We start from the raw sequence: 56,831 nt of genomic DNA, 5'->3' as shown, positions 1-56,831 counted from the left end.
CACCTCCAGGTACTGGCTCCAGGCCCCCTGGGCGACCAGCACCTCCTTCAGCCGCATGGCCTCGGCCGAGCCGGGGCGAAGGCGCGACAGGTCGTCCCCCACGAGCCGCACCACCTCCTCGCGGATGGCGGCGGCCGCACCGGAATCGCCGCGCGCGCGCTCCTCAATCACCCGCTCCAGCATGGACACGGCAAAGGTCACGCCCGCGGCCTTGATCGCCTGCAGGTCCACCGGGGCCAGCAGCCAGGGCCGCGCATGGTCGCGCCGGTCGGGCGGCGTGTTGGCCAGGATCTCCGCGATGGCGCCCACCCGCTCGCCGGCGGCATTCTTCAGCGCCCCCGCGGGATCGGCCTCCTCGCAGAGCGCGGACACGGTGGGGAAGCGCGCCGTCACGTCGATGGCGTCCTCCCCGCGCAGCGCCACCACGGAAGGCCCCTCCAGCTCCGGCCGCCAGACGCGGCCCACCAGCGTGGCCTCCCGCCAGTCGGAGGGCAGGACCTGGGCAGGGTCGAGAACAACGCGCGGCATGGGCCGTTCCTCCTCGGGCCGGCGGCCGGGCCTTGTTCTGTGCGGACGGGATGATTCGTCCCGCCGCCACCGCCTGGGCGGCATTGTGACGCCCGCCCGCCCGCCGTCCACCCGCCCCCCTTCGCCACGGGGGCAGTTCATGCCAGGGGTGGGGCAAGAAAGCCGATCAAGGAACCGTCCGGAATGCGCCGCGCATGACCATCGAAACCGCCCTCATCATGCTGGCCGCCGGCTTCCTGGCGGGGGCGCTCAACGCCGCGGCCGGTGGTGGCTCCTTCGTCACCATCCCCGCCATGGTCTTCGTCGGCCTCCCCTCCGTCGCCGCAAACGCCTCCTCCACCGTTGCCCTCCTGCCGGGCACGCTGACCAGCGCCTGGGCCTGGCGTCACGACTACAAGACCCTCCAGGGCATTCCGCTCAGCACCCTTCTGCTGATCAGCCTCGCGGGCGGGCTGGGCGGGGCGTTGCTGCTGCTGGCCACGCCCCAGCGCGCCTTCGACGGCGTGCTGCCATGGCTGCTGCTGACGGGCACGCTGGCCTTCGCCCTCGGCCGCCCCCTGGGCGCGGCCCTGCGGCGCAAGGTGCGGATCGGGCGCGGCCCGGTGCTCGCCGCCCAGATCATGCTCTCGGTTTATGCCGGATACTTCGGCGGCGGGGTGGGCATCATGATGATGGCCGTCTGGGGCATGCTGGGCGAGATCGACATCAAGGCCATGAGCGCGCTCCGCACCCTGCTGGTCAGCGCCGCCAACCTCGTCGCCGTCCTCTGCTTCGTCGTCGCCGGCCCGATCTGGTGGCCCGAGACCCTGGCCATGCTGGTGGCGGCCATCGGGGGCGGCTATGCCGGCGCCCGCCTGGCCAGCCGCATGCCCGACCGCGTGCTCCGCGGCTTCGTGATCCTGTTCAGCACGGTCATGACGGCGGTCTTCTTCTGGCGGGCCTGGCGCTAGGGGCGGGGGACCGTCGCCGGGCAGGTGGCGGTCCCGCCCCGTCTTCACTCAGGGAAGCGGCGCAGGGTGGAACAGCCAGCCCCGCTGGTCAGTGCCCTGGCGCGTCGATCAGGTCGCGCCCGAGAAGCCGGAGCGTCATCTTACGCCCCCGCACGAGCCAGGGATAAACCGCGCCGGCAACACGCTTGTTGCGGAAAAGCAGGCGGTTCAACGCCGCGAAGGAACCGCCCTCCGTGCCGAGCATGGAGAGCAATTGCATGGCATCGACCCCGTAATACGTTCGCCCCTGCCATAGAACCACCATTCCGTCGTTGATCTCGAAACCCTGCTGCCGGAAGCCAGCAACAAGTTCCGGATGGTCCCGCGCGTCGGTCAGCACCACCTTCCCGACATTCTCGCGGATTCGGTAAAGCTCGACGAAACGGGTGCAAAAGGGGCACTCGCCGTCATAAACAACCGTCAGGGAATCCGCCCTGCCTGTTTCATCGGTCATGTGGCGTCGAATGCTCCGGCCACCGGCGTTCCGCGGCGCATGAGGCGCAGCTGCTTCAACAGCTCTCCCCAGGGCACGAAGACGGCGTAAAGGACGGCCCATTGGAAAAACGGGGCGCGAAGCAGGACATAAATCCCCACGTGAAGAGACATGCCGAAGGGCACATAGAACCATTTCAACCGGGGATACAGCATTGAAACGAAGAACGTCCCCTGGAAAAAGAAGACCGCCAGGGAGGAAAGAAAGACGATCCAGTGAAACTGGGCCAGCCAGACCGCCAGGTCGCTGCCCCAGCGAAGTCCGTCCACTGCGAGATAGAATTGCAGCGAGTATCCATTGAACCACTGCCCCTCCCCGACGACGAGCTTTGCGTAGAACGCCGACAGGTACATCAACGCGAAGAACCATTGGATCAGCAGAACGGGCCAGCGTGCCTCGGGGCTGGTGGCGCTCAGCATGTCGACGGCCGGCGCTTTTCGGAACTTGCGCGAAAGCCAGCTGTCCACCGACAGCAGCTTGCCCGAGGGGCCGAGCGCCAGCGCGCCCAGTGCCACCATCATCACCGCCTCCGGATGATGGATGTCGTCGAAGGAACAGGCCCAGCCCTGGAGGAGGGTGCATCCCAGGGCAAAGACAAGCAGGCTGGCATTGGTGAAAAGACCGATCAGGGCCAGGAAGCCCGCGCACATGGTCACGACCTGCACAGACTGCATGGTGCCCAGCGACAGGGCGTAAGCGCCGCCAAAGGGCAGCGACAAGAGGTGGACAACCGGAAGTGGCCAGTAGAGCGAGGAGGGGAGCGCCGCGATGACCTTCAGGGAAGCGAGGTTGTAGCGGGGGTCGAGCAGCAGGAGCCCGAGTTGCAGGCCCACCGCGAGGACGCGGAGCGCGGCGATGTCGAAAAGGGCTGCTGGGCGGAACCAGTATTTCGCCCAAGCCCGCCGCGCACGCGGTGCGAAACCCTGCATCAGAACGAAGCTCCTTGCTGAGGCACGGGCACAACAGCGATCACGTTTGAGGGCAGGGGTTTGATGCCGTTGCGGGTGATTGCGGCTGGATAGTCCTGCACCCGCAGCGCGATCGCATCGGGGTGCAGGTCAAGCACCCTCCTGATTACCTCGTTGGACCGGTCGATCTTTCTGGATAACACCGAGTTAATGACCGCGCCTTCGAACCGCCAGAAACCCATCTGCAGGTCCTCCGGCCGGATCTCGTATTCCCGGCCTTCGCCTGCCACGGCGTAAAGGAAGTGCCGGACATCCAGGCGCTCCCCCTCCTCATGATGGGCGGCGTACATGGGATACCAGAGAAAGGGAAACCACCGGTCGGTATGCGAGAAGCCGGCAACCGTCTGCGTGCCCAGCACCATCAGGATAAAGCCGGATAGCAGCGTCCGGCGAATGATTTGCACCGCATCTGGCACCAGGCCACGTCCTCTCCAGCGCCGAGCTAAACTTGGCTGCGTGTTATATTTCCGCCCGACACTCCGCCTTCGCCCCATTCGCCGGATTAACATGGATCAACCAGAGTCTAAAATTTCATATCTTTAATCAAAATCGATTATAGCGGCGCGTGAGGAGGCCTCGCGCGGCGATGTGCTGCAAGGAAGGTCACTCGCGGCCGGTATCGCCGGCCAGTTCGAGTTCCGCCGCCCAACCAACTTCCGGGAAGCAGGCCGGGCTGGGCCGAGGACGCACGCGCCCGGAGGAAGCGCCCCGATCCTGCGCTCAGGCCTCGCGCCGCCGTGCGCGCGCAGGGGGAGCGCAGGGGGAGCAAAGGTTTCCCGCCGGCCCCGGCGCCTGCTATGCCCGGCCATGCCTTCCAGCGACTTGGCCGCCGTGTCCGTAGCATCCGCATCGCACCACCTCACCAGGTTAGACGCGGCAGGCGGCGGAACTCCCAACCGATGAGCGATCCGCTGCGGAACCGGGGCTGGACCGAGCCGGAACGCCTCGCCGCCCTCGGCCGCACCCGCCTGCTGGACACGCCGCCCGAGCGAAGCTTCGACGACCTCGCGCGGATGGCGGCCGAACTGCTGGGCATGCCGATGGCCGGCATCCATCTGGTGGCCGAGCACCGGCAATGGGCCAAGGCGCAGCTCGGCATCGGCCTGCCCGACATGCCGCGCGACATCGCCTTCTGCCCCCAGGCCATGCTGGAGCCGGACGGGCTGGTCATTCCCGACGCGACCCGGGACTCCCGCTTCGCCAGCAATCCCCTTGTCACGAGGCCGTCGGGCATCCGCTTCTACGCGGGCATGCCGATCGAGGCCGAGGGCCTGCCCATCGGCGCCCTCTGCGTGATCGACAACAAGCCCCACGAGGACGGCCTCGACGAGCGGCAGCGCTTCGTTCTCAAGACCCTGGCCGCCCAGGTCAGCACGGAGATCGCGCTGCGCCGCGCGATCGACGAGCGCGACGAGGCCCTGGCCGAGCGTGCCCGCGCCGGCGCGCTGCAGAGCCAGACGCTGAACAGCGTCATCGACTACGCCATCATCACCACCGACCTGGATGGCCGCGTGAACGGCTGGAACGCGGGCGCCGAGAACGTGCTGGGCTGGACCGCCGACGAGATGATCGGCCAGACCGCCGAGCGCTTCTTCACGGCAGAGGACCGGATGGCCGGCCGCATGGCGACGGAGATGCGCTGCGCGCTGGAAACCGGCCGGGGCAATGACGAGCGCTGGCACCTCCGCAAGGACGGCCGGCGCTTCTGGGCCAACGGCGCCATGATGGCGCTCCGCGCCCATGCCGGCGAAGCCGTCGGCTTCGTCAAGGTGCTCCGCGACCGGACGGAGCAGCACGAGGCCGCCGAGGCGCTGCGCGCGGCGGAGGCGCGCCTGCGCCGCGCGCAGGAGGCCGGGCGGGTCGGCGTGTTCACGGTGGGCGTGGAGGACGCCATCCTCCACGCGACCCCGGAGTTCTGCCGCCTCTACGGCGTGGCCGAGCGCGAAAGCATCCCCGCCGAGGAGTTCGAGCGGCTGGTGATCCCCGAGGATGCCGCCCTGGTGTCCCGCGCCGCCAGCCGCCGCCAGGGCATCGCGATCCGCGACGTCCGCTACCGCATCCGCCGAGCCGATACGGGGGAGCTGCGCTGGATCTCGCGCCGGGGCGAGATGGAGCACGACGCCGATGGCCGTCCCGTCCGCTTCGTGGGCGTCGCCCAGGACATCACCGAGGAGCGCGCCGCCCAGGACGCGCTGGCGCGGAGCGAGGCGCACTGGCGCGGCATTTTCGAGCGCCTCCAGGAAGGCCTGATCACCGGGGAGCTGGTGCGCGACGCCGCCGGCCGCGTGACGGACTGGCGCTACCTGGAGGTGAACCCGGCCTGGGGCATCCAGGTCGGCATCCCCTCCGAGCAGGCTGCCGGCCGGACGGTGCGCGAGCTGTTCCCGGGAATCGAGGACGCCTGGATCGACGAGATGGCCGCGGTGGTCGAAACCGGCGTGCCTGCGGCCTTCAGCCGCCCGGTCGGCTCGCTCGCCCGCTGGTACGAGGGGCACATCTTCGCGCTGGCGGGCGACCGCTTCGGCGTGATCTTCACCGAGGTCACGGAGCGCCAGTCGGCGGAGGCGCGGCGCCTCGCCCTGCTGAACCTCGACGACCGCCTGCGCGACATGCAGGACCCCGCCGCCATGTCCCTCGTGGCGGCCGAGGTGATGGGCGTCGCCATGGGAGCCGCGCGCGCCGGCTACGGCACCTTCGAGCCGGAAGGCGAGGTTCTCGCGCTGGAGCGGGACTGGACCATGCCCGGCATCCCCCCCATCGCCGGGCGGCACGGGATGCGCGACTACGGCTCCTACGTGGACGACCTCCGCCAGGGGAGGACGGTGGTCACCGAGGACACGCGGCAGGACCCCCGGACCACCGCCAGGGCCGCCGCACTGGAGGCGATCGCGGTCCGCTCGCTCGTGAACCTGCCGCTCGTGGAGCAGGGGCGCCTGGTCGCCACGTTCTTCGTCGCCGATGCCAGGCCACGGGCATGGACGGAGAAGGAGATCGGCTTCATGCGCGATGCCGCCGAGCGCACCCGCTCGGCGATCGAGCGGCGCCGCGCCGAGAACGACCTGCGCCACCTCGCGGCCTCGCTGGAGCAGCAGGTCGCCCAGCGCACCGCCGAGCGCGACCGGGTCTGGCGCAACTCGCGCGACCTGCTCACGGTGGTCGGGGCCGATGGGATCTTCCGGGCCGTCAACCCGGCCTGGACGGCCATCCTCGGCCACGCGCCCGCCGACGTGGTGGGCCGCAGCTTCCTGGATTTCGTCTGGCCGGAGGACGCGCTGCACACCCAGGGCGGGCTGGAGGAGGCCGCCTCCAGCCGCGACCTGACGAACTTCGAGAACCGCTACCGCCACGTGGACGGCACGCCGCGCTGGATCGCCTGGCACACCTCCGCCGAGGACGACCTCATCTACGCCTATGGCCGCGACGTGACGCCCGAGAAGGAGGCGCAGGCCGCGCTGCGCAAAACCGAGGACGTGCTGCGCCAGAGCCAGAAGATGGAGGCGGTGGGCCAGCTCACGGGCGGCCTGGCGCACGACTTCAACAATCTCCTCACCGGCATCATCGGCAGCCTGGAACTGCTGCAGACCCGCATGGCGCAGGGCCGGATGAAGGATGTGGACCGCTATATCGGCGCGGCCCAGGGCGCCTCCCGACGCGCGGCGGCGCTGACCCACCGGCTGCTGGCCTTCTCGCGCCAGCAGACGCTGGATCCGAGGCCCACGGACGTGAACCGGCTGGTGACGGGCATGGAGGACCTGGTCCGCCGCACCGCCGGCCCCGGCATCCACATCGAGGTGGCGCTCGCCGACGGCCTCTGGCCCACCCTGGTGGATCCGCCGCAGCTCGAGAACGCCTTGCTGAACCTTTGCATCAACGCACGCGACGCCATGCCCGATGGCGGCCGCATCACCATCAAGACAGCGAACAAGTGGATGGACGAGCACGCGGCGGGCGAGCGCGACCTGCCGCCCGGGCAGTATATCGGCCTCTGCGTCACCGACACCGGCACGGGCATGCCGCCCGAGGTGATCGCCCGTGCCTTTGATCCCTTCTTCACCACCAAGCCCCTCGGGCAGGGAACCGGCCTAGGGCTTTCCATGATCTACGGCTTTGTCCGCCAGTCGGGCGGGCAGGTCCACATCTGCTCCGAGGTCGGCCAGGGCACGACCATGTGCCTGTACCTGCCGCGCCATCACGGCGCCGCCGTGGCGGAGGCGCCTCCCGAGTTCACGGATGCGCCGCGCGCGACTGCGGGAGAGACGGTGCTGGTGGTGGACGACGAGCCCACCGTGCGGATGCTGGTGAAGGAGGTGCTGGAGGGGCTGGGCTACACGGCCATCGAGGCGGCCGACGGCATGGCCGGCCTGGCCCTCCTGCGCTCGGCAGCGCGGATCGACCTGCTGGTCACCGATGTCGGCCTGCCCGGCGGCATAAACGGCCGCCAGATGGCCGATGCCGCGCGCGTCACCCGGCCCGGCCTGCGCGTGCTGTTCATCACCGGCTATGCCGAGAATGCCGTGCTCGACGGAAGGCTGGATGCGGGCATGCACGTGCTGACCAAGCCTTTCACCATGGAGGCGCTGGCCAGCCGGATCAGGGCCATCATCGCGGGCGCGAGCGCCTCCGGAACATGAGATAAGCCCTCCATCCGGCAGGTGCGGGTGATCCTTGGTCGCCATGCGGGCTCGCCGCCCGAACCGCCCCGTGCCGCCCTACAAAACCTCACTTCCCCGTGACGAAACCGCTGGTAAACCCGGCTGATGGCGCCGAGCGCAGTGGCCGAGCGGAGCTCCGGGAGGTTGAAGCATGCGGATCGCGATCACGGCGCTGAAGCGGCTTCCGTTCCGCAGCTGGAGCTCGGTCTCGACCGTGCGCGTGCTGGCGGTGGTGGGCATGGGCGTGGCGCTGGGCATGCTGGCGCTCGCCGGCCTCGTGCTGCTCGACGCGCGGGCGGATGCGTGGCGCCAGGCCAAGGAAGCCTCGCTGAACCTGGCCCGCGCGCTTGAGCAGGACATCGCGCGCAACCTGCTGAGTTTTGACCTTTCCTTGCAGGGCACCGCCGGCGCCCTGCATCTGCCCGGGCTCGACCAGGCGACGCCGCAGGTCCGGTACATGGCGCTGTTTGACCGCGCCGCGACGGCCGAATACCTGGGCTCCATCCTGGTGCTCGATCCCGACGGCGCCGTTGTGGCGAGTTCCCGCACGCTCGGCCGCGCTCCGATCAACGTGGCCGACCGCGACTACTTCCGCATCCACCGGGATCAACCGGATGCCGGTCTCTTCATCAGCCGCCCCTACCAGAGCCGCCTGCGCAGCGGGGATCCCAGCATCGCGATCAGCCGCCGCCTCACGGGGGCGGACGGGCGCTTCGAGGGCGTGATCATGGGCGCCCTGCGCCTGGCCTTTTTCCAGGACCTTTTCGGCAAGCTCAACCTCGGCTCGGAAGGCCTGGTCGCCCTGGTGCGCACCGACGGCGTCGTCGTCGCGCGCCTGCCGGGCGGTGAGCGGCAGCCGGAGCGCGACGTCGGCGACACCGACACCTTTCGCCGCATGGCATCCGGCCGCGACGGGCAGTTCGTCGGCCATTCGCCCATCGACGGGGTGGAGCGCCTCTACACCTTCCGCCGCGTGGGCGACTTTCCTCTGCTGCTCACCGTCGGCCTGTCCACCGCCGACATCCACGCCGCCTGGTGGCGCAAGATGGAGCGCCTGGGCTCGATCCTGGTGTTGCTCTGCGGCGCGACCATCGCGCTCTGCCTGCTGTTCCAGCGCGAGATGCTGCGCCGCCTGGCCGCCGAGAGCGCGCTCACCTCCGCCGCCGAGCGCCTCGCGGTCATGGCCGCGACCGATAGCCTGACGGGCCTGGCCAACCGCAGGCAGTTCGATGCGGTGCTGGCGAAGGAATGGCGCCGCGCCATCCGCAACGGCACCTCCTTCTCGCTGCTGCTGGTCGATGCCGACTGCTTCAAGGCGTATAACGACCTCTACGGCCACCAGCAGGGCGACGAGGTGCTGCGCCGGATCGCCGGCTGCATCCGCGCGGCCCTGCTCCGCCCCGCCGATACCGGCGCCCGCTATGGCGGGGAGGAGTTCGCCGTTCTCCTGCCGGATACGGACATGCTGGGCGCCTGGAACATCGCCGAGCGCATCCGCTGTGCCCTCGAGGCCCGGAAGATGCCGCATGACGGCAGCCCATCCGGCTGGGTCACCGCGAGCATCGGGATGGCCACCGCCCAGCCGCAGATCGGCCAGGAACCGGCCGTGCTCGTCGAGGAGGCCGATCGCGCCCTGTACGAGGCCAAGCGCGGTGGACGAAACCGTGTCTGCATCCTGGGTGGCACCGCGCGGAAGGTCGCCTGACGGCCACGGCCTCTCACGCCCGCTGGCGAACGGCCGGGGAGGGCCCGGTTCCCCGCCCGGACATCCACGGGCTCCGCGTCCCGGTGTTGCGCCTCGGGCGCACCGCCAGGGGATCGCCGGCCTGGGATCCGGGACCCGGGATCACAGGCTCATCAGGCTCGCATTGCCTCCGGCGGCCGCGGTGTTGGTGCTGGTCGAGCGCTCGGCGGCCAGCATGTCCAGCGGATAAAGGCCGTCCCGCGCGGTGATCACCGGGCGGATCGGACCATTCATCGCGGCGACCGACCGGATCTGATCCAGGAGATCCTGCGGCGTGCCCTCGAACAGGACGGCATCGAAGCCGTGAAGCCCGCCTTCCGCGGCGATGCGGGCGGCGATGCCGGGGGGAAGCCCGTCCGGGATCGCCGCCGAGGCGGCGAGAAGGGCCCGGTTGCCGGTGGCGAGGCAGGCGGCGAGCTGCAGGATGAGGCCCTCCGGCGTTGTTGCCCGGCACAGGACGGTGCCGCGGGGGTGCAGGGCATAGAGGTTCCGCTCGCCCACGGGGCCGGGCAGTTCCATCTCCAGCCCGGGCCGCGCCGCCGCGCCCTGCCGCGCGCAGCGCTCGGCCAGCCCGCCCATCTCCTGGCGGCGCAGCCAGTCCACAAGGCTTCCCAGTGCCGCAAGCGGCCGGGTGGCGGGCAGGGGTGGCTCGGCCGGGGCGGCCGCGAGCAGGCGGCGCAGGTAGAGCGGCCCGCCCGCCTTGGGGCCGGTGCCGGACAGGCCGTGGCCGCCGAAGGGCTGCACGCCGACCACCGCGCCGATCAGGTTGCGGTTGACGTAGATGTTGCCGGCGCCGGCCGCCGCGGCCAGGCGCCCGATGGTCTCGTCGATGCGGGAATGCACGCCAAAGGTCAGGCCGTAGCCGGTGGCGTTGATGTCGCGCAGCAGCGCCTCCGTTTCGTCGCGGTGGAATCGCAGCACGTGCAGCACGGGGCCGAAGACCTCGCGCTCCAGCTCCCCGATGCGGTTGATCCCGATGATGGCGGGCGCGACGAAGCTGCCGTGGCGGCAGCCCTCGGGCAGGGGCAGGGCGTGCACGGGGCGGCCGGCCGCGCGCATGGCATCGACATGGCCCTGGATGCCGGCCCGCGCCTCCTCCGTGATAACGGGGCCGATGTCGGTGGATAGCCGGCCGGGATCGCCCAGCGAGAGCTCCGCCAGCGCGCCCTTGAGCATGGCCAGCACGCGCTCCGCCCCGTCCTCCTGAAGGCAGAGCACGCGCAGCGCCGAGCAGCGCTGGCCGGCGCTGTCGAAGGCGGAGGCGAGAACGTCGGCCACCACCTGTTCCGCGAGCGCGGAGCTGTCCACCACCAGCGCATTCTGGCCGCCTGTTTCGGCGATCAGGGGAATGGGCTGGCCCGTGGCACCCAGCCGGTTCGCGAGCTGGCGCTGGATCAGGCGCGCGACATCCGTGGAGCCGGTGAACAGGACGGCCTGCGTGCGGGAATCGGCCACCAGCCGGGCGCCAACCCGGCCGTCGCCGGGCAGGAGCTGGAGGGCGCCGGGCGGCACCCCGGCCTCGCGCATCAGGCCGACGGCAAGGGAGGCGATCAGCGGGACCTCCTCCGCCGGCTTGGCGAGCACGGGGTTCCCCGCAGCGAGCGCGGCCGCCACCTGGCCGGTGAAGATCGCCAGCGGGAAGTTCCAGGGCGAGATGCAGGCCACGGGGCCGAGCGGGCGGTGGCTGGCGGCATCGAAGCCGCGCGCCTGGGCGGCATAGTAGCGGAGGAAGTCCACGGCCTCGCGCACCTCGCCCACCGCGTTGGGAATGGACTTGCCGGCCTCCCGCACGATGGGGCCGAGCAGCGCGTCCATGCGCGCCTCCATCAGGTCGGCGGCGCGCTCCAGCACCGCGGCGCGACTGGCGGGGGGCGTGGCGGCCCAGGCCGGGGCGGCGGCCTCGGCCTGGGCGAGGGCGGCATCCACCGCGGCGTCGCCGGCCTCCACCACATGGCCCACCAGGTCGCGCCGGTCGGCGGGGTTGCGGACCTCCCGCGGCTCGCCCTCCGCGGCGCCGCTCCCCAGCAGCGGCACGGCGCGGAGCGGTGCGGCGCTCCTCCGCAGCGTGGCGGCCAGGGAAGTGAGGCGGCCTTCGTCCGACAGATCCAGCCCGGCCGCGTTCCGCCGCGCCGCGCCGAACAGGGCGCGCGGCTGGGCGATGCCGTCATGCGGCCGGCCGGGAGGCACGAGCCGCGCGGCCTCGGCCACCGGGTCCGCCGCCAGCTCCTCCACCGGCACGGCGGTGTCCTGGATGCGGTTCACGAAGGAGGAGTTGGCGCCGTTCTCCAGCAACCGGCGGACGAGATAGGCCAGCAGCGTCTCATGCGTGCCCACGGGGGCATAGATGCGGCAGGGGCGGTCCAGGCGATCGGGGCCGACCACCTCCTCGTAGAGCGGCTCGCCCATGCCGTGCAGGCACTGGAACTCGTACTGGCCGGGGTGCCAGGCGGCGGGGTCGGCCATGGCGTGGATGGCCGCGACCGTGCGGGCGTTGTGGGTGGCGAATTGCGGAAACACGGCGTCGGGCGCCGCCAGCAGGCGGCGGGCGCAGGCGAGATAGGAGACGTCCGTGTGGACCTTGCGGGTGAAGACCGGGAAGCCTTCCAGCCCGTCCACCTGCGCCCGCTTGATCTCGCTGTCCCAATAGGCGCCCTTGACGAGGCGCAGCATCATCCGCCGGCCCGTGCGGCGGGCGAGATCGATGACGCAGTCGATCACGAAGGGCGCCCGGCGCTGGTAGGCCTGCACCACGAAGCCGACGCCGTTCCAGCCGGCCAGGCGCTCGTCGTGGCAGAGCGCCTCCAGCAGGTCGAGCGACAGCTCCAGCCGCTCCGCCTCCTCCGCGTCGATGTTCAGCCCGATGTCGTAGCGGCGGGCCTGGGCGGCGAGGCCGCCCAGGCGCGGCAGCAGTTCCGCCATCACGCGCGGCCGCTGCGCGCGGCTGTAGCGCGGGTGCAGGGCGGAAAGCTTGACCGAGATGCCCGGGCCTCCCTGGATGCCGCGGCCCGCGGAGGCCCGGCCGATCGCGTGAATGGCGCGCTCGTAGTCGCGGAGGTAGCGGGCGGCATCCGCCGCCGTGGCCGCCGCCTCGCCGAGCATGTCGTAGGAATAGCGGAAGCCCTTCGCCTCCATCGGGCGGCTGTTGGCAAGCGCCTCCTCGATCGTCTGGCCCGTGACGAACTGCTCGCCCATCATGCGCATCGCGAGGTCAACCCCGCGGCGGATGACCGGCTCTCCGGCGCGCCCGATCAGGCGCGTGAGCGCCGAGCCCAGGCCGGCCTCGCTGTTCGTGGAGGAAAGCCGGCCCGTGACCACCAGCCCCCAGGTGGCGGCGTTGACGAACAGCGAGGGCGAATGGCCGAGATGGGCACGCCAGTTGCCGCCGCCGATCTTGTCCCGGATCAGCGCGTCGCGGGTCGCGGTGTCGGGGATGCGCAGCAGGGCCTCGGCCAGGCACATCAGCGCCACGCCCTCCTGCGAGGAAAGGGAGAACTCCTGCACCAGAGCCTCCACCCCGCCGCCGCGCCGCTTGGTGCGAAGCGTGGTGACGAGGCGCCGGGCGAGGGGCCCGGCCGAGGCCTCCTCCGCCGGCGTCGGGGCGGCGGCTTCGATCAGCGGGGGCAGGCATTCCTCCTCCGGGCGGCGATAGGCGGCCGTGACGGAGGCGCGAAGCGCGGACGGGCGCCGGAGGTCCTCCTCGAAGCGGAGGAAGGCACCGGGCAGGGTCGGGGCGGAAAGCGTGTCGGTGCTCATCGTCGCGGCGATCCCGGTCTGGATGCGAGAAGGTTAGGGGTTCCCGCAGGGGATCAACATCGAATACTCACGGGTGCGGCCACACGATCCACCGGGGAAGCGGAGAAAAACCGGGAAAGATGCAGGAGCCGGACCGGCTGGACAGGATGATCCTTTCCGTTCTGCAAAGGGAAGGGCGGATCTCCAACCTCGAACTGGCCGAACGCGTCGGCCTTTCCCCGACCGCCACCAGCGAGCGGATGCGGCGCCTCGTGAGGGAGGGGCTGGTGACCGGCTTCGGGGCGCGCCTGGATCCGCACCGCCTCGGCTTCGGGCTGCTGGTTTTCGTGGAGGTGCTGCTGGACAAGACCACGCCCGATGTCTTCGACCGGTTCGCCGCCGCGGTGAACCGCGCCCCCGAGGTGCTGGAGTGCCACATGGTGGCGGGTGGCTTCGACTACCTGGTGAAGACGCGGGTGCGGGACATGGCGGCGTATCGCGACTTCCTCGGCAAGGTGTTGCTCGGCCTGCCCGGCGTGCGGGAGACGCGCACTTATGCCGTGATGGAGGAGGTAAAGACGGACGGGCCGCTGCCGCTCTGGGTTCTGCGGATACCTGCCGGAGGGGCAGGACGGCGGCGTCGCGGGCGCAGGAGCCTGGAACAGCGGCACCCGGTCCGGTGGCGCTGGCCTTGGGAGTGCCCGTCGAGCGGGTGCTTGCAGGCGAGGGACGGGCTGGGCCGGCGTAACACCCGTGCGGCGTTCCGGCGGACCAGCCCTGCACTCGCGTCCGCCGAGCCCGCTTCCACCCGCCGCATGGTCCGGCCGGTGTTCCGCACCACGGCCCGCGCGTCCTTGCCCAGACACCCGGCACGGCGCATTCGGCGGTCGTGGGTCCCTATGGTGTCCCGAACAGCCGGCTGCCATGGACCCAGCCAGTGGGGCCCGAGGCATCTCCCACTTCGTACCATCCCCCCGGCGCGGTCCCGTAGACGGTGACGCCGGTGCCGGCCCGCAGCACGCCGATGGCGGCCCCCCGGCCATCGGGACTGCTCCGGAGGGTGCCGGGCAGGCGCGACGTCACGGTATCGCCCTGGCGCGCGCTGCCAGGGCCGGGCCTCTCCGCAGGAGGTGAGGGGCCAGTTTCGGGCGCTGAGGGCGTGGCTGGCCGCCCCTGCGGCGTTTCCTGCCGCCGCAGGATCTCGTCGTCGCGGGCAGGGGATGGCGGGTTGACCCCACCGGCCGGTGCACCCCCACCCTCGCGGCAGCGGTTCGCGGCCTCGATCGTCACGCGGGTGGCACCCTCGCCCGTGGTGGCGAGCATCGGCGTGACGGTGCCGCCCTCGTTCACGTCGTCCCAGTAGGTGACCACCGCGACGAAGGGCGTGAAGGAGCCGGGCGCGGGCCCGATCCGCACCTGTCCGCAGACCGCCACAACACGCGGCGTGGCTTGCTGAAAGGCCACGACGGCCCGAAAGGCCACGGGGTCATGCGACACTTCCCGGATCGTGTCCTCGGCTGCCCGCTGGGCCGCTGCACGCCGGTCCGCAGGGCGCTCCGCGGCCTTGCTTTCGCAGCCGCCGAAAAGCAGCAGGCCCGCCAGTAGCCAATGGCGCATTGCTTTCCCCCAACAGTCGGTTCACCCCGGCGCGGCCAGGGCCGCCGCGTATAGGGCCTCGTGGCCGTTCAAGCCACTCTCGCGGCCGTTCAGCCGCCGGGTCACGCGGGGACGCCGCCCCTGCCGGCAGGTTCGCACGCTCTCCCGACCGTCCGGCAGGCAGCCGGCGAGACCCGCCGGGACGAGGGCCCGCCTACCGTGGGATCACTCCGTTCCGCCGGTATGTTTCGAGGCAGGATTCCGTTTCCTGCGCCCTCACCAGCGCCCCATCGATGCTGAGGGAACGCCTCGGCCAGGAATACGCGTCCTCTGCCGCGGCACCCTGCATCCGGCAGCGGTAGCGGGCCTCCTCGGCTGAGGCGGGCCGACGAACGCCGAGCTCTGGCGGCGCCGCGTCCCGTGCGCACCCCGCGAGGAGAAGCACGAGATAGGGCGCGTGTTTCGCGACCCGCCGAAGCCTGGACATGGGTTCGCCTCCCAGATCCTGCCGCTCTGATCCCCTCTGAACTCGGTCATGGGCGGCGAGGGCAGTGACTACAAAACCTCTCATCGTAGGCACCGACTTTCAATGCGGATGCACGCTTATCTGGATGATGGAAACGAGGAGTTCAGAACCGATGATCTCCGACGAGCGCCTGACGACCGTGTATCTGCAGGATGATCGGGCGGACCTGGACACTCATGCCCCCATGAGCCCCGGTGCATCCTTGCTGTTTATCCTGGGTGTCTTCATGGCGCTCTGGGCCTGCATCTACGTGGCGGTGCGTGCCTGGCTGGGATGAGTGCAAGGGCCGGGCGACGATGATCAGAAATCGGCGCTCCGGCCGACAAGGCAGGTGGCGCGCGTTCCGCCGCGCGCATGCGTGTTTCAGACCTGGTCGCTGACAACGGCAACAAGGGCCGGGCTGGCGGGGCGGCCTGGGATCATGGCCGGTGACCAGCCGCCGAGGTGTCGGGCGGTGGATGTGCCGCTCGATGACCGTTCGTCGCTGACAACGAGGCAACGCCGATCAGGCCGCGGAGCGTCCTGATCTCTCCGGTTCTTTGCACCAATCCCGCCCCGGATCCGGGAAACGGGTTCCCAAAGGGGGCCGCGACGGTTCAGGAAGGCCCGGGAGGGAAGAAGAGTGGTGTCCCCGACGGGATTCGAACCCATGGCCCCGGGATTAGGAATCCCGTGCTCTATCCTGCTGAGCTACGGAGACACGCCCTCTTACTCTAGCGCCCCGCCTGCTCTCGGCAAAGTCCCGCGTCCCTCTTGAGCCGCTCCCCGAACAGGCCTCCACTCCCCTTCATGCCGCAAGATTCCCGCCTCGACCCCGAGATGTCCGCCTTCACCGAGATGATGGCAGCCCGCGCCGCCGACTTCCCGGCCCCACCGCTGCAGCGCCCTCTGGATGCCGCCCGCGCCGCAAACGACGCCCTGAACATGACCCTCTTCACCGAGGAGCCGAAGGTCGCGGAAAGCACCGAGCGCTGGCTCACCATCCGCGGCCGCCGCCTGCTCTGCCGCCTGCACCGCCCCGCAACCGACAGGCTCCTCCCGGTGCTCGTCTACCTCCATGGCGGCGGCTGGGTCTGGAACAGCATCGACACGCACGACCCCCTCGCGCGCTCCTACGCCGCCGCCAGCGGCTGCGCCGTCCTGCTTCCGGACTACGCCCTGAGCCCCGAGGCCGCCTTTCCCCAGGCGCTGGAGGAGGTCGCGGCCATCACGCGGTGGCTGGCGGGGCAGGGGGGCGAATGGGGCATCGATCCCGCCCGCATCGTGCTGGGCGGCGATTCCGCCGGCGCGAACCTGGCACTCGGCGCCGCCCTTCTGCTGCGCCAATCCGATCCCGGCCTGGCCCTCCGTGGCCTCCTCCTGAACTACGGCGTCTACGACGACCGCATGAACACCGGCAGCTACGGGGAATTCGCCGATGGCTACGGGCTGACGGCCGAGAAGATGCGCTTCTACTGGGACTGCTACGCCCCCGGCCCGGCTGACCGCCTTTCGCCCTTCGCGGCGCCGCTCCGCGCCGACCTCCGGGGCCTGCCGCCCTGCCTGGTGCAGATCGCCGAGCTGGATGTCCTGTCCGACGAAAACCGCGCCATGGCGCGGGCGCTCCGCGCCGCCGGCGTGGCCGTGGAGGAGGAAACCTTCCCGGGCACGGTCCACGGCTTCCTGCGCGCCCGTAGCCACGTCGCCGCCGCCCGCCGCGCCATCGCCGCCGGGTCGGAGTGGCTCGCGCGCACCGCCTGAACCGGAGCCACGGGTTCCTAGTGTTCTTCCACGCCACTCGAATGCGTAGCCTGAGTTGGCGAGGTAGTTCCGGCACTCGGCTGGGGTAAAGGTGTCGAGCAGGCGCCCGGTGGTGGTCCGGAGGGCCTCGCGGGTGCGGGCGGCTGCCTTGCGAAGCAGCGCCTTCAGCCTAGCGAAGGCTTGCTCGATCGGGTTCAGACCCGGGCTGTAGGGTGGCAGGTAGAGCAGGCTGGTGCCGGTAACGGACCGGCCGATAAGCAAACCGCTACACGAAGACGTTCATTGCCCTCCGCTCGTCTCAATAAATATACCGAAGCCCATAAATTGGATGATGGAGGAGTGGCGAGATGTGGGAAGTGATATGCGCCATCGAAGCTCTGGTCCTTCTCGCGCTTGCTGCTCTCGTTGTGATTTACTGGGGAGAACTAAGACACGAAACCCAAGCAGCGCAGTCTTCTCGCTCCTACTTCTCTCCTCTGATGGGTTTGGAAGCACTTCCGAAAGCCGCTAGCCATGCGCCCGTGCGCGTCCGCTGCATGCTTTTGGAGATCGAAGCTCACGTACCCCGCGGGCACTTGGCCAAACCTGCTTCCGTTTCCATTCAACGGAGGCGAGCATTGCCCACACACCGCCTGGAAATTTAAAGCTTTTCCGATCGACTCTAAAGCCGCGCTTGACTCGGGGAGATAGTACCACCCCCTCGACTGGGTTGACGATGCGGAAACCAGCCTCGGTGTTCTAACGGTAGCGTCGCATCAACCGTCCGGGTCTGAGTCAGTCTGAAATGCTCTAACGCCGCCGGAACCGCTCCACCGCGGAAACCAGCGCCGTCCGGACCCCTGGCTCCAGGGCCGAATGCCCGGCATCCGGCACCACCGTCAGCCGCGCCATCGGCCAGGCCTCCGCCAGCTCGAAGGCGGAGGTCGGCGGGCACACCATGTCGTAGCGGCCCTGCACGATCTCGGCGCCCACATGCGCCAGCCGGTGCATCCCCGCCAGCAGGCCCTCGGGCGGCAGGAACAGCTTGTGCGCGAAGTAGTGCGCCTCGATCCGCGCGAGGCCGAGCGCCGAGCGGTCCTGCGCGAAGGAGGCCACCGTTTCCGGGCTCGGCAGCAGCGTGCTGCACAGCCCTTCGTAGTTGCTCCAGGACCGCGCCGCCGCCATGTGGACGGAAGGCTCCGGATCCGTCAGCCGCCTGAGATAAGCCCCCAGAAGGTCGCCCCGCTCCTCCGCCGGCACGTGCTCCGCGAAGGAGGCCCAGGCATCGGGAAATACCCGCTTCAGCCCGTAGAGGAACCAGTCCACCTCGTCGTCGCGGCCCAGGAACACCCCGCGCAACACGCAGCCCGCCACCCGGTCCGGATGCGCCTGGGCATAGGCCAGCGCCAGGGTCGATCCCCAGGAGCCGCCGAACAGCAGCCACCGGTCGATGCCGAGGAACCGGCGCAGCGTCTCGATGTCCTGCACCAGGTGCGGCGTCGAGTTCTCCCGGAGCTCCCCCAGCGGCCGCGAGCGCCCGGCGCCCCGCTGGTCGAAGATCACCACCCGCCAGTGCTGGGGATCGAAGAAGCGCCGGTGAACCGCCCCGGCCCCGGCTCCGGGCCCCCCGTGCAGGAAGAGAACCGGCTGCCCCCGGGGGTTGCCCACCTGCTCCCAGTACATGACGTGCGAGGGCCCCCCCGCCGTCCCGTGCCCGGAATGGGAAAGCGGCAGGAGCCCCGTCTCATAGGGCGCGATATCGGGGAAAAGGTCGCCACGCGGCATGGCCCCCTCTTTGCCAGGGCGAACGGGGCCAGTGCAACGGGTCGCCCGCCCCGCGGCACGCGTTTTCCCTTGCACGCTGCCCCTTCGCTTGCGCACCCCGCGCGCCTAACTAGGGAGCGATGTCACGCCCCACCCCCGGCCCGTTCCACGCCGCCCGCAACGGCCCGCAGCCCGGGCCCCGCGCCGGCGCCGCGCGCCCGGCCGACATCCGATGCGCCGTTTGCGGCACCAGCAGCCGCCAGACCCGCTTCCGCCCCATGCCGCCTGAAGGCGCGCCGGACCTCGATCTCCGCCCGGGCGAGCCGCTGCGCAGCACCATGGCCGCCTGGCTCCAGCAATGCCCCCATTGCGGCTACGTCGCCCCGGAGATCGCCCATGCCCACCCGGCGGCGATCGAGGCCGTGGGCACCGCCCCGTTCCGTGCCCTGATCGCGGACAGCACCCACCCGCCGCTGTCCCGCCGCTTTCTCGCCTATGCCTATGTGCTGGAGGAAACCGGCGCCCTGCACGCGGCGGCCGAGGCCACCCTCCAGGCCGCCTGGGCCGCCGACGACGCCCGCAAGCCCGACCTCGCCCGCGCCTGGCGCGGCGACGCCGTCGCCCTCTGGCGCGCCGGCCCGCCGCTGGATGCCGAGCAGACCGTGCGCGTGGTGGACGCCCTCCGCCGGGCCGAGGCCTTCGACGACGCCGCCAACACCGCCGGCCAGCTGGCCGCCAGCCACCCGCCCGAGGCCGTGGCCGGGGTGATCGCGCTGGAGCAGCGCCTGATCGCGCTGGAGGATTCGGGCCGCCACACCGTGGCCAGCGCCCTGCCACCTCCGTCGCGCCGCCCCCATGCCAGCCACGGCAGCATCGCCCGCCGCAGCACGGGGCCGGGCTTATGGGAACGTCTGCGCCGCCTCTGGCGCCGGTCCTAGCGGGCGGAAACCTCCGCCAGCGACCGCCCCAGGAACACCGTGCCCGCCACCGGCGTGTCGTAATAGGCAGGCACCGGCACGAAGCCCGCGCTGTGGTAAAGCGCGATTGCGGCGGCCATGAAGGGCAGGGTGTCCAGCCGCATCTCCCGGTAGCCGATGCGGGCCCCTTCCAGCAGCACGGCCTTCACCAGCGCCCGCCCGAGCCCCATGCCGCGCCCGGCGGGCGAGACATAAAGGCGCTTCATCTCGCAGCAGCCATCCGCCGCCATCGGGCGCAGCGCCGCGCATCCCAGCACCTCCCCCGCCGGCCCGCGCGCGAGAAGAAGCGCCCCGGGCGGCGGCGCATAGCGGCCCGGCAGCCCCGCCACCTCCTCCTCGAAGCCTTGATAGCCCAGGTCGACGCCGAGGGACGCCGCATAGGCACGGAAAAGCCCGGCCACGTCCGCCAGGTCGGCGCCGGTTGCCACGGGCGCGATCCGGAAGGGCGCGGCCAGGGGCGGCGAGGGAACGGCCGGAACCGTGCCCCAGCCGGATCGGAGGGAAAGAATGGCATCCCGCATCCCGGGAAAGGCGGTGAACCCCGCCTCGCCGCTGAGGTGCCCTCCGCCCGGCACGATCTCGAGCGGCGCGTCCAGGCGGGTCGCCATCTCCTGCGAGCGGAACAAGGGAACATAGGGATCGTCACTTCCGGCCCAGCAACGGGCCGCACGCCCCTTCCGCGCACGGATGGCCACCCAGTCGAACGGCGCGGCGAAGAACGAGCGGTTGATCGGATCGTAATCGGGCAGGCCGAGCGCGCCGACAAAGCCTGCCGCCAGGAAAAGGCCGGCGAGCGGCTCCACGGACCGCTCAACCAGGCGGAGCGCGAAGGCGGCACCGAGGCTATGCCCGACAAGGGCGGTGGGGGCGGAGGCCAGGGGCTTCACCGTCCGGTCGAAGGCATCGAGCCAGGCCGCGAGGGATTGCCCGCCCGGGGTGGGGAAGCGGGGACGCACCACGTCCACCCCCTCGGCCTCCAGCGCCGCATGAAGCCACGGAAACCAGTTGGTGTCCGGCCCGCCACGCGCGCCGTGCAGGATGACCACCCTGAACGGCACCTCGCCTTCCGCCATTGCCCGACTCCCCTGCGATCCCCGGCGCGGTTGAACCAGCTCGCGGGCGGGTGCCGCAGCCCGCCCAGGCCGCTGGGCGGCATCGGCGGGGCGCCCGGCCCGGTTCTTCGCGCGGCATTGGGAACCCGCCGCCGGGCATGGGCAAGCCCGCCCCTTGCGGCATGGCGCCCCCATGGAATATGTTATGTTATAACGTAGTTTATGGAGCGCCCGATGCAGCGCCGTGCCTTTCTCGCCACCACCTTCTCCCTCCCCGCGCTCGGCGGGGCGGCCGGCCGGGCCCTGGCGCAGGGCAGCCTTCCGGCGGTCGCCACCTTCTCCATCCTCGGCGACCTGATCCGCCAGGTTGCCGGCAACCGCGCCCTGGCCCTGAACGTGCTCGTCGGCCCGGACGGCGACGCCCACGACTTCCAGCCACGCCCATCGGACGCCGAGCGCCTCCGCGGCGCAGCCCTGCTGGTCCGCAACGGCCTGGGCTTCGACGATTGGCTGGGCCGCCTCACCAGCGCCGCCGGCTTCGCCGGCACCACCGTCACGGCCAGCGACGGTGTTCCCATCCGCGCCTCCGAGGGCGGGCACAGCCATTCCCACGGCGGCGGCGCCGGCCGCCGCCGGCCGCACGCCGTCGAACCCGCCCGCACCCCGGACCCCCATGCCTGGGGCAACCCGGCCAATGCCCGCATCTACGTCCGCAACATCGCCGCAGGCCTCTCCGCCGCCGACCCGGCCAGCGCCGCGCTCTACGCCCGCAACGCGGCCGCCTACGATGCCCGCCTCGCGGCGCTGGACGCCGAGACCCGCGCCGCCTTCGCCGCCATCCCCGAGGCCCGCCGCAAGGTCCTCACCAGCCATGACGCCTTCGGCTACTTCGGCGACGCCTACGGCATCACCTTTCTCGCGCCGCAGGGCATCAACACCCATTCCGAGCCCTCGGCCTCCGACATCGCCGACCTCATCCGCCAGGTCCGCGCCCAGGGCATCACCGCCGTCTTCGTCGAGAACATGGCCAACCCCACCATGCTCGAGCGCCTGTCGCGCGAGGCCGGCGTCCGCGTCGGCGGCCGCCTCTACTCCGACGCCCTTTCCCCGCCCGGCGGCCCCGCGCCCAGCTACGAGGCCCTGATCCGCCACAACACCGGCCTGATCCTCGCGGCCATCAAGGGTGCCGCCTGATGCGCATTCCCGCCCTCGCCGCCGCCCTGCTGCTCGCCGCCCTTCCGGCCATGGCCCAGGTCACCGCCACCCCGGCCTCCACCGGCGGCGTGAACCTTTATCCCCAGATCGCGGGCGAGGCCGACCTCCGGCTCTTCTCCCTGTCCACCACCTCCGCGACCGACCGCCGCCAGCGCGGCACCAACATCTTCGCCCGCGGCGAGATCGCGACCGGCCTCTTCCTTTCGCCGGAGTGGTCGATCCAGAACGTCATCCACATCGAGCCCGTGGGCGAAACCGAGCCGAATGGCGGCACGGCCGCCTTCCGCTACCAGGCCGCCTATATCGAGGAACTCCGCCTCGACTGGCGCCCGACCCAGCGCCTGTCCCTTTACGGCGGCAAGTTCTCCGCCCCCTTCGGCCGCGGCCACCACGACTTCCCGGGCCTGCTGCTCGACGTGCGCGCGCACGAGGTCTATCTGATCCGGGAAAGCCTGGGCTTCGGCGGCACCGCCACCGTGATCTCCGACGCCCGCTTCGGCGAGCACGACATCTCCGCCGCCGTGTTCGGCTTCGACACGAGCTTCCTCAGCGAAACCGCCTTCACCCGCGAGCGCTGCTGCGAGCGCGACTTCGAGCGCTTCTCCCGCAACACCCGCCGCCAGGGCGGCGCGGGCAACACCGGCCAGATGGACAGCTTCGTTCTCGCCATCGACGGCGACAAGATGCCCTTCCTGCCCAACACCTCCTACCACCTGTCCCTGCTCTCGCGCGGCACGGGGGTGGACGGCACCAAGCGCGAGACCGGCCTCGCCGCCGGGCTGCGCCACGAGATCACCTGGAACCGCGACCTCCGCACCCTGCTCTTCGCCGAGTTCGTCCAGTTCCGCGGTGCCGGCGGCAACCCGCGGGAGGCGGGCCCGGAAATCCTGGACGACTTCGGCGGCAGCACCGGCCGCTTCGACGAGGTGACGGCCAGCGAGCGACGCCGCTTCACCACCGTGGGCGCCCAGACCCGCTCCGGCCCCTGGCGCGCCACGATCGGCCTCCAGCGCGACGAGCGGAAGCGGACCGAGAACCCCGTGCCCCGCGCGACCTATGCGGAGGTGTCCGTCGGCCGGGACCTGCCCCTAAACTTCCGCCTGGACGTCGGCTACCAGCACACGGTCGGCGGCGAAGCGAAGGACGACAAGCAGGACGCCGTCATCGCCGTCCTCGGCTGGCGCGCGCGCTTCTGAACGGCGGCGCGCGGCGGGGCACTTCCCACCCGCCCGCGCCGCCCCAGGTGAGAGGGCAACCCCTGGAGTTCCTCCATGCCCATCATCGCCTCCTTCGCCCTGTCCCTGACGGGCCTCAGCATCGGCATCCCGCTCGGCACCGCCCTGGCCGCCGGCTTCGTCGTCGGCCGCAAGGTCCTGCGGGGGATGCGCTGATGTTCCCGAACCCCTTCCGCCCCGCCCGCACCGCGCTTCTCGGCCTTCACGCCGCGGGCGTCGTCGCCACCCACATCATGGCCGGCGCGGTGCTCGGCGCCCTCGGCGTCGCCGCCGTGGCCGCCATGGTCGGCAAACGCGTGGCCGAGGCGCAGCAGCACCCGCCGCTCGGCGACCGATCCCTCAGCGAATAGGCGGCGCGTAGAGGATCCCGCCCCGGTTCCACAGGTCGTTCAGCCCGCGCTTCAGCCCGACCGGCGTGTTCACCCCGACATGCCGCTCGAAGATCTCGCCGTAGTTGCCCACGGCGCGGATGGCGTTGAAGGCCCAGCGCCGGTCCAGGCTCATGGAAAGCCCGAAATCCCCGCTCACGCCCAGCAGCCGCCGGATGTCGGGGTTCGGGCTTTCCAGCATCGCCTCCGCATTGGCCTGGGTGACGCCCAGCTCCTCCGCCAGGATCAGCGCGTAGACCGTCCAGCGCATCACGTCGTACCACTGCGCGTCGCCCTTGCGCACGGCGGGCGCCAGCGGCTCCTTGCTGATGATGTCGGGCAGGATCACGTGCTCCTCCGGATTGGAGAAGGAGGAGCGGAAGCCCGCGAGCTGGCTCGCATCCAGCGTGTAGCTGTCGCAGCGGCCGGAGGCGTAGGCCTTGCGCGCGTCCTCGTTGCTCTCGAACACCAGCGGGCGGATGGGAAGCCGGTTGGTGCGGGCCCAGTCCGCCAGGTTCAGCTCGTTGGTCGATCCCGCGGTCACGCAGATCGTGGCGCCACCGAGCTGCCCCGCCCGCTCCACCCCCGCGGCGCGGCGCACGATGAAGCCCTGCCCGTCATGGAAGGTGATCGGCCCGAACTGCAGCCCCGACCCGGCCTCGCGCCCCATGGTCCAGGTGAAGGTGCGCGCCACGATGTCCACCTGCCCCGATTGCAGCGACGGAATGCGGGACTGGCTGGTCAGCACGGTGAACCGCACGCGGGAGGGATCGCCCAGCACCGCCGCCGCGATGGCCCGGCAGAAATCCGGGTCCATCCCCCGGTGCTCCCCCCGGCTGTCCGGCACGCCGAAGCCGGGCGAGCCCGGGTTGGCCCCGCAATCGAGGAAGCCCTTGCTCCGGATGTTGGCGATGGTCGGCCCCGCCGAAACCTGCGCCGACGCCAGCCCCGGCAGCATGGCCGCCGCCACCGCCAGCGCCGTTCCGATCCAGCCGCCCCTGATCGCCATGCCGCCCCATCCCCTTCGCGCCGGTGCCGCGCACCGGATCACCGCGACAGGTCAAGCAAAGCACAAGCCAGCCGCGGGCCGCAGCGGGATCGGAGGGATCAGCGGAGTGCCGCGCAGAACGCCTGGATGCGCGCCAGCCCCTCCCGCAGGCTGTCCGTGTCCAGCGCATAGGAAATCCGGAGGTGCGGGCTCATCCCATAGGCCGCCCCCTGCACCGTCCCCACCCGCGCCTCCTCCAGCAGCGCCAGGGCGAGGTCGGTGTCCGTGCCGATCAGCCGCCCCCCCTGGCTGGTCCGCCCGATGCAGCCCGACATGTCCGGGAACAGGTAGAAGGCCCCCTCGGGCTTGTGGCACCGCACCCCCGGCGCCGCGTTCAGCATCTCCACCGCCAGGTCCCGCCGGATGCGGAAGGACTCCGCCCGCTCGGTCACCAGCGCCTGCGGCCCGTCCAGCGCCGCCGCCGCCGCCGCCTGGCTGATGGGCGAGGCCCCGCTCGTGGACTGGCCCTGCATGTTGGTCATGCCCCGGATCAGCGCCCGCGGCCCGCCGCAATACCCGATCCGCCACCCCGTCATCGCATAGGTCTTGGAAACGCCGTTCACCGTCAGCACGCGGTCCCGCAGCGCCGGCTCCACCTCGGCGATCGTGCAGAACTCCACCCCGTCGTAGAGAAGGTGCTCGTACATGTCGTCCGTCAGCACCATCACCCCGGGGTGGCGCAGCATGACATCCGCGATCGCCCGCATCTCGGCGCGCGAGCAGGCGGCACCCGTCGGGTTGTTCGGGAAGTTCAGCATCACCCAGCGCGTGCGCGGCGTGATCGCGGCCTCCAGGTTCTCCGGCCGCAGCTTGAATCCGTTCTCCTGCGGACAGTCCACCGGAACGGGCACGCCGCCCGCCAGCACGGCCATGTCGGCGTAGCTGATCCAGAAGGGGCGGGGGATCACCACCTCGTCCCCGGGGTTCAGGGTCGCCATCATGGCGTTGTAGAGAACCTGCTTCCCCCCGTTGCAGACCAGGATCTCGTCGGGCGCGTAGTCCAGCCCGTTCTCGCGCCGGAACTTCCGCCGGATCGCCTCCTTCAGCGCGGGCGTCCCCGCGATCGGCGGATACTTGGTCTGCCCCTCCAGCGCCGCCCGGTGCGCCGCCTCGATCGCGTGCGGCGGCGTCGGAAAGTCCGGCTGCCCCTGCGACAGCCCGATCACCCGCTCGCCCGTCGCTGCCAGCTCCCGCGCCCGCTGCGTCATGGTGGCCGAGGCCGAGGGCGCGACCTGATCGAGGCGGCGGGACAACGTGATCATGGGGGAGGGGGCCTCATCCGGTACCGGCGCGCATAGGAAGCCTCACGGCCCTGCCCCGCAACCCGCGCGCCTCCCCACCGGCCCGGGCATCTGCTAACCCAGCCCCATGGCCCGCATCTGGATCGCGGCCGGCGCCCTCGCCGGCCTGCTCGCCGTCGCCCTTTCCGCCTGGGCCGCCCACGGCCTCGCGCTGGACGCGGCCCGCACCCGCATGATCGACAACGCCCTGACGCAGCAGGGCTGGCACGCCCTCGCCCTCGTGGCCGCCGGCATCCTGGCGGAGCGCTGGGGGGGCTGGGCGATCAACGGGGCAGGGGCCGCCTTCCTGCTCGGCATGATCCTGTTCTGCGGCGCCGTCTGGACCGTGGCCCTCACCGGCCGCAGCCTCGGCGTGGCGCCGGCCGGCGGAATGCTCCTGATGCTCGGCTGGCTCCTCCTCCTGGTCGCCGCCGTCCTCCACCGCGCATGATCCGCGCGGCCTATCTGGCGGCCGAGGGTTTCGAGCCCGAACTCGCCGAGGACCTCCGCCGCGCCGGCCGCCACATCGAAGCCTGGCACGGCCCGCTCGCCCTTTCCCCCGACCCGCCGCCCGAGGCCCCCAACGCCACGCCCTGGTCGCTCGACACCTGGACCGACCCGCGCGAGATTCCGGTCGCCTCCATCAAGACCGCCGCCAACGCCCTGCGCGCGGTCCAGCGCAACTGGGCCCTGCTGGACGTCGCCCACCACCGCCGCGCCGCCCTGATCCGGGACGCCCTGCCGCCGCTGCGCCCCAGGCCCATCGCCTTTCCCCAGCCGCGCCCCACCTCGCATCTCGGCGCCTGGACCCTGCTGGCGCCGGACCGGATGCTCGCCAGCCCCACCAAGAGCAGCCCCTTCGTCAACGGCGCCCCGGTCTTCGTCGAGGATCGCGAAGGTCCCCCCAGCCGCGCCTACCTCAAGCTCTGGGACGCGCTCACCCGCATCAACCGCTGGCCCGCCCCGGGCGAGGCCTGCCTCGACCTCGGCGCCGTGCCCGGCGGCTGGAGCTGGGCGCTCGCCGAACTCGGTGCCGCCGTCACCGCCGTGGACAAGGCCGAGATGGACCCCGGCGTCGCCGCCCGCCCCAACGTTTCCGTCCGCCGCGAGAGCGCCTTCGGCCTCGACCCCTATCCGGTGGACTGGCTCTTCTCCGACATCATCTGCTACCCCGCCCGCCTGCTCGGCCTGGTGCGCCGCTGGATGGAGGCGGGCGCGGCCCGCAACATCTTGGTCACCCTGAAGTTCCAGGCCGAGACCGACCACGACACCGCCGCCGCCTTCGCCGCCATTCCCGGCGGCGCCCTGTTCCACGGCGCCCACAACAAGCACGAGCTGATGTTCGCCTGGCCCGCCTCCGCCCCGGACCGCGCTGCCTCCGGCATCGCACCCGCCTAGGGAAGCCCGCCCCGCCCGGCCGGGACGTGCCTGGCCCGGCAAAGGCGGCACGGCGACGGCAAGTTCTGCCGGCGGGATGGCATCAACCGACCGCGCACCGAGGCTCCTCGCCGGGCCGGTCGTGAACAGCCGCGGCAGCCACACCGCCGCCGAACTCCAGGCCAGCACGGCACAGGGCCGCATGGGCACCCCGGCCGGCGCCCGATCCCGCGCCCCGTCGCGGCACCCCCGCCAGCCGCGGCATTCCCCTTGCGTAATGACCTGCGCCCCGCTCTCGCGGAGCCGCGCCCGGACTTGCCGGGTGCGCCACATTCAAGGAGGGAAACGTGTTGTGCAGGTCTCATCGGCCACCGGCGCGCAAGCGCAGGACATGGCCAGGCAGATGCGGGAGCGGAACTTCTCCCGCGCTGACCGGGACGGCGATGGCGGACTCAGCCTGAACGAGTTCGCCGCCCTGGGGCCCACCACCGGCGCACCGACGGCGGATCCCGCCGAGGTGAAGGCAGTGGCTACCCTTTCGGCGGCGGTGTTCGACCGGGTGGACGCCAACGGCGATGGAACCGTCACCGAGGCGGAGCTGGAGGCAACAAGCCCCGGCGGTCCGCTTCAGGCGGCGGCCCTCGCCTCTGCCACCATGTCCGCGCTGCTCTCGGGGCAGGAAGCCTCGGGCAGCCGGTTGAGCGGCCTCGCGGCCGCTCGGAAAGATGGGAACATCATCGCCGGCCCGGCCGAACCCCCGGCCGCGCTGGCGGAGGCACTGGATAAATACCTCCAATTCGGTGCGGGCCAGCCTTCCGCCGATCCTCCGGCGGGCGGTTGATGCATCGGGCCGGCCGGCAAAACGCCGCCGTTCCGTTGGAGGCCCCGTTGGAGGCCCCGTTGGAGGCCCCGTTGGAGGCAATGCCGCCACCGGCTACCATCCCCCGCGTACCACCATGGGGAATTGCTGGATGCGCGCCTGTTTCGTCGATGCCGGGGGCGCCCTGGCGGATGTCATGGAAAAGCTGCTCCGCCCCGCCGACATGCCGGTCACGGTGAACCGCAACCCCGACATCAAGCCGGCCGAGCTCCCCACCGTGCTCGCCGGGCACGCGATCGCCATCATCGACCACACCCACCTGCCGACGGAGATCGCAAGGCAGATCCCCGGACTGAAGCACGTCGTCTTCCTCGGCACCGGCGCCCGCTCCTACATGAACCCGGAGGAGCTCGAGGCCGAGTGCGGCATCCAGGTCCACATCATCAAGGGCTATGGCGACACCGCGGTGGCGGAGATGGCCTTCGCCCTGATGTGGGCCGCGGCCAAGGGCCTGGCGGGCATGGACCGCGGCGTGCGCGCCGGTGCTTGGCCCCGCACCGACGGCATCGAGCTGACCCGCAAGACCGTGGGGCTGATCGGCTATGGCGGCATCGGCGCGGAGATGGCGCGCCTGTGCAACGGCGCGGGCATGCGGGTGCTGGCCTGGAACCGCACGCCGAGGGACGCGAAGGGCGTCGAGTTCACCTCGCTCGACACCCTGCTGGCCGAAAGCCAGGTGGTCTCGCTCCACCTTCTCCTGAACGACGAGACGCGGGGCTTCGTGTCGGCGGACCTGATCGCGAAGATGCGCCCCGGCGCCATCTTCGTGAACACCGCGCGCGGCGCCATCACGGACGAGGCGGCCCTGGCCCGCGCGGCCGAGGCCGGCGCCATACGCCTCGCGCTCGATGTCTATGCCGAGGAGCCGCTGCCCCCCGGCCACGTCCTGTCCAAGGTCGAGAACGCGACGCTGGCCGCCCATTCCGCCTTCCGCACGCCGGAGGCCAGCGACAACCTCATCGAGGCCTCGCTGGAACACTGCCGCCGCATCGCGCGCGAAGGCTAGGGCGACGCGGATCAGGCCGAAGGGGAGAGGGCCGCCGCCTGCGCGGCCTGCTCCTCCACCGCCCGCGCGAAGGCCCCGGCCCCCGGCCAGCCCGTGATCCGCCCCATGCGCCGGCTGCCGCGGAACACGAAGAAGGCGGGCACCCCGTGCAGCCCGAAGCGGTTCGCCATCTCCGGGTCGTCATAGACATTGGCGTGCAGCCAGCGCACCGCGGGCCAGCGGAACCGGTCCGGCGAAACCAGGATCGCGCGCTTGGCCGCGTCGCAGTTCGGGCAGTTGAGCCCCCAAAGGAACAGCACCGTCACGGGCGGCGCGCCGGGCTCGCCCAGCACGGCATCGAGCGCCTCGCTTCGGACGGCCTGCATGGGGAAGCGGGCAAAGAATTCGGGAACGGTGCTGTCGGACATGCCCGCCTATGTCAGGGCGGGGCACCACTTCCTCAAGGCGCGTCCGCCCCGATCGGCACGGGCGCGCTCCGCAGCGGCATGGCGCCCTTCCAGCCACCCTCCCGTGCCGCCCAGGCCCGCGTGAACTCGGCGCCGAGCAGGAACACCTGCGCGGAGTAATAGACCCAGATCAGCACCACCACGAGCGCGCCCGCCGCGCCGTAGCTCTCGGCCATGCCGCTGCCGCCGATGTACCAGCCGATCACCGTCTTCCCGAGGGTGAACAGGAAGGCGGTGATCAGCGCGCCCACCCCGACGTCCCGCCAGCTCAGCACGCGGTCGGGCAGGATCTTGTAGATCGCGCCGAACAGCACCGCGACCAGCCCCACGCTGACCAGGAAGTTCAGCGCCTTCAGCAGGATCTCAACCACCGGCAGAAAACCCGTGATCCATCCTCCGAAGGCCGAAAGCACGGCGCTGACCAGCAGCGACACCAGCAGCAGGAAGCCCGTGGCCCCCACCAGCCCGATCGAGAGCGCCCGCGCCCGGACCAGCGCGCCCACCGAGACCGGCTTGGCCTCCGCCTGCCAGATGACGTTCAGCGCCCCCTGCAGCTCCGCGAAAACACCCGAGGCGGTGATCAGCAGGATGCCGAAGCCGATCAGCGCCGCGATGCCCTTGCTGCTGGCTTCGTCCGAGCTGCCTTTCATCATCGCCTCGATGGCCTGCCCGCCCTCGCGCCCGACCAGCCCGGTGAGCTGGCCCGACACGGCCTCGCTCACCATGTCGCGCCCGAAGAAGAAGCCGGCGATGGCGACGGACACCACCAGCAGCGGCGCGATGGAGAACAGCGTGTAGCAGGCGATCGCCGCCCCCCGCGTCATCGCCTCGTGCTCCACGAAGCCCGAAACGGCGTCCTTGATCAGCCTCCAGGCCCTACCGAACATGCATCCCGCCCTGCGCTGTCTGCGCTGCCGCTACAAGGCTGCCCGTGGCGGCTGGTTTCAGTAGGACTTCGGCAGCCCCAGAACCTTCTCGGCGATGTGGCACAGGATCAACTGCGGGCTCACCGGCGCGATCCGGCAGATCATCACCTCCCGCAGGAAGCGCTCCACATGGTATTCCTGCGCGTAGCCGAAGCCGCCATGCGTCATCACGGCCTGCTGGCAGGCGCGCAGCGCCGCCTCGGCCGCCAGGTATTTCCCGGCATTGGCCTGCGCCCCGCAATCCATCCCCCGGTCGTAGCGCCAGGCGGCCTGGCGCACCATCAGCCCCGCCGCCTCCAGCTCCATCCAGTTCTCGGCCAGCGGGTGCTGGATGCCCTGGTTCTGCCCGATTGGCCGCCCGAAGACCCGCCGCTCCTTCGCATAGGCCGTGGCCCGCGCCAGCGCCGCCCGCCCCAGCCCCAGCGCCTCGGAGGCGATCAGGATCCGCTCGGGGTTCAGGCCATGGAGGATGCAGGCGAAGCCCTGCCCCTCCTCCCCGATCCGGTCCTCCTCCGGCACCTCCAGCCCGTCGATGAACATCTGGTTCGAATCGACGGCCTTCCTTCCCATCTTCCCGATCTCGCGCACCGTCACCCGGGCGCGGTCCAGCGTGGTGTAGAACAGGCTCAGGCCCTCGGTCCGCCGCCGCACCTGCTCCAGCGGCGTGGTCCGCGCCAGGATCAGCATCTTCTCCGCCACCTGCGCGGTGGAGATCCAGACCTTCTCCCCGTGGATCACGTAGCGGTCGCCCCGCCGCTCCGCCCGCGTGCGCAGCTGCGTGGTGTCCAGCCCCGCATCCGGCTCCGTCACCGCGAAGCAGGCGCGCTCCCGCCCCTGCACCAGCGGCGGCAGCATCCGCCGCTTCTGCGCCTCCGTGCCGAACACCACCACCGGGTTCAGCCCGAAGATGTTCATGTGCACGGCCGAGGCGCCCGACATGCCCGCCCCGGATTCCGAGATCGCCTGCATCATCACCGCCGCCTCGGTGATGCCGAGCCCCGCGCCCCCGTATTCCTCGGGAATGCAGATCCCCAGCCACCCATCCGCCGCCAGCGCCTGGTGCAGCTCCACCGGAAACCCGCCCTCTCGGTCCCGTTGCAGCCAGTATTCATCGGGAAAGCGCGCGCAGATGCGCGACACCGCCTCCCGCAGCGCCTCGATCTCCGGCGTTTCGGCAAAATCCATGGGCGCTTCCTTCCCCGCGGCCGCGTCCCTTGACCGCGCGGCCGCCCCTGGCCCATCCCGGCACGAACCATCCCCGGAGGCAACGCCATGACCCCCTCGAGCCGACGCGCCCTCCTGGCCGCCACCCTCGCCCTGCCGGCCCTGCCCGCGGCGGCGCAGGAGAACTGGCCCGGCCGCCCCGTCCGCTTCCTCGTGCCCTTCCCCCCGGGCCAGGCCAGCGACACCATCACCCGCCTCCTCGCCGAGGCGCTGTCCGCCAGGTGGCCCCAGCGCGTGGTGGTGGAGAACCGCGCGGGCGGCGCGGGCGTTGTCGGCACCGAGGCCGGCGCCCGCGCGGCGCCCGACGGCTACACGGTGCTCGTCTCCACCAGCGGCACGCACGGCATCAATCCCAGCGTCATCCGCAACCTGCCCTACGACGCCGAGCGCGACTTCGCCTATGTCACCACCGTGTTCACCGTGCCGCTGGTGATCGTGGCGCACCCCTCCTTCGCGCCGGCCGACGTGCCCGCGCTTATAGCGGCCGCCAAGGCCGATCCCGGCGGCATCAACTACGGCAGCGGCGGGCCGGGCACCTCCCAGCACATGTCGGCGGAACTCTTCGCCTCCCGCGCCGGCATCCGCCTCACGCACGTGCCCTATCGCGGCAGCGGCCCGGCCATGGCGGACCTGCTGGCCGGCAACATCCCCACCATGTTCGACAGCGTCGCCAGCGCCCTGCCGCATGTCCGTGCCGGCCGCATCAAGGCAATCGGCGTCACCTCCGCCGGGCGCGCCACCCAGATGCCGGAGGTCCCGGCCATCGCCGAGACCCTGCCAGGCTACGAGGCCATCGGCTGGGCCGGCCTCTGCGTTCCCGCCGGCACGCCCGCCCCCATCATCGCCCGCATCAACGCCGACGCCACCGCCCTGCTGCGCGATCCCGCCTTCGCCGCCCGCATGGTGTCCATGGGCGGCACCCCGGCGCCCCAGACCCCGGACGAGGCCACCGCCTTTGTTCGCACCGAGATCGCCAAGTGGCGCGAGGTGGCGCAGAACGCCAACGTCCGGCTGGAAGGTTAGGCGCCGCCCGCCGCGAGGGTGGCGGCCGGCAGGGCAGGGGCCGCGCCGCCGGCGGACGCGACAAGCGCCTCCACCACCGCGCCGCCATCGCCCGAGGCAAGGCTCGCCGCCACATAGTGGTCCGGCCGCAGCAGCAGCGCCCGTCCCGCATAGGGCGCCATCGCCGCGGCAAAGGGCCCGCCCTCCACCTCCGCGACGCAAGCCACCCCGCCAGCCACCGGCATGGCAGTGCCGGAGGGCACCACCAGCACCCGCAGGGCACCCAGCCGCTCCAGGGCACCCCGGTCCGGCCGCATCAGCGCGCCCGGGTCCTCCCCCCGCGCCAGCAGCACGAAGCGGTTCCCCAGCACCTCGTCCAGCAGCATCTCCCGCCCGTCGGCGAGCCGGACCCGCGGCTGCGGCAGCAGCCGCCCCACCAGGGAAGCCCGCCCCAGGCCGTCCGGCACCAGGAAGCCCTCGTGAAAGCGCGGCGGCGGCTTGTAGCGCATCTGCGCCACGTAATCCCGCGCCGGCGGCCAGATGTTGAGCGCGAGGAAGGCCCCCTGCGTCAGCGCCGCGTGCAGGCGGCTGCGCGGCGCCATCACCTGCCCCATGCGCAGCGCCAGCCGCACCATCTGCCAGATGTGGTCGCGCCGCTCCCGCTCGTAGCTGTCCAGCAGCGCGGGCCCCAGCCGCCCCTCCAGCACCGCCGCCAGCTTCCAGGCCAGGTTCTGCGCATCCCGGATGCCGCTGTTCATGCCCTGCCCCGCGAAAGGCGGCGTCAGATGCGCCGCGTCCCCCGCCAGGAACACCCGCCCGAAGCGCCAGCGCGGCGCCACGCGCGCGTGGAAGCGATAAACCACCTTCCGCCGCAGCGTCGCCCGCCGGTCCGCGCCGTGGTCGCGGAGCAGCCTTTCCACCATCTCCGGCGCCAGCAGGTCCTCGTCCGTCTCGCCCGGCAGCAGCTTGAACTCGAAGCGCCGCGTGCGGTCCGGCCCCGGCAGCGTGATGCAGGGGCGGCGGCGGTCGCAGAACACCTCCGTGTGCGCCGTCGTGTTCTCGTTGTTCTCCAGATCCAGGATCAGCCAGCGCTCGTCGAAGGTGGTGCCCTCCAGCGCCACGCCCTGCGCCTCCCGCACCCGGCTCGCGGCGCCGTCGCAGCCGACCAGGTAGTCGCAGGTCACCGCCGCCGCGGTCCCGTCCGGCCCCTCCAGCGAGAGCGACACCCGCGCCGCGTCCTGGGCATAGTCCAGCAGCCGCCACCCGAACCGCGCCTCCACGCCGGAGAAGCGCCCCAGCGCGTCCCGCAACTGCCCCTCCAGCACCGGCTGGCGGAAGGCGTTGCGCCGGGGATAGCCGTAGGGCCGCCCGGTGGGCTCCACCCGCGCGAAGCGGATGCGCCGCCCCGCGACCGGCCGCGTGTAGTAGTGCGACCCATAGCCCGCGACGACGCCGCCCAGCACCGTCTCCACCACCCCGGCCGCCTGCATGGCCCGCAGCGATTCGTCGTCGATGGAAACCGCTCTCGGCTCCTGCACGGTGGTCGCGTTGCGCTCCACCAGCAGCACCCCCACCCCGAGCCGCCCGAGCAGGTTCGCCAGCGTCAGCCCGATCGGTCCCGCACCGATCACCGCCACGGGATAATGGCGCGCCGCTTCCATCGCCGCTTCCTTTCTCAGCCGCGCAGGATGCCGCGGCCCCAGGAATTCAGCGTGTGCTCCTCGTGCGGCCAATCCATCGGCGCGCGATCGCGCACCACCTCCAGTTCGGCGCTGATCTCGATCCAGTTGCCGTCCGGGTCCTCGATGAAAACAAACAGGTTGTTGCCCGGCCCGTGCCGCCCGGGGCCCCAGATCACGCGGATGCGCCGCTCGCCCATGCGGTCGCACCAGTCCTTGATCAGCGACCAGTCCCCGGCCTCGTAGCTGTGATGGTCGATCCCCTGCCGGCTGTGGCGGAAGCAGGCGAGGGTGTGGTGCTCGTGATTGGAGCGCATCCAGCAGGTCTGCACCGCCCCCACGGCGTCGCGGACATAGTCGCTCGTGAGAAAGCCGAGCGTGCCCACGTAGAAATCCTCGATCGCCTCCGGATCGGGCGTGGCCAGGGTCAGGTGCTGCAACGGCCCTGGCAGCCCAGCACGCCGCACCTCCCCGCGGCTCAGCCCGAAAACGACGAGATTGCCGTCCGGGTCGCGCACGCCGAAGGCCTCCGCGCCGAAGAGCGGGCTGGGAGAGGGGTGGATGTGCGCCCCGTGCCCCTCGGCGCGGGCCCTGATGGCCGCCAGCCCTTCCGCGTCCCGGCAGGCAAAGGCGCAGTAGCCGAGCCTGCGTTCCTCCCCTTCCGCGAACAGCACCTGCCGCCCCGGGCCTTCCGCAATCCAGCCGCCCTCCACCGGGCGCGCCGCCATGTCCAGCGCATCGGCGTAGAAGCCCGCGAGCTTCGCGGGGTCGCCGCTCAGCATCTGCATGTGGTGCAGGTAGGCACCCGCGCTGACGGCCGTGGACATGCCCGTTCCCCCTCGTTCACCCACACAGTGTGAGAAAGGGCCAAATCAAGTCAAAGCAATTTTCCCATATTGTGCGAAATCAGTTGTAGTGTTCGATGGGCAGCCCGGCTGCCGTGCTCTGCCCCATGGCTCTCTCGATCCCCCTGGCCGCGGCCACGAGGACGGGTACCAGCCGCGGCACCGCCGCCTGCTCCGCCGCCGGAATCACGAAGCTCAGGCTACCCAGCACCCGCCGCCCCTCGTCCAGGATCGGCATGGCGATCCCGGTTCGTCCCGCATCCAGTTCCGCATGGCTGACCTCGTGCCCCGCTCGCCGGATCCGCCCGAGCGCGCTCCGGAACCCCGCCCAGTCCGCCCCGAGTCCGCTCGCCGCGATCTCGGCCCGGTGGGTCTCGAAGATCCGCCGCACCTCCCGCGAGGGCAGCCAGGCCAGGATCACCTTCGAGGTCGCGCCACGGAACAGCGGCATCGGACGCCCCCGCTCGTAGCTGAGCGCATCGCCCGCCTGCCGTCCGGCCACCTGCTGCATGCACAGCACCGTTTCGCCGAACAGGCGGCACAGCAGCACGGTGCTTCCCGCCGGGGCCAGGCGCAGGATCTCCTCCATCACGGGCCGGGAGGCCTGCAGCAGCGGGTCGGTCAACTGGATCTGCCGGTCGTACTGGATAAAGGCCGGGCCCAGCACATAGGCGCCGCCGCCAGCCCCCGTCAGCAGCCCGGCTTCCGTCAGCACGGCGACATAGCGGTAGGCGCTGCTGGCCGAAACGCCCAGCGCCGCCGCCAGCCGCTCCACCGTCCAGGCCGGCCGCTCCAGGGTGAACAGCTTCAGCACGCTGATGGTGCGGTCCGGACCCGCCATGGGGACGCCTCATGCCCTTGGCCGCGCGCCCGGGCGGGCGGGCCGGCGCTCCGCTCCATCCATAGGCCATGCCGCCATCCCCCGGCAAAGCGCCGGCGCCACGCCACTCATGGCCGCGCCACCAGACGATACGGAAAGACGTGCCGCATCCGAATCAAGATGCGTCCGGGGATCGCCACCCGGCGTTATCAGCTTAACTAACATATCTTAAGAACTTGCCGATGGCAGAGGGGCCCCGTGGACCGGACGAGCGCAGACGAAGCGGACCCCCGCGACACCCTTCCCGAACGGGACTTCCAGGGCCAGGGCGATCAGCAGAGCAGCGGCGTTCCCGCCAGGGGCGAGCTGGAGGGCGAAACCCTCCCGCCCACCGGCGGGCCCGGCCTGCGGCACTGGCAGGAAGCCACCATCTCCCGCCCCGGCCTGGACGAACGCGGCAACATCTTCTTCGCCGCCGTCGAGATGACGCGCATGCCGATGGTGCTGACCGATCCCAACCTGCCGGACAACCCCATCGTCTTCGCCAACCGCGCCTTCCAGGACCTGACCGGCTACGCGGAGGCCGAGATCATCGGCCGCAACTGCCGCTTCCTCCAGGGGGCCCAGACAGACCGCGAGAAGGTCTCGGAACTGCGCGAGGGAATCGCCCAGGGTCACGCCGTTTCGGTGGAGCTGCTCAATTACAAGCGGGACGGCACGCCCTTCTGGAACGGCGTCTATCTCGCACCCGTGCACGACGACTCCGGCCGGCTGATCTATTTCTTCGCCTCCCAGCTCGACGTGACGCGCCGCCGCACCTCGGAACAGGCCTTCCGGCAGGCGCAGAAGATGGAGTCCATCGGCCAGCTCACCGCGGGCCTGGCGCATGACTTCAACAACCTGCTGCTGGTGGCGGCGGGGAACCTCGAGATCCTTCGCGCCCGCCTGAACGACCGGAACCTGCAGCGCTATGCCGACCGCATGGGCCAGGCGCTCGAACGCGGCGCCCGCCTGACCAAGCAGCTCCTCGCCTTCGCCCGCAAGACCCACCTGGACCCGAGACCCGTCAACCTCACCGCCCTGGTCAACGACTTCGGCGACATGCTGGAAAGCACGGTGGGCAACCGGGTCGAGCTGCAGTTCAACCTGCGCCGGCGCCTGCCCTCCACCCTGGTGGACCCCGTGCACCTCGAGATGGCGCTGCTGAACGTCGTGATCAACGCGCGCGACGCCATGCCCTCGGGCGGCGCCATGACCATTTCCACCTCCGTCATGCCGTCCGAAGACGGGGCGTCCGAGACCGGATTCCTCGTGCTCGGCGTCACCGACGAGGGCAGCGGCATGCCCGCCCACATCCGTGAGCGCGCGACGGAACCCTTCTTCACCACCAAGGGCGTGGGCAAGGGCACCGGGCTCGGGCTCGCCATGGTGCAGGGCTTCGTCCAGCAGTCCCGCGGCCGCCTGGAGATCGAGAGCGAGGAAGGGCGCGGCACCACCATCCGCATGCTCTTCCCCGCCGCGCCCAGCCAGGTGGAGGCCATCGCGCCTTCCGCACGCCCGCGCCAGACCGAGGCGCAGAAGGCGCGCTCGGGGGAAACCATCCTGATCGTCGATGACAGCGAGGACGTGCTGACGCTGGCGATGGAGCACCTGGGCATCCTCGGCTACCGCATCCTTTCCGCCCGCAGCGCCGACGAGGCGCTGGACCTGCTGGACCATCCGGAAAACCAGAGCATCGACCTGCTTTTCACGGACATCCTGATGCCAGGCAGCGTCAACGGCATCGTCCTGGCCGAGCAGGTCCGCCGGCGCGTGCCCGGCGTCGCCGTGCTCTTCACCACCGGCTACAACGAGGACCTTGTGGCAGAGGCCCCGCGCACGGCGTCGATGGATGTGCTGGGCAAGCCCTATCTGCGCGCGGAGCTGACCGATCGCGTGCGCGCGGCGCTCGACCAGCGCTCTGTGCCGGTCGTCGCCCGGCCCCCCCGCGAGGACCGCGGCCCCCGGCACGAGGCATGATGCGGCGGGGTGGTGGGCGCCCCTAGCCCGCCTTCTTCCGCCGCGGCGCTCCACGCGAGGCCGTGCGGGTGGAGCGCTTGTCGGGGTCGTAGCCGCCCCCGCCCGGCCCCAGCGGCTTGGGCTTCCAGTCCCCCTTGGCCCGCACCGAGCCCTGCACCGGGGCCCGCGCCTCGGTCCCCGAGGGCGGCGGCGCGTCCAGGCCCAGCTCCAGCGCCTCCAGCCGCTTGATCTCGTCGCGCAGCCGCGCCGCCGTCTCGAACTCCAGGTCCGCCGCCGCCGCCCGCATCCGGCGCTCCAGCTCGGTGATGCTGCCGCGCAGGTTGTGCCCGATGAAGTTCGCGGAAGCGTCGTTCTCCACCGCCTCCACGGTGACGTAATCCTGCTCGTAGACGGATTGCAGCACGTCCGAGATGTCGCGCCGGATGGTCTGCGGCGTGATGCCGTGCGCCTTGTTGTAGGCCACCTGCTTGGCCCGGCGCCGGTCCGTCTCCTCGATCGCGCGGCGCATGCTGTCCGTCATGCGGTCCGCGTAGAGGATCACCCGCCCCTCGGCGTTGCGCGCCGCCCGCCCGATGGTCTGGATCAGCGAGGTGGTGGAGCGCAGGAAGCCCTCCTTGTCCGCGTCCAGGATGGCGACCAGCCGGCACTCCGGGATGTCCAGCCCCTCGCGCAGCAGGTTGATGCCCACCAGCACGTCGAACACGCCGCGCCGGAGGTCGCGGATGATCTCGATCCGCTCCAGCGTGTCCACGTCGGAGTGCAGGTAGCGGACCTTGATGCCCGTCTCCGTCATGTACTCCGTCAGGTCCTCGGCCATGCGCTTGGTCAACGTGGTCGCCAGCACCCGCCCGCCCTGCTTGATCACCTCCCGGCACTCCGCCAGCAGGTCGTCCACCTGCCGCTCCACGGGGCGGATCTCGGTCGGCGGGTCGATCAGCCCGGTCGGGCGGATCACCTGCTCGGCGAAGGTGCCGCCCGTGCGCTCCATCTCCCAGGAGCCGGGCGTGGCGGAAACGAAGATGCTTTCCGGCCGGAACTGCTCCCATTCCTCGAACTTGAGCGGGCGGTTGTCCAGGCAGGAGGGCAGGCGGAAGCCGAAATCCGCCAGCACCGACTTCCGCGCGAAGTCCCCCCGCGCCATGCCGCCGATCTGCGGCACCGTCACGTGGCTCTCGTCCACGATCAGCAGCGCGCCCTCCGGCAGGTACTCGAACAGGGTCGGCGGCGGCTGCCCGGGTCCGCGCCCCGACAGGTAGCGGGAATAATTCTCGATGCCTTTGCAGACCCCGGTGGTCTCCATCATCTCGATGTCGAAGGTGGTGCGCTGCTCCAGCCGCTGCGCCTCCAGCAGCTTGCCCTCGGCCTGCAGCCGCGCCAGCGTTTCGCGCAGCTCGATCTTGATGTCCCGGATCGCCTGGATCAGCGTCGGCCGTGGCGTCACGTAGTGCGAGTTCGCGTAGATCGCGACCCGCTCCATCTCCCCGGCCACCTCACCCGTCAGCGGGTCGAACTCGCGCAGCCCGTCCACCTCGTCGCCGAACAGGGAGATCCGCCACGCCCGGTCCTCCAGGTGGGAGGGCCACACGTCCACCGTTTCCCCGCGAACCCGGAAGGTGCCGCGCTGAAAGGCCGCATCGTTGCGCCGGTATTGCAGCTCCACCAACGCCTTCAGCAGAAGCTCGCGCGCGATGTGCCCGCCCAGCTCCAGCTTCACCGTCATGTTGCCATAGGTCTCGACCGAGCCGATGCCGTAGATGCAGGACACGGAGGCGACGATGATCACGTCCCGCCGCTCCAGCAGCGACTGGGTGGCGGAGTGCCGCATCCGGTCGATCTGCTCGTTGATCTGGGCGTCTTTTTCGATGTAGGTGTCCGTGCGCGGGACATAGGCTTCCGGCTGGTAGTAGTCGTAGTAGGAAACGAAGTATTCCACGGCGTTGTCCGGGAAGAACGACTTCATCTCACCGTACAACTGAGCGGCCAGGGTCTTGTTCGGTGCCAGGATCAGGGTGGGCCGCTGCACGGCCTCGATGACCTTGGCCATGGTGAAGGTCTTGCCCGAGCCGGTGACGCCCAGCAGAACCTGGTCGCGCTCGCTCCTGCCCTTCAGTCCTTCGACGAGCTCCCCGATCGCCCGGGGCTGGTCGCCCGCGGGTTCATAGGGCGACACGACCTTGAGAGCCTGCCCTCCCGCGGGCGCGGGCCGGCGAATGGGGGCGAAGAGGGTCGACGGGAGGGTGTCCATGGCCCCGTTAAGATAGGGAGGAACCTCCGCCCTTGCAGCCTTCTTCAGCCGTACTCGAGAGCATGGCAGGCGAGGACCACCCGCGCACGCTTCACGCCGGATGCCGCCCGGTGGTGAGCACCGGGAGGTTCGGGCGACCGGCGCCTCCCGGACAAAGGGATTTCTGCCCGCAGGAGACCCATCTTGGAACACCATCGGTCAACCGGGTGGTCACCACGGCACCGCGGGAGCCACGCGGAAGCGCAGGCCCAGCGTAAGGCGAAGACCAGGACCATCAGCGCGGAAGCCACGAGACCGGCTCTGCCGGACGCCCCAGATGGCCGCCGCCGCGGCGCGGCACGTGGTTGAGCCGCGCGAGTTCCGCGGGCAACCGGGGGAGAAGAGGCAGTGTGGGGAAGGGGAGCGCTCGTGGAAGCCGTGGCAAGCAAGCCACTGGGAGACACCGCCCCGGCCGCTTGCTATAGGGCGCCTCGGGCCGGGTTAGCACAGCGGTAGTGCAGCGGTTTTGTAAACCGAAGGTCGGGGGTTCGATCCCCTCACCCGGCACCACGCCAAGCTCCTGAAATACTGGCGAGCCAGCCCTTTTCCGTGGGTGAGGTGCCGGGTTCAGTTGAGTGTGCCGGGCATGGCCGAATGCCCGGATCAGGAAACCCGCGTCGCCTCGCGGTACATCATCTGGGCCACGCCGTTGGCCCCGCGGAACAGCGGCTGCCGGGCGAAGCGGCCGAGCCGCCAACACACGGTTTGCTCGGGCCAGCAATGAGCCGGCAGCATTCACCAGTTTCCGGCATTCCGGCCCAGGCAGCGACTGGCTTTCGGCAACTCGCGCAGACCTGATGGAGGTTTGCATCCACGCCTCGGTGCCCGGGTGATCTTCCCCTGCGAATGCCGGGCACAGACCCCTGCGCAGGTCTCCTTGTTCCGCCTTGCCACCGAATAGACACTTCCTGACCAAACGATTCTTGAGACCAGCCCCCGCTCACTGTTCAGTGAGATGTCGGCTGGGGAGCCGACAATTGGGGGTTGGCATGCAAGGCGATCAAGGATTGAACGAGCTTCAGGTCATCGTGGAGCGCCGAGGGTACGGCGCCCGAGCCTGGGCATGGCGGCTTTCCACGGGGGTTCAGAATTTGGCGACCTCTCTCGAAGGGTTCGTGTGTGCAGAGGATGCGTACACCGCGGGGAGGGTGCATCTTCTGGAAGTGCGGGCCGGCACACCGCCCCGGCTTTCGTCGGTGGGAAGCCTGATGAGCGAGAGCATGAAGAGAAAGGTGCTGCCGGCCATGCGGAGACCACGCGGCCGCCGCCAGCCCGCACTTCCGTCCGGCTGGTGATAGGGCGCTGGAGGGTCGTGTCCCAACGCCTGGTGTAGGGACGGTGGTATCGTGGCGGGCTGAGCCGCTGGTCAGGCGGGCACGGCGGAGAGCCTGACGGGGGCAGCATCGCTGCTCACGGAGGCGACGGTCTCCAGGGTCATGGAGCGGGAGCGCTGCGATACGTTGTGTCAGCGACCGAGCGACCGTTCTGTTGAAGTGGGCTGACGAGTTCGCCCACTTCAATCGCTACAAGGCAGATTGCCGCCGCCCCATGTGACGTTGAAGGGACAGCCAAGGGCCGGACCCGTGTCACGAAGCGGCCCGACAGGGAATGCCGCTCCCAATACCTCGCCCGGCGCGATGTCTTTGCGGAACGATTGCACGCGCCGGTTGTGTCGCGCGCAACCGGATCATAGGTTAATGCTGGCGCCGGGGTAGGCGCTATTTCCCGATCGTGTCCTGACTGGCCCCCGCTCCCCCTCAGAGCGGGGGTTCGTCGTTCCAGACGGCTCGCTCGCGCCGGGTCCAGCCGGGCCGACGCCGGACAGCGCCATCGAGGCGGGCTCGGAGACGGGGGCAGCCGCGGTGTTGATGCTTCCAGAGCGGACGCAGAGCGGCCGTCTGCAGCCCTGAGCATCGTCAGCACCGAACATGCCGGTGAACCTCGCGCCAGTGAAGTTCAACGAAACTCCGATGCGGTGTCGTTGAAGGTGGCAAGGCCGCTCACGCCGGCTGCCGTGCTGCCGTGCTGCCGTGCTGCCGTGCTGCCGGGCCAAGCCGACGGTGCCTGCCGTCGGCGCGTTCAACCCAGCGCATTGAACCGCCGTCCGCCACACGCGGCGCCCCGACCTTTTTACACACCCGATCTCCAAGGAGGTGGAACAGTTTAGGTCAGGCGTTCAAGAGTGCGTACGTTCTGGCAGTATCATCGGACGCGTGTTAGGAGCATGCGTGAAAAGCTGGCCGGAACAATGTCCTCTCTAAATATACCTTCCGGGTTCCCTTTACAGAATCTCAATACGCAGTTGTCCCATCAGGACACCATGTTTGACGGCAGCGGAGAACACTACCTCCAGGTCGGCCTTTCAGCGCTCGACGTGATCAAGGCGGCGTTGCAGGGTGCGCCGACGCCGCGCACCATCCTCGACCTGCCCTGCGGCTTCGGCCGCGTTACGCGCGTCCTGCGTGCCCAGTATCCGGCCGCGGCGATTACGGTCTGCGACCTCGACCGGGCAGGAGTAGACTTCGCATCGGCGACCTTCCGTGCGCGGGGGGTCTACTCCAAGCCCAACTTTCGGGATCTGCAACTCGACGGCTCCTTCGATCTAATCTGGGTCGGCTCCCTGTTGACGCATCTGCCGGAGCACCAGACCCGGCAATTCCTCGACTTCGCGGCGCGCCACATGGGGCCGGATTCCCGCCTCGTCGTGACCAGCCACAGCGAGTATGTGGCGGATCGGCTGCGCTCCTGGAACTATGGACTTGGCGAACAGGCCGCCCGTGGCCTGATCACCCAGTACCTGACGCATGGCTACGGTTATCGCGGTTATGACGGTAGCCCCGATTACGGAATCTCGCTCGCGGCGCGGGTGTGGTACGAAACCCAGCTCGCCGGGAGCTGCCTGCGTCTGCAATCCTACCAGGAGCGCGGATGGGACCAGCACCAGGACGTGCTGGTGATCCGCCGGGCCAGCCCCAGCCAGCTTCGGGGCAGGGCCGCCGCGCCGCTCGACCGACCGGGCATTCCCCTGCCGCTTCCCGGCGCGGAGCAGGAGGCTCAGGACGAGGCGGGATCGCTCGGCTTTGACGCCGCCTGGTACGCCGGGAACTATCCCGATGTCGTCGCTGCGGTGAAAGCCGGGGCGTGCCCGTCCCTTCTCGCGCATTATCTGGCCGATGGGTGGAAGGAGGGCAGGCTGCCGTTCGACCCGGCCCGCAGCTATCCCAACCGCACCGCGAGTGTTCCCGATGCCTGGTTCGGCGAAGCCGACGATGGAGCCGGCGCTCGGCCCGCGTCTGAGCCGCCGGCCTTTTGCCAGGCGGGCCTGGAGGGTGCCTCCGCGGCAGGGGACGAGATCCGGCAGCCGATCTTCACGGCCCAGCTGCGGCGGGATCGCAGACGCCTGGCTCACGCACAGGAAGAAATCGCCTCGCTGCGCGCCGAGATCCACCGCCTGGAGAGCGCGCCGGCGCACCGCGCCTACCGGAAGCTCCAGCAAACCTACCGCACCCTTCCGCCCACCGTCCGGAAGGTCATCTGGCGGCTGAGAAGCGGCACGCCTTCCGCCGGAACCACAGCGTCCGAGCTTTCCTCGGCCCCGCGCGGGCATGCGATCGTGATCGACGACCATTGGCCCCAGCCCGACCGCGATGCGGGCTCGGTCGACATCGTCCATCTGGTCGAGACGCTTGGCCATCTGGGCTTCGATGTCGTTCTCGCCGCGGCACTCGAGCACGACGGAGACTGGCCGGCGCGGGACGCGCTGATCCGCGCGGGTATCCGGTGCCTGCTTCCTTCCGATGCCGCTTCCGTCGAGGAATTCCTCGCAAGGGAGGGGGCGACGCTCGACCTGTGCGTGCTCTGCCGCGTCTATTCCGGTGGCCGTTTCCTGGAGCCCGCACTCCAGCACGCGCGGAAGGCGCGCATCGTCTTCAACACCATCGATCTCAACTTCCTGAGGGTGCAGCGCCAAGCACAACTCGAGGGCACGGAAGCGGCCCTCGGCATCGCGCGCGAGGTGCAGAGGCGCGAGGAGGAGGTCATGCGGGCCAGCGACGCGACCATTGTCGTGTCCAGGGCCGAGCTCAGCCTTCTCCGCGAAACGATGCCGGAGTTGCTGGTCGTCGATCTGCCGCTTGCGCGGCCTCTTGCGCCACCCGTCACATCCTTCGCGGGGCGGTCCGGCATCGGCTTCATCGGTGGCTTCGCCCACGCGCCCAACGTGGATGCCATGCGCTATTTCCTGAAGGAGATCTGGCCCCTCGTCATCCGGGACATGCCGGAGCTCGGCATGACCATCGTCGGTCCCGATTTTCCCGCCCATCTGCTGGATGGCGTGCCGGGGCAGGTGCGGGCCCTGGGACATGTCCCGGATACGGCCCCCTGGTTCGAGGGGCTGCGCCTGACCGTCGCGCCGCTGCGTTTCGGCGCGGGAGCGAAGGGGAAGGTGGCCTCCAGCCTGGCCGCGGGTGTCCCCTGCATCGCGACTGCCATCGCCGCCGAAGGCATGCTGCTGTCGGAGAACGCGGGGGTTCTGGTGGAGAACGAGCCGGCCGCATTCGCGGCGCGCCTGCGCGATGCCTATGTCGATGAGGCGCTGTGGAACCGCCTCTCGGCCGGCGGCCTGGCCTATGCGGCGGATACCTTGTCGCCGTCGCGGTGGCGGGACCGGCTGGACGCATTGCTGCAGCAGATCGGGCTGTAGAGCGCGATCACGGAGGTGAACGCCGGCGGCGTGAACGGCGCGGCAAGCAACAGGCCGGCTCATGGCCGCCGTTGCCATCGGCATGGCCGCTGAACCAGTGCGCGCCCGGCTTCCCGCGGCAGGTGGCCGCTTTGTGCTGCGGACCGGGAGTCGTTATAACCCGCCGCCGTCCGGCCCGATCTCGGGGGTCCCGGAAGACTGACGGGGGAGGGCGGATTCAAGGTATGCCGGATCAGACCGAAGGTCCCATAACGGGCGATGAACTGACCTGGGACCCTGTCCGGCTCGCCCATCCCGGCCCCTGGGCGGGGCACATTCCCTTTGCCTTCTGGCTCATCAAGACGCTCCGCCCCACCAGCCTGGTCGAGCTCGGCACCCATTCCGGGAACTCGTACTTCGCCTTCTGCCAGGCCATCAACATGTTCTGTCCCGGGGCGCGCGCCTTCGCCGTCGACACCTGGCAGGGCGACGAGCATGCGGGCCACTACGGGGAGGCGGTCTATGCCGACGTCGCCGCCTTCAACGCCGCCCACTTCGCGCAGTTCTCCACCCTGATCCGCACCACATTCGACGACGCACGGGCCTACTTCCCGGACGGCGCGCCCGGGGGCGGCATCGACCTGCTCCATATCGACGGCCTGCACAGCCACGATGCGGTCCGGCACGATTTCGAGACCTGGCGCTCCGCCCTGTCCGCGCGCGGCGTCGTCCTGTTCCACGACATCAACGTGCGCGAGCGCGGCTTCGGTGTCTGGCGGCTGTGGGAGGAGCTGCGCGCGCAATATCCCAGCTTCGCCTTCGATCACTCCAATGGCCTTGGCGTGCTCGGCGTCGGCCCGGAACAGGAGCCGGCGCTCCGGTCCCTCTATGGGCTGGGGGCCGATGCGGCCGCGGCCTTCCGCCGCCGGATCGCCGCACGGGGCGAGGCCTTCCAGCGCCAGGCCGACATCCTGGATCTGCGGGCGGAGATGGCGGCCAAGGACGCTCATATCGCCGAGCTCACCGCACGGGTCACGGGTCTCGGCGCGGAGGTCGCGCGTCTGTCCGAGGAGGATTTCCTGGAGGCCCGGCAGCAGGCCGAACGGGCTTCGCAGGAAGCCGGTTGGCAGGCGAAACTGGTCGGCGCGCTGCGCGAGGAGGTGGCGGCGAAGGACGCCATGATCGCGCATCTGGGCAACACCGCCGCGGCGCGCGCCGCGGCCCTGGCCACGCGGGACCGGATCATCGCGGCGAGGGACGCGCTCGCCATGCAGCTCTCGGCCAGCATCGCCGCGCAGCGGCAGGAGCGCGAAGGCGCCCTGGCCGGCCTGCGCGAGGAGCGGCGCGACGCCGAGCGCCGGGTCGTCCAGGCCCAGCGGGAGCGGGACGCGCTGGCCTTCGCGCTGGATCGCGCCCGGGCGGAGACGGAGGAAGCCGTTCAGGCCGTCATCCGCCAGTATGTCGGCTCCACCTCCTGGCGGCTGACGCGGCCGCTGCGCGTCGGCGTCCGCCTGTTGCGGGAAGGGCGCCTGCGCCCGGCCCCCGCGCCAGCCCTGCCCGCGCCGCCGCCGCCGGTCCAGCCGGCACCGAGCGCCGAGCCGGAGGCCGCGCCCGCGGCCATGACAGGGGAGTCGATGAGCGCGAAGGCGGCGATGCGCGTCACGCTCTCGGCCCGGCTCGATGCCTTCCTGGCCAGCTCCGCGACGCTCCGCCTGCCGCGCGCGGCCGAGCCCGACGTCACCATCCTGCTGGTGCTCTTCAACCAGGCGGAGCTGACCTTCGGCTGCCTCGGCTCCATCGCCGAAACTCTGTCCGGCGGCGATGTCGGGGTGGAGGTGGTGATCCTCGACAATGCCTCCACCGACCAGACCGCGGCCCTGCTGGACCGGATCGAGGGCGCGACGGTGATCCGCAGCCCGGTGAACCTGCACTTCCTCAAGGGCGTGAACCAGGCGGCGCGTTCGGCCACCGGGCGCGCGCTGCTGCTCCTGAACAACGACGCGCAGCTCCTCCCCGGTGCCGTCGCCTCCGCCCTGCGCACGCTCGATTCCGCGCCGGACATCGGCGCGGTCGGCGGGCGCATCATCCTGCCGGACGGCACCCTGCAGGAGGCCGGGTCCATCATCTGGCGGAACGGCGCCGCCGCCGGCTATGGCCGGGGGGCGGATCCGAACGCGCCGGACTTCATGTTCCAGCGCGACGTGGACTTCTGCTCGGGCGCCTTCCTGCTGACGCCGGCGGAGACGTGGCGAGGGATGGGGGGCTTCGACGAGCGCTACGCCCCGGCCTATTACGAGGAAACCGACTACTGCCTGCGCCTGTGGGAAAGCGGGCTGCGGGTGGTCTTCGACCCGGATGTCGCGATCATCCACTACGAGTTCGGCAGCTCGGCCTCCTCCGCCGAGGCCCTGGCGCTGCAAGGGGGAAATCACCGCATCTTCGCGCAGCAACACCAGGAATGGCTCGAGGGGCAGTTCCCCCTGGACCCCGTGAACGTCATCGCCGCCCGCACCGCGCGGTCCGGCCGCCCACGCGTGCTGGTGATCGAGGACCGCGTGCCCAAGGTCGAGCTGGGCAGCGGCTACCCGCGCTCCAACCTCCTGCTGCACGAGCTGCTGCGGGCCGGGGCCGATGTCACGCTGTTCCCGGCCTGGCGCCATCCCGAGACCTGGCCGGGGGTGCGCCGCGCGCTGGACAAGCGGATCGAGGTGCTGATCGCGGCCGAGGCCTCGCAGATCCGCCCCTACCTGGAGGCGCGGCGCGGGCATTTCGATGCGATCATCGTCTGCCGCCCGCCCAACATGCTGTCCTTCGAGGAGGCGGTCGGGACGGACCTGGACCTGATCGGTTCCGCCCGCGTGATCTACGACGCGGAGGCGCTCTTCGTGACCCGCGCGCTGCAGCGCCGCAGCGCCAACGGCGATCCGGTGCCGGACGAGGAGCGCCACGCGATGGTGGCCGAGGAGGTCGCGCTGACGCGGCTGGCGCAATCGGTGATCTCCGTCTCCCCGGGCGACGCGGAGACGCTGGAGACCTATGGCGCGAAGGACGTGCGCGTCCTCAGCCATGCCCTGGCGGACGAGCCGCTGCCGGCTGGTTATGCGGAGCGCGACCGGATCGTCTTCCTCGGCGCCATCGGCTTTGAGGAAGCGCCCAATGCCGACGCGGTGCGCTGGTTCGCGGCGGATGTCCTGCCCGTGCTGCGGCGCAGCCTGGGCGAGGCGACGCGGCTGACCGTCATCGGCATGGTGAAGGCGCCGAGCGTGCTGGCGCTGGAGGGCGCGTCGCTCGAGCTGAAGGGCATGGTGGACGACCTGCGGGCCGGGCTGGCCGATGCGCGGATCATGGTCGTGCCCAGCCGGATCGGCGCCGGGATCCCTCTCAAGGCATTGCAGGCCGCGGCGCTGGGCATTCCCATGGTTGTCACGCCGCTGATCGCGGAGCAGCTCGGCTGGAAGGATGGGAGGGAGGTGCTGGTGGCCGAGGACGCCACCGGCTTCGCCGAAGCCTGCGCGCGCCTCTACGGCGATCCCGGCCTGTGGGAGGAGGTGCGCCGCAACGCCCTGGAACGGGTGCGGCGGGATGCGGCCCCCGAGGTCTTCGCGCGCACCGTGCGCGACCTGGTGAAGGGGATCCCGGTCACGCGACGCCGGCCCGAAGCGGTGGTGGAGGCGGAGCGCCGCCTGGCGCCGCCACCCGCGGCCGCGCCGGAGCCGAACACCAGCCGGCCCGCCACGGCCGATTACAGCCTGGCCATCCCCTTCGGCTTCCCGCCGCTGGAGGCACCCGCACCGCGGATCGCCGTGATCTGCCACCTGTACCATCCCGAGATCGGGCGGGAGGTGCGCTCCTACCTCCGCAACCTGCCGTTACCCGCCAATGTCTTCCTCTCGACCGACACGGAGGGCAAGGCGGAGGCGATCCGCGCAGCCTTCGCGGATTGGGAGGGCGGGCGCGTGGAGCTGCGGGTGGTGCCCAACCGCGGGCGCGACATCGCGCCGAAGCTGGTGGGCTTCGCGGACGCCCATGCGGACCACGACCTGGTGCTCCACCTGCATTCCAAGAAATCGGACCACGCGGCGTTCCTGGCGCCCTGGCGCGGCTTCCTGTTCGAGAACCTGCTCGGCTCCGAAGCCGCCGTGTCCAGCATCCTCGACGCCTTCGCGCGGCTGCCGCAGCTCGGCATGGTCGCGCCGCAGCACTACGAAGGCATCCGGCGCTGGCTGGGCTGGAACGGCAACTACGAGGTGGCGCAGGGCCTGGCCCGGCGGATGGGGATCGCGCTGTCGCCGGTGCGCGCGCTCGATTTCCCGTCGGGCTCCATGTTCTGGGCGCGCCCGGCCGCGCTCAAGCCGCTGCTCGACCTTGGCCTGACCTTCGACGACTTCCCCAAGGAGGGCGCGCAGCTGGACCATACCCCGGCCCACGCGATCGAGCGGCTGTACTTCCTCGCCTGCGAGCGGAGCGGCCATGCCTGGCTCAAGGTCGCTCAGCCCGCCCTTTACGCCGACACGGACAGGATGGTCGCGGTGGGCAGCCCCGCGGCGCTGGACCGCTTCCTGGGTGAGCACGCGGTGGTTCTCACCGGCCCCGTGCTGCTGCCCGTGCGAACGGAGCCGGCGCCGATGGTGACGCGGGTGCCCCCCGGGCTGAGCCAGCGGCTCGCCCAGCGGGGGTTCTGAGCGTGTTCGGCCCTTTCCGGCGGCGCACGCCCGTCCCGGCCGCTGCCTCCGCCCCGAACCAGTTTCCGGGCGCAGCCGCAACGGTCGGCGGGGCGGCGGGCGTCGCGCGCGTCTCCGTCGTCGTGCCGCTGTACAACCACGCCTCCTATATCGGGCCGGCGATCGAGAGCGTGCTGGGCCAGGGCGCGGTGCTGCGCGAGCTGGTGGTGATCGACGACGGATCGACGGACGACTCCGCCCGGGTCATGGCGGGGCTGGCCGCGCGCGACCCGCGCATTCGCTTCCGCACCCAGGCGAACCAGGGGGCCCATGCCACCATCAACGCAGGGCTGCGGGACTGCACCGGCGAGTTCGTCGCGATCCTGAACTCGGACGACCTGTATGAGCCCGGGCGGCTCGACACGCTCGCGCTCGCGCTGGATGCCGATCCCGGCGCGGACATCGCGGCCTCGGGCATCGCCTTCATGGACGGGGAAGGGGCGGCCGTAGCCAACGACTGGTACGCCGAGGCCATGGCCTTCCGCGCCGGCCGCGACATGGGTACCGCGCTGGTCAACGCGAACTTCCTGATGACCACCTCCAACTTCCTCTTCCGCCGAGGCCTCACCGCGGCGATCGGGGACTTCGCGGCGCTGCGCTACACGCATGACCTGGACTTCGCGCTGCGCGCCCTCGCGCTCGGGCACCGCATCGCGCTGCTGGGGGAGACGCTGCTGCGTTACCGCCTTCATGGCAGCAACACGATCTCCGAGGATCATCGCCGGGTGCGATCGGAATGGGCGGCTTCCACCGCCGCCTACCTCACCCTCCTCTGGGACCGCCCGGACGCGCCGGAGCCTGACTGGAACGCTGCCGGAGAAATGGAGGAGGTGCTGAGACGCCACGAGCTGGCCCGTGCGGTGCACCCCTGCATGGCCTATCTGCGCCGCAACGGCGGCGGCCGGCTGGACAGCGGGCCGCTGCTGGCGGACGAGGCGTTCCGGGCACGGCTGGTGGGCTGGGCCTGATGCGGATCCTGGTCCTCAGCAACCTCTACCCGCCCAATGTCGTCGGCGGCTACGAGAGGCTGTGCCATGAGGTTTCGACCGAACTGGCCGCGCGCGGGCACGCGGTGACCGTGCTCACCAGCACCTTCGGGGACGCGGTTGCGGATTATCCCAACCAGCGCATCCTGCGGGAGCTGGAGCTGCTGGTCGGCGCCAATGTCTACACGCCCTTTCCCGGCACCGCCGAGGATCGCGCCCTGGTCGCCGCCCGCAACCTCGCGACGCTGGCGCGCGTGCTGGACGAGGTGAGACCGGACGTGGTCTTCGCCTGGAACCTCTTCTTCCTCGACGCATCGATCCTGGCGGCACTCGAGGCCAGTCCCTACCGCACCGTCGTGATGCTCACGGACAACTGGTTGCTGGTGATGCGCAACCCGGCCTTCGTCAGCAACTTCTTCCGCGACGTTGTTCATGGCGGTACGACCTTCGTGCCGCCCCCTGCGCCTCCCGCCTGGCGCGCCATGGCCGGCCGGGCGAAGCGGGCCTTGCAGCGCCTGGCCGGATCGGAGCCGCCCCGGCAGCTCCAGGCCATCTTCGGCTCCGTCTTCATGCGTGACCTTTACGCCGCCGGCGGCTCCTCGTTCCGCACCCATCGCGTCATCCACAACGGTGTCCGCCAGGCCGCGCGTGCGCCGAGCACGGTGCCGGACCGGACGCACCTCGCGGAGCCTGGCACGCTGCGCCTTCTCTTCGCCGGGCGGTTGGTGGACCTGAAGGGGGCGGACACGGCGGTGGAGGCACTGACCCTGCTCGATCCCTCCGTGCTGGGTGTCGGCCGGATCATGCTGACCATCGTCGGCGACAGCCAGGACGAGGCCTACATGGCCCGCTTCACGAGCGCGGTGGAGCAAAGCGGCCGGGCCGCGCAGATCGAGATGCGCCCGACGGTGCCGGAGGATGCATTGCCCGCGCTGTTCGACGCGCACGACATCTACCTGTTTCCCTCCCTTTACGAACCTTTCTCCCTCACCCTCATCCACGCCCTTGGCTGCGGCATCCCGACCATCGCATCGCGAGTGGGCGGGAATCCGGAGATCGTGCGGGACGGCGAATCCGGCCTGCTGTTCGACAAAGACAGCGCGGCCGACCTTGCCCGTGCCATCACCCGCCTTGCGGTGGATGGGAGCCTTCGCGCGCGGGTGGCCGCCGGGGGCCAGGCGACGGGACGGCGGTTCACCTTCGATCGCATGGCGGGTGAGATGGAGAGGTTTCTCAGAGGGCCGTCTTGAGCGAGCATCCGGATCCTGGCGCCCCCATCCTGACAGGCCAGGCTCCGGCAGGCGCCGTCCGCCCGGGACCAGCCCTGGGCGGCATGGAATGCCTCGTGCTGGGGGCGGGCGGCTTCATCGGAACGAATCTCTGCCGTGCCCTGAGCGCCGCCGGCGTGCCGGTGCGTGGCTACGGTCGCGCGCCCGCCTTCTCAGCCGCCTTGCCGCCGATGCGCTGGACCGTCGCCGAGTTCTCCGACCGCGCCCGGCTGGCCGCGGCGCTCGATGGGGTCGGCACGGTGTTCCATCTTCTCGGCGCCAGCATCCCCGCACATGCGGAGCGCGACCCTGCCGAGGACCTGCGCACGAACGTGGCCGCTTCGCTCGACCTCATCGCCCTGTGCCGGGCGTCAGGCGTGCGGCGGATCGTCTTCATCTCCTCCGGCGGCACGGTCTATGGCGTGCCGCGAAGCCTTCCGATCAGCGAGACCCATCCGACGGACCCGATCTCGGCCTATGGCATCCACAAGCTCATGGTGGAGAAGCACCTGGGCCTTCAGGCCTACCGGCACGGCCTGCAGGTCATGGTGCTGCGCGTGGCGAACCCCTACGGACCGTTTCAGATACCCGACCGGGGCCAGGGCCTGATCGCGGCGCTGATCCAGCGGCGCCTGTCCGGCCAGCCCGTGGAGGTCTGGGGTGACGGCGGCGTGGTGCGGGACTTCCTCCATGTCGATGACCTCGTTGACGCCATGCTGCGCGCGGCAGCCTATGAGGGCGCGCACTCGGTGCTGAACGTCGGCTCCGGCATAGGCCGGTCCGTGCTGGAGGTGATCGCTGCCGTTGATGCTGTGCTCGGCACCGGAAATGCCGGGATCCTGTTCCGTCCGGGTCGCGCGGTGGACGTGCCCGTCAATGTTCTCGACGTGTCGTTGATCCAGCGTGAACTCGGTTGGATCGCGCGAACGGACTGGACGCAGGGCCTGCGCAGTACGGCGGAGTGGATCGCGGGCACCTCCCGGCCGGCATGGCAGGGCCCGCGCGGCGCGGAACCGTCCCGGTGAGCCGCAGGCAGCTACCGGCCGATGGTCCGGAAGTGGATGCGACGATCCCTGGTGTCACGCGACGCGACGGTGTTGCACGAACCACCCTGCGGGCACGCTGGATTGCCCGCCGGTACGCAGTCCAACGATCCGCACGGAATCCGGCCTCTCAACCGGAATGATCCCGTTGCGGGCGCGGCGGGGCTTGGCCCCTTCTGCGGCGCGACGTTCAGGCATGCGCCAACACGGTTCACCCACGATGCCCGGCTCGAAGCGCCCGATATCCGCCTCGGCCAGCGCGCGCCAATTGTAGCCTGGCGCCTCCCGCCAGCCATGCATCCGCGCTCGGCGATAGTCCTGCGACGCGGATGCGCCATGAAGACCCGATAAGGCGCTAGGCCCACGGGGAGGTGGGGCGCCTGGCGCAAGGAAGACCGGCGTCCTTTGTGAGGGGCGTTCCCGTCACCCGGCACCGTCCCCGCCGCCAGATGGCGCCGGGGAAAGCACCGGAGAACCGGCCGGTCAGCTTCCGGGCGCCACCTTGGGAAGGTGGCGGAACCCCTCGAACTGCGCCTGGGCACGGCGGGCAAAAACCTGGGCAGCAACAAGACCGGCCAGGATCAACGAGCTTACGACGAACATGGCGGAACCTCTTCTGCTGTTCCTCCCCATTCCCAGGACAAAGGTGGATGTTGCACTGCACAATTTCCAGGGCGACGACCCACGGCACCCTCGAAAAACATGGGGCTCCCTGAGCTTTCCTTCAGGCGTTTCCAACGGTTGCGAAGCCATCCTTGTTGGTCACGCGCACCACGGCGGCGAAAAGGCGCAGCGCCTCCGGCCCGCCCTGGTCCAGCAGGCCGCCGGCCTCCATCTCCGCGGCCAGCAGCTCCGCATGGTCCGCCAGCGTTTCCGCCGCACGCCGCAGCGCCTCGCGCGACAGGGTGAGCTGGACCTCGTCCGGCAGCGTGTGCCACGCCCGGGGGCCGCCCACTGCGGGTTCGCCGGGAAAAGGGAAGGGGGGATGCATGAGGGAGGGTCCTCTTCCGGCCCTCCTGGCGCTGGGTTCAAGCCCCTTCCGGGTGCGGCGCCAGTTTCGCCGCAGCCGGTTAATCCGCCGTAACCGCTGAGCACCCGATGGGCACGGAGCGTCAGGCGAAGCTCGCCGAAACCTCGCCCAGCAGATCGAAGGCCACCACCACCTCGCAGGGTCCCTCCAGCCACACCACCGGCGTCACGGAGCCCAGGAACACCACCTGCCCCGCGCGCAGGCCCCCGAACAGTTCCGCGGCGGGCGATCCCGCCAGCCAGGCCAGCGCGTCCAGCGGGTGGCCCAGAAGCTCCGCCCCCGTGCCCTGCGCCCGCTCCGCGCCGTCCACCAGCAGCCGCCCCCGCGCCGCCGGCAGGTCCAGCCCCGGCCAGCCGGAGGCCGGGGCCCCCAGCACGCCCCCGGCATGGAACACCTGGTCCGCGATCAGCCCGGGCGCGCCGACCGCCCGGAAGTCGCCGTAGCGGTCGTCCACCACCTCGATGGCCGCGAAAACATGCTCCACCGCCCCCGCCACCGAGTCGCGGTCGTGCTCGCCAAAGGCGAGGTCATGTCCCAGGCGCAGCCCGATCTCGCATTCCACCCCGGGCCGAACGTAATCGGCGAGGCGGAACCGCCCGGCCCGCTCCTGGATTCCCGCCGCCGGGCAGAACCCCGCGCAGGGATGCTCCAGGCCGAGATAGGCCCGCATGCCCGGCGCCGTCGCGCCGATCTTGAACCCGGCCGGCGGCACCGCGCCCATGGCCTGGGCCAGCCGGAACTGCAGCGCATAGCCCGCCGCCACGTCGGCCGGCGCATCGGCCCCCAGCGCCGGGAAACCGCGCCCGGCCCGCCGCTCCGAGAGGATTTGCTCCGCCGCGTCCATCATGCCCGCCCGAGCTCATAAAGCGCCACGGCCGCCGCCGCGGCCACGTTCAGGCTTTCCATCGCCTCGCCGATCGGCAGGCGCACCATCTCGTCCACCGTTTCGCGCTGAAGGCGCCTCAGGCCCCCGGCTTCGGCCCCCAGAACCAGCCCCACGCGCCGGTCGGTCGGCTTGGCCTCGGCCAGGGTGCGCTTCGCCTCTCCCGCCAGCCCCATCACCCACACGCCCTTGTCCTGCAGGCTGCGGATGGCGCGGGCCAGGTTCACCTCCCGCACCATCGGCACCGTCTCCAGCGCCCCCGAGGCCGCCCGGGCCAGCGCCCCCGTCTCGGGCGGCGCGTGCCGGTCCTGCACCACCACCGCCGCCGCCCCGAAGGCCGCGGCCGAGCGCAGGATCGCCCCCACGTTGCGCGGGTCCGTCACCTGGTCCAGCAGCAGCACCGGCCCGGTGGAGGCCGCCAGCACGTCCTCCAGCGCCACCCCCGGCAGCGGCTCCACCAGCATGGCCGCGCCCTGGTGCACCGCGTCCTCGGGCAGGAAGCTGTGGAAGCGCACCCGGTCCTCCACCCGCTCCACGCTCAGCTTGCGCGCCCCATAGGTGCCCGGCGGCAGGCGCGCGGTCAGCGTCTCCTCCGCATCGGCGGTCAGCAGCAGCCGCCGCAGCCGGCGCCGCGGGTTCAGCAGGGCGGCCGCCACCGCGTGCAGCCCGTGCAGCCAGAAGGTGTTGGCGGGCGTCCGCTCCTCCGCGGACTCGCGGCGCGGCCCCTCGGCCCCGGCGCGCGGGCCGCCAAAGCTGCGCCCGCCCTCGGCACGGGCAGGGCCGCGGAACCCCTCCGCCCCGCCGCGCGGCCCGCCCGGACCGCCGCGTCCGCCCGCATCAGGCGCCTCCGCGTGGCGCGGGCGCGGCGGCCGGGGCGCTTCCGCATCCGCGCCCGGGCGGTTGGGGCGCGGCTCGGCCGGCGAGCGGCTCCAGCTCTTGCCCGGCGCCTTGGCCCAGGGCTTGGCCGCCGGCTGGAAGCCGCCCGGCCTGCCGGGTGCCTGGCCGGTCCCGCCGCGCGGCTCGGCCGGCGCCTCGCCGCCCTTCCATCCGCGCTTGCCGTCAAAGGCGCGCGGCCGGGGCGGCTGGCCCGTGCCGGACCGCGCGCTCGGCCCGAAGGTGGGGCTGTTGCCGGGGCCGGAGCCTGAAGCGGGGGAACGCGGGCCCTGCGGCCTTCTGGGGGGAGACATGGCGGCATCCTGCAAATCGCGGCGCCCGCCGCAAGCACCATGCACGGCCCGCTGCCATGCGCCCGCCCTGCCACGCCGCGCCGCGCATCACGTTGACAGGCCACCACCTTCTCGGATAGTGCCCCGGCTCCCGCCCGTCAGGGTTGGGGACACCCTGTGGAGGGGTGCCCGAGTGGCTAAAGGGGGCGGACTGTAAATCCGCTGGCTTGCGCCTACGTTGGTTCGAATCCAACCCCCTCCATGTGTCCTGCTCCCGGCCAGTGTGCTGGCCAGATTGGCGTGGTGCGCGCTGGCGGCCCCGTTCGGGCCGTGACATTTCAGGGTCGATGGCCCCGTTCGGTGGCTCTTCCGGCTCAGCGGGTGTAGCTCAATGGTAGAGTTCCAGCCTTCCAAGCTGGCTGTGCGGGTTCGATTCCCGTCACCCGCTCCAGCCGGCCCCCCACGGGGCGCGGCCTGAGGCACTGCTTCCAACACCACATGGTTCACGCAACACAGCCTGCGCGGCAGGCACGCTGAAACAGCCTGCGACGCAGGCGGGGGCCGCGCGCCCCTGGCAGGGACAGGACGGACGCAAACATGGGTAAGGCGAAGTTCGAGCGGAACAAGCCGCACTGCAACATTGGCACGATTGGCCATGT

42 protein-coding genes, 4 tRNA genes and 1 pseudogene (1 of these 47 running past the window's edge) are annotated in these 56,831 nt (G+C 71.0%); 24 read left to right on the top strand and 23 right to left on the bottom strand.

The features are described from left to right. Positions 1 to 528, bottom strand: partial view of a fumarylacetoacetate hydrolase family protein gene (locus ACFFIC_RS21635; protein ID WP_377054229.1) — the 5' portion only. It extends 651 nt beyond the left edge of the window; 528 of the gene's 1,179 nt are visible here — the first part of the coding sequence; it begins with the start codon at positions 526 to 528; the stop codon falls past the left edge of the window. 194 nt (positions 529 to 722) lie between these two features. On the opposite strand from ACFFIC_RS21635, the gene ACFFIC_RS21630 reads away from it, so the two are divergent. After that, on the top strand, positions 723 to 1,478 hold the full coding sequence (locus tag ACFFIC_RS21630) for a sulfite exporter TauE/SafE family protein (RefSeq protein ID WP_377054227.1): 756 nt from the start codon (positions 723 to 725) through the stop codon (positions 1,476 to 1,478). A gap of 88 nt (positions 1,479 to 1,566) precedes the next feature. On the opposite strand, the gene ACFFIC_RS21625 is transcribed toward ACFFIC_RS21630, so the two are convergent. From ACFFIC_RS21625 to ACFFIC_RS21615, 3 genes are read right to left on the bottom strand one after another with little or no spacing between them, the layout of a single operon-like run. Further along, positions 1,567 to 1,971, bottom strand: a complete 405-nt coding sequence (locus ACFFIC_RS21625; RefSeq protein ID WP_377054225.1) for a thiol-disulfide oxidoreductase DCC family protein — start codon at positions 1,969 to 1,971, stop codon at positions 1,567 to 1,569. Then, the gene (locus ACFFIC_RS21620; RefSeq protein WP_377054223.1) at positions 1,968 to 2,939 is read right to left on the bottom strand and encodes a hypothetical protein; all 972 of its coding nucleotides are present in this window, start codon (positions 2,937 to 2,939) and stop codon (positions 1,968 to 1,970) included. The genes ACFFIC_RS21625 and ACFFIC_RS21620 overlap by 4 nt, the downstream gene beginning before the upstream one ends. Continuing rightward, on the bottom strand, positions 2,939 to 3,394 hold the full coding sequence (locus ACFFIC_RS21615; RefSeq protein WP_377054221.1) for a type 1 periplasmic-binding domain-containing protein: 456 nt from the start codon (positions 3,392 to 3,394) through the stop codon (positions 2,939 to 2,941). The genes ACFFIC_RS21620 and ACFFIC_RS21615 overlap by 1 nt, the downstream gene beginning before the upstream one ends. A gap of 483 nt (positions 3,395 to 3,877) precedes the next feature. On the opposite strand from ACFFIC_RS21615, the gene ACFFIC_RS21610 reads away from it, so the two are divergent. Continuing rightward, a complete protein-coding gene (locus ACFFIC_RS21610; RefSeq protein WP_377054219.1) occupies positions 3,878 to 7,609 on the top strand; it encodes a PAS domain S-box protein in 3,732 nt (1,243 codons plus the stop codon). A gap of 172 nt (positions 7,610 to 7,781) precedes the next feature. Next, positions 7,782 to 9,335 carry a GGDEF domain-containing protein gene (locus tag ACFFIC_RS21605; protein ID WP_377054217.1) on the top strand — a complete coding sequence of 518 codons (1,554 nt, stop codon included), beginning with the start codon at positions 7,782 to 7,784 and terminating at the stop codon, positions 9,333 to 9,335. A 141-nt stretch (positions 9,336 to 9,476) separates the two neighbouring features. On the opposite strand, the gene putA is transcribed toward ACFFIC_RS21605, so the two are convergent. Beyond that, positions 9,477 to 13,127 carry a trifunctional transcriptional regulator/proline dehydrogenase/L-glutamate gamma-semialdehyde dehydrogenase gene (gene putA / locus ACFFIC_RS21600; RefSeq protein WP_377054215.1) on the bottom strand — a complete coding sequence of 1,217 codons (3,651 nt, stop codon included), beginning with the start codon at positions 13,125 to 13,127 and terminating at the stop codon, positions 9,477 to 9,479. Positions 13,128 to 13,246: 119 nt separating this feature from the next. On the opposite strand from putA, the gene ACFFIC_RS30090 reads away from it, so the two are divergent. After that, entirely contained in the window at positions 13,247 to 14,104 is an 858-nt protein-coding gene (locus tag ACFFIC_RS30090; protein WP_456306962.1) for an Lrp/AsnC ligand binding domain-containing protein, read from the top strand. Here the strand turns inward: ACFFIC_RS30090 and ACFFIC_RS21590 are convergent. After that, on the bottom strand, positions 14,004 to 14,723 hold the full coding sequence (locus tag ACFFIC_RS21590) for an SH3 domain-containing protein (protein WP_377054213.1): 720 nt from the start codon (positions 14,721 to 14,723) through the stop codon (positions 14,004 to 14,006). The genes ACFFIC_RS30090 and ACFFIC_RS21590 overlap by 101 nt on opposite strands. Positions 14,724 to 15,340: 617 nt before the next feature. Here ACFFIC_RS21590 and ACFFIC_RS21585 point away from each other — a divergent pair. Beyond that, complete coding sequence (locus ACFFIC_RS21585) at positions 15,341 to 15,505, top strand: hypothetical protein (protein ID WP_377054211.1); 165 nt, start codon at positions 15,341 to 15,343, stop codon at positions 15,503 to 15,505. Positions 15,506 to 15,851: 346 nt separating this feature from the next. On the opposite strand, the gene ACFFIC_RS21580 is transcribed toward ACFFIC_RS21585, so the two are convergent. After that, positions 15,852 to 15,928 (bottom strand) — tRNA-Arg (locus ACFFIC_RS21580). An 89-nt stretch (positions 15,929 to 16,017) separates the two neighbouring features. Here ACFFIC_RS21580 and ACFFIC_RS21575 point away from each other — a divergent pair. Continuing rightward, positions 16,018 to 16,968, top strand: coding sequence for an alpha/beta hydrolase (locus tag ACFFIC_RS21575; protein WP_377054209.1), 951 nt, complete (start codon positions 16,018 to 16,020; stop codon positions 16,966 to 16,968). 45 nt (positions 16,969 to 17,013) lie between these two features. Here the strand turns inward: ACFFIC_RS21575 and ACFFIC_RS21570 are convergent. Both ACFFIC_RS21570 and pip read right to left on the bottom strand, forming a co-directional pair. Next, positions 17,014 to 17,205: pseudogene (locus tag ACFFIC_RS21570) on the bottom strand (transposase); the annotation flags it as partial. Between the two features lie 552 nt (positions 17,206 to 17,757). Beyond that, on the bottom strand, positions 17,758 to 18,732 hold the full coding sequence (pip, locus tag ACFFIC_RS21565) for a prolyl aminopeptidase (protein ID WP_377054207.1): 975 nt from the start codon (positions 18,730 to 18,732) through the stop codon (positions 17,758 to 17,760). Between the two features lie 119 nt (positions 18,733 to 18,851). Here pip and ACFFIC_RS21560 point away from each other — a divergent pair, with 119 nt between their 5' ends. Beyond that, complete coding sequence (locus ACFFIC_RS21560) at positions 18,852 to 19,649, top strand: hypothetical protein (RefSeq protein ID WP_377054205.1); 798 nt, start codon at positions 18,852 to 18,854, stop codon at positions 19,647 to 19,649. Here ACFFIC_RS21560 and ACFFIC_RS21555 read toward each other — a convergent pair. Beyond that, positions 19,646 to 20,761, bottom strand: a complete 1,116-nt coding sequence (locus ACFFIC_RS21555; RefSeq protein WP_377054203.1) for a GNAT family N-acetyltransferase — start codon at positions 20,759 to 20,761, stop codon at positions 19,646 to 19,648. The two genes, ACFFIC_RS21560 and ACFFIC_RS21555, sit on opposite strands and share 4 nt — an antisense overlap. Before the next feature lie 213 nt (positions 20,762 to 20,974). Here ACFFIC_RS21555 and ACFFIC_RS21550 point away from each other — a divergent pair, with 213 nt between their 5' ends. The 3 genes from ACFFIC_RS21550 (at position 20,975) to ACFFIC_RS21540 (ending at position 23,540) form a co-directional block, all read left to right on the top strand. Next, a complete protein-coding gene (locus ACFFIC_RS21550; RefSeq protein ID WP_377054201.1) occupies positions 20,975 to 21,934 on the top strand; it encodes a metal ABC transporter solute-binding protein, Zn/Mn family in 960 nt (319 codons plus the stop codon). Continuing rightward, a complete protein-coding gene (locus tag ACFFIC_RS21545; protein ID WP_377054199.1) occupies positions 21,934 to 23,151 on the top strand; it encodes a hypothetical protein in 1,218 nt (405 codons plus the stop codon). The genes ACFFIC_RS21550 and ACFFIC_RS21545 overlap by 1 nt, the downstream gene beginning before the upstream one ends. Before the next feature lie 194 nt (positions 23,152 to 23,345). After that, positions 23,346 to 23,540 carry a hypothetical protein gene (locus ACFFIC_RS21540; protein ID WP_377054197.1) on the top strand — a complete coding sequence of 65 codons (195 nt, stop codon included), beginning with the start codon at positions 23,346 to 23,348 and terminating at the stop codon, positions 23,538 to 23,540. Here the strand turns inward: ACFFIC_RS21540 and ACFFIC_RS21535 are convergent. Both ACFFIC_RS21535 and ACFFIC_RS21530 read right to left on the bottom strand, forming a co-directional pair. Continuing rightward, complete coding sequence (locus ACFFIC_RS21535; protein WP_377054195.1) at positions 23,530 to 24,567, bottom strand: amino acid ABC transporter substrate-binding protein; 1,038 nt, start codon at positions 24,565 to 24,567, stop codon at positions 23,530 to 23,532. The genes ACFFIC_RS21540 and ACFFIC_RS21535 overlap by 11 nt on opposite strands. 98 nt (positions 24,568 to 24,665) lie before the next feature. Then, positions 24,666 to 25,868 carry a pyridoxal phosphate-dependent aminotransferase gene (locus tag ACFFIC_RS21530; protein ID WP_377054193.1) on the bottom strand — a complete coding sequence of 401 codons (1,203 nt, stop codon included), beginning with the start codon at positions 25,866 to 25,868 and terminating at the stop codon, positions 24,666 to 24,668. A 106-nt stretch (positions 25,869 to 25,974) separates the two neighbouring features. Here ACFFIC_RS21530 and ACFFIC_RS21525 point away from each other — a divergent pair, with 106 nt between their 5' ends. The 4 genes from ACFFIC_RS21525 to ACFFIC_RS21510 all read left to right on the top strand — a co-directional run bounded on the left by ACFFIC_RS21525 (position 25,975) and on the right by ACFFIC_RS21510 (position 29,149). Continuing rightward, entirely contained in the window at positions 25,975 to 26,337 is a 363-nt protein-coding gene (locus ACFFIC_RS21525; RefSeq protein WP_377054191.1) for a DUF423 domain-containing protein, read from the top strand. Continuing rightward, positions 26,334 to 27,284 (top strand): SAM-dependent methyltransferase, encoded by a 951-nt coding sequence (locus tag ACFFIC_RS21520; RefSeq protein ID WP_377054189.1) that lies wholly within the window; start codon positions 26,334 to 26,336, stop codon positions 27,282 to 27,284. Before ACFFIC_RS21525 ends, ACFFIC_RS21520 begins: the two co-directional genes overlap by 4 nt. A gap of 331 nt (positions 27,285 to 27,615) precedes the next feature. Further along, a complete protein-coding gene (locus ACFFIC_RS21515) occupies positions 27,616 to 28,104 on the top strand; it encodes an EF-hand domain-containing protein (protein ID WP_377054187.1) in 489 nt (162 codons plus the stop codon). A 130-nt stretch (positions 28,105 to 28,234) separates the two neighbouring features. Next, positions 28,235 to 29,149, top strand: a complete 915-nt coding sequence (locus tag ACFFIC_RS21510; protein ID WP_377054185.1) for an NAD(P)-dependent oxidoreductase — start codon at positions 28,235 to 28,237, stop codon at positions 29,147 to 29,149. 11 nt (positions 29,150 to 29,160) lie between these two features. Here the strand turns inward: ACFFIC_RS21510 and ACFFIC_RS21505 are convergent, their stop codons facing one another. The 3 genes from ACFFIC_RS21505 to ACFFIC_RS21495 are packed head-to-tail and all read right to left on the bottom strand — an operon-like array spanning position 29,161 to position 31,706. Then, the gene (locus ACFFIC_RS21505) at positions 29,161 to 29,556 is read right to left on the bottom strand and encodes a thioredoxin family protein (RefSeq protein ID WP_377054183.1); all 396 of its coding nucleotides are present in this window, start codon (positions 29,554 to 29,556) and stop codon (positions 29,161 to 29,163) included. Positions 29,557 to 29,588: 32 nt separating this feature from the next. Further along, entirely contained in the window at positions 29,589 to 30,482 is an 894-nt protein-coding gene (locus ACFFIC_RS21500) for a YihY/virulence factor BrkB family protein (protein ID WP_377054181.1), read from the bottom strand. A gap of 57 nt (positions 30,483 to 30,539) precedes the next feature. Further along, the gene (locus ACFFIC_RS21495) at positions 30,540 to 31,706 is read right to left on the bottom strand and encodes an acyl-CoA dehydrogenase family protein (RefSeq protein ID WP_377054179.1); all 1,167 of its coding nucleotides are present in this window, start codon (positions 31,704 to 31,706) and stop codon (positions 30,540 to 30,542) included. A gap of 87 nt (positions 31,707 to 31,793) precedes the next feature. On the opposite strand from ACFFIC_RS21495, the gene ACFFIC_RS21490 reads away from it, so the two are divergent. Continuing rightward, complete coding sequence (locus tag ACFFIC_RS21490; protein ID WP_377054177.1) at positions 31,794 to 32,768, top strand: Bug family tripartite tricarboxylate transporter substrate binding protein; 975 nt, start codon at positions 31,794 to 31,796, stop codon at positions 32,766 to 32,768. On the opposite strand, the gene ACFFIC_RS21485 is transcribed toward ACFFIC_RS21490, so the two are convergent. The 3 genes from ACFFIC_RS21485 to ACFFIC_RS21475 all read right to left on the bottom strand — a co-directional run bounded on the left by ACFFIC_RS21485 (position 32,765) and on the right by ACFFIC_RS21475 (position 36,112). Next, positions 32,765 to 34,408 carry a bifunctional 3-(3-hydroxy-phenyl)propionate/3-hydroxycinnamic acid hydroxylase gene (locus tag ACFFIC_RS21485; RefSeq protein ID WP_377054175.1) on the bottom strand — a complete coding sequence of 548 codons (1,644 nt, stop codon included), beginning with the start codon at positions 34,406 to 34,408 and terminating at the stop codon, positions 32,765 to 32,767. The two genes, ACFFIC_RS21490 and ACFFIC_RS21485, sit on opposite strands and share 4 nt — an antisense overlap. Positions 34,409 to 34,422: 14 nt before the next feature. Then, the gene (locus ACFFIC_RS21480) at positions 34,423 to 35,253 is read right to left on the bottom strand and encodes a VOC family protein (protein WP_377054173.1); all 831 of its coding nucleotides are present in this window, start codon (positions 35,251 to 35,253) and stop codon (positions 34,423 to 34,425) included. Between the two features lie 79 nt (positions 35,254 to 35,332). Beyond that, the gene (locus tag ACFFIC_RS21475) at positions 35,333 to 36,112 is read right to left on the bottom strand and encodes an IclR family transcriptional regulator (protein WP_377054171.1); all 780 of its coding nucleotides are present in this window, start codon (positions 36,110 to 36,112) and stop codon (positions 35,333 to 35,335) included. Between the two features lie 237 nt (positions 36,113 to 36,349). On the opposite strand from ACFFIC_RS21475, the gene ACFFIC_RS21470 reads away from it, so the two are divergent. Further along, positions 36,350 to 38,110, top strand: a complete 1,761-nt coding sequence (locus ACFFIC_RS21470) for a PAS domain-containing protein (RefSeq protein WP_377054169.1) — start codon at positions 36,350 to 36,352, stop codon at positions 38,108 to 38,110. A 22-nt stretch (positions 38,111 to 38,132) separates the two neighbouring features. On the opposite strand, the gene uvrB is transcribed toward ACFFIC_RS21470, so the two are convergent. Continuing rightward, the gene (gene uvrB, locus ACFFIC_RS21465) at positions 38,133 to 40,355 is read right to left on the bottom strand and encodes an excinuclease ABC subunit UvrB (RefSeq protein WP_377054167.1); all 2,223 of its coding nucleotides are present in this window, start codon (positions 40,353 to 40,355) and stop codon (positions 38,133 to 38,135) included. Positions 40,356 to 40,829: 474 nt separating this feature from the next. Between uvrB and ACFFIC_RS21460 the strand changes: the two genes are divergently transcribed. Next, a tRNA-Thr gene (locus tag ACFFIC_RS21460) sits at positions 40,830 to 40,904 on the top strand. A 93-nt stretch (positions 40,905 to 40,997) separates the two neighbouring features. Here the strand turns inward: ACFFIC_RS21460 and ACFFIC_RS21455 are convergent. Next, positions 40,998 to 41,129 (bottom strand): hypothetical protein, encoded by a 132-nt coding sequence (locus ACFFIC_RS21455; protein ID WP_377054165.1) that lies wholly within the window; start codon positions 41,127 to 41,129, stop codon positions 40,998 to 41,000. Between the two features lie 1,489 nt (positions 41,130 to 42,618). Here ACFFIC_RS21455 and ACFFIC_RS21450 point away from each other — a divergent pair. The 5 genes from ACFFIC_RS21450 to ACFFIC_RS21430 all read left to right on the top strand — a co-directional run bounded on the left by ACFFIC_RS21450 (position 42,619) and on the right by ACFFIC_RS21430 (position 53,075). Further along, positions 42,619 to 45,096, top strand: coding sequence for a glycosyltransferase (locus ACFFIC_RS21450; protein WP_377054163.1), 2,478 nt, complete (start codon positions 42,619 to 42,621; stop codon positions 45,094 to 45,096). 224 nt (positions 45,097 to 45,320) lie between these two features. Then, the gene (locus tag ACFFIC_RS21445; protein ID WP_377054161.1) at positions 45,321 to 49,757 is read left to right on the top strand and encodes a rhamnan synthesis F family protein; all 4,437 of its coding nucleotides are present in this window, start codon (positions 45,321 to 45,323) and stop codon (positions 49,755 to 49,757) included. Between the two features lie 2 nt (positions 49,758 to 49,759). Further along, a complete protein-coding gene (locus ACFFIC_RS21440) occupies positions 49,760 to 50,764 on the top strand; it encodes a glycosyltransferase family 2 protein (protein ID WP_377054159.1) in 1,005 nt (334 codons plus the stop codon). After that, a complete protein-coding gene (locus tag ACFFIC_RS21435; protein ID WP_377054157.1) occupies positions 50,764 to 52,032 on the top strand; it encodes a glycosyltransferase family 4 protein in 1,269 nt (422 codons plus the stop codon). Before ACFFIC_RS21440 ends, ACFFIC_RS21435 begins: the two co-directional genes overlap by 1 nt. After that, entirely contained in the window at positions 52,029 to 53,075 is a 1,047-nt protein-coding gene (locus ACFFIC_RS21430) for an NAD-dependent epimerase/dehydratase family protein (RefSeq protein ID WP_377054155.1), read from the top strand. The genes ACFFIC_RS21435 and ACFFIC_RS21430 overlap by 4 nt, the downstream gene beginning before the upstream one ends. Before the next feature lie 742 nt (positions 53,076 to 53,817). Here the strand turns inward: ACFFIC_RS21430 and ACFFIC_RS21425 are convergent. The 3 genes from ACFFIC_RS21425 to ACFFIC_RS21415 form a co-directional block, all read right to left on the bottom strand. After that, the gene (locus ACFFIC_RS21425; RefSeq protein WP_377054153.1) at positions 53,818 to 54,084 is read right to left on the bottom strand and encodes a hypothetical protein; all 267 of its coding nucleotides are present in this window, start codon (positions 54,082 to 54,084) and stop codon (positions 53,818 to 53,820) included. Between the two features lie 121 nt (positions 54,085 to 54,205). Beyond that, entirely contained in the window at positions 54,206 to 54,970 is a 765-nt protein-coding gene (locus ACFFIC_RS21420) for a 2-keto-4-pentenoate hydratase (RefSeq protein WP_377054151.1), read from the bottom strand. Further along, complete coding sequence (locus tag ACFFIC_RS21415; RefSeq protein WP_377054149.1) at positions 54,967 to 56,193, bottom strand: TrmH family RNA methyltransferase; 1,227 nt, start codon at positions 56,191 to 56,193, stop codon at positions 54,967 to 54,969. The genes ACFFIC_RS21420 and ACFFIC_RS21415 overlap by 4 nt, the downstream gene beginning before the upstream one ends. Positions 56,194 to 56,351: 158 nt before the next feature. Between ACFFIC_RS21415 and ACFFIC_RS21410 the strand changes: the two genes are divergently transcribed. After that, positions 56,352 to 56,434 (top strand) — tRNA-Tyr (locus tag ACFFIC_RS21410). Positions 56,435 to 56,549: 115 nt separating this feature from the next. Beyond that, positions 56,550 to 56,623, top strand: a tRNA-Gly gene (locus tag ACFFIC_RS21405). Positions 56,624 to 56,831: the final 208 nt, after the last annotated feature.

This window comes from Muricoccus vinaceus, from assembly GCF_042433125.1.
GTDB lineage: Bacteria > Pseudomonadota > Alphaproteobacteria > Acetobacterales > Acetobacteraceae > Roseomonas > Roseomonas vinacea.
This window is presented reverse-complemented; position numbering and strand designations above follow the sequence as displayed.

Bases quoted from the DNA above. Each gene is read 5' to 3' on its own strand.
- ACFFIC_RS21630 (WP_377054227.1), top strand. From the start codon at position 723: ATGACCATCGAAACCGCCCTCATCATGCTGGCCGCCGGCTTCCTGGCG.
- ACFFIC_RS21625 (WP_377054225.1), bottom strand. From the start codon at position 1,971: ATGACCGATGAAACAGGCAGGGCGGATTCCCTGACGGTTGTTTATGAC.
- ACFFIC_RS21620 (WP_377054223.1), bottom strand. From the start codon at position 2,939: ATGCAGGGTTTCGCACCGCGTGCGCGGCGGGCTTGGGCGAAATACTGG.
- ACFFIC_RS21610 (WP_377054219.1), top strand. From the start codon at position 3,878: ATGAGCGATCCGCTGCGGAACCGGGGCTGGACCGAGCCGGAACGCCTC.
- ACFFIC_RS21605 (WP_377054217.1), top strand. From the start codon at position 7,782: ATGCGGATCGCGATCACGGCGCTGAAGCGGCTTCCGTTCCGCAGCTGG.
- putA (WP_377054215.1), bottom strand. From the start codon at position 13,127: ATGAGCACCGACACGCTTTCCGCCCCGACCCTGCCCGGTGCCTTCCTC.
- ACFFIC_RS30090 (WP_456306962.1), top strand. From the start codon at position 13,247: ATGCAGGAGCCGGACCGGCTGGACAGGATGATCCTTTCCGTTCTGCAA.
- ACFFIC_RS21590 (WP_377054213.1), bottom strand. From the start codon at position 14,723: ATGCGCCATTGGCTACTGGCGGGCCTGCTGCTTTTCGGCGGCTGCGAA.
- ACFFIC_RS21585 (WP_377054211.1), top strand. From the start codon at position 15,341: ATGATCTCCGACGAGCGCCTGACGACCGTGTATCTGCAGGATGATCGG.
- ACFFIC_RS21575 (WP_377054209.1), top strand. From the start codon at position 16,018: ATGCCGCAAGATTCCCGCCTCGACCCCGAGATGTCCGCCTTCACCGAG.
- pip (WP_377054207.1), bottom strand. From the start codon at position 18,732: ATGCCGCGTGGCGACCTTTTCCCCGATATCGCGCCCTATGAGACGGGG.
- ACFFIC_RS21560 (WP_377054205.1), top strand. From the start codon at position 18,852: ATGTCACGCCCCACCCCCGGCCCGTTCCACGCCGCCCGCAACGGCCCG.
- ACFFIC_RS21555 (WP_377054203.1), bottom strand. From the start codon at position 20,761: ATGGCGGAAGGCGAGGTGCCGTTCAGGGTGGTCATCCTGCACGGCGCG.
- ACFFIC_RS21550 (WP_377054201.1), top strand. From the start codon at position 20,975: ATGCAGCGCCGTGCCTTTCTCGCCACCACCTTCTCCCTCCCCGCGCTC.
- ACFFIC_RS21545 (WP_377054199.1), top strand. From the start codon at position 21,934: ATGCGCATTCCCGCCCTCGCCGCCGCCCTGCTGCTCGCCGCCCTTCCG.
- ACFFIC_RS21540 (WP_377054197.1), top strand. From the start codon at position 23,346: ATGTTCCCGAACCCCTTCCGCCCCGCCCGCACCGCGCTTCTCGGCCTT.
- ACFFIC_RS21535 (WP_377054195.1), bottom strand. From the start codon at position 24,567: ATGGCGATCAGGGGCGGCTGGATCGGAACGGCGCTGGCGGTGGCGGCG.
- ACFFIC_RS21530 (WP_377054193.1), bottom strand. From the start codon at position 25,868: ATGATCACGTTGTCCCGCCGCCTCGATCAGGTCGCGCCCTCGGCCTCG.
- ACFFIC_RS21525 (WP_377054191.1), top strand. From the start codon at position 25,975: ATGGCCCGCATCTGGATCGCGGCCGGCGCCCTCGCCGGCCTGCTCGCC.
- ACFFIC_RS21520 (WP_377054189.1), top strand. From the start codon at position 26,334: ATGATCCGCGCGGCCTATCTGGCGGCCGAGGGTTTCGAGCCCGAACTC.
- ACFFIC_RS21510 (WP_377054185.1), top strand. From the start codon at position 28,235: ATGCGCGCCTGTTTCGTCGATGCCGGGGGCGCCCTGGCGGATGTCATG.
- ACFFIC_RS21505 (WP_377054183.1), bottom strand. From the start codon at position 29,556: ATGTCCGACAGCACCGTTCCCGAATTCTTTGCCCGCTTCCCCATGCAG.
- ACFFIC_RS21500 (WP_377054181.1), bottom strand. From the start codon at position 30,482: ATGTTCGGTAGGGCCTGGAGGCTGATCAAGGACGCCGTTTCGGGCTTC.
- ACFFIC_RS21495 (WP_377054179.1), bottom strand. From the start codon at position 31,706: ATGGATTTTGCCGAAACGCCGGAGATCGAGGCGCTGCGGGAGGCGGTG.
- ACFFIC_RS21490 (WP_377054177.1), top strand. From the start codon at position 31,794: ATGACCCCCTCGAGCCGACGCGCCCTCCTGGCCGCCACCCTCGCCCTG.
- ACFFIC_RS21485 (WP_377054175.1), bottom strand. From the start codon at position 34,408: ATGGAAGCGGCGCGCCATTATCCCGTGGCGGTGATCGGTGCGGGACCG.
- ACFFIC_RS21480 (WP_377054173.1), bottom strand. From the start codon at position 35,253: ATGTCCACGGCCGTCAGCGCGGGTGCCTACCTGCACCACATGCAGATG.
- ACFFIC_RS21475 (WP_377054171.1), bottom strand. From the start codon at position 36,112: ATGGCGGGTCCGGACCGCACCATCAGCGTGCTGAAGCTGTTCACCCTG.
- uvrB (WP_377054167.1), bottom strand. From the start codon at position 40,355: ATGGACACCCTCCCGTCGACCCTCTTCGCCCCCATTCGCCGGCCCGCG.
- ACFFIC_RS21455 (WP_377054165.1), bottom strand. From the start codon at position 41,129: ATGCTGCCGGCTCATTGCTGGCCCGAGCAAACCGTGTGTTGGCGGCTC.
- ACFFIC_RS21450 (WP_377054163.1), top strand. From the start codon at position 42,619: ATGCGTGAAAAGCTGGCCGGAACAATGTCCTCTCTAAATATACCTTCC.
- ACFFIC_RS21445 (WP_377054161.1), top strand. From the start codon at position 45,321: ATGCCGGATCAGACCGAAGGTCCCATAACGGGCGATGAACTGACCTGG.
- ACFFIC_RS21435 (WP_377054157.1), top strand. From the start codon at position 50,764: ATGCGGATCCTGGTCCTCAGCAACCTCTACCCGCCCAATGTCGTCGGC.
- ACFFIC_RS21425 (WP_377054153.1), bottom strand. From the start codon at position 54,084: ATGCATCCCCCCTTCCCTTTTCCCGGCGAACCCGCAGTGGGCGGCCCC.
- ACFFIC_RS21420 (WP_377054151.1), bottom strand. From the start codon at position 54,970: ATGATGGACGCGGCGGAGCAAATCCTCTCGGAGCGGCGGGCCGGGCGC.
- ACFFIC_RS21415 (WP_377054149.1), bottom strand. From the start codon at position 56,193: ATGTCTCCCCCCAGAAGGCCGCAGGGCCCGCGTTCCCCCGCTTCAGGC.